Source organism: Winogradskyella psychrotolerans RS-3, from assembly GCF_000427335.1.
GTDB classification, from domain to species: Bacteria; Bacteroidota; Bacteroidia; order Flavobacteriales; family Flavobacteriaceae; genus Winogradskyella; species Winogradskyella psychrotolerans.
The window spans coordinates 115,344-173,014 of record NZ_ATMR01000199.1; the positions used below are offsets into that span (position 1 = coordinate 115,344).

Annotated in this window: 43 protein-coding genes, 2 pseudogenes and 1 riboswitch (2 of these 46 cut by a window edge); of the genes and pseudogenes, 28 read left to right on the plus strand and 17 right to left on the minus strand. The window is 33.7% G+C overall.

Translation table 11 applies throughout. The features are described from left to right. The 3 genes from ADIWIN_RS17475 to ADIWIN_RS17485 form a co-directional block, all read right to left on the minus strand. Positions 1 to 164, minus strand: partial view of a sugar ABC transporter ATP-binding protein gene (locus ADIWIN_RS17475; protein WP_020897196.1) — the 5' end (the start) only. Its footprint begins 1,360 nt before the window's first position; 164 of the gene's 1,524 nt are visible here — the first part of the coding sequence; the start codon lies at positions 162 to 164; its stop codon lies off the left edge, out of view. Between the two features lie 19 nt (positions 165 to 183). After that, positions 184 to 1,104 (minus strand): substrate-binding domain-containing protein, encoded by a 921-nt coding sequence (locus ADIWIN_RS17480; RefSeq protein ID WP_235047143.1) that lies wholly within the window; start codon positions 1,102 to 1,104, stop codon positions 184 to 186. A gap of 181 nt (positions 1,105 to 1,285) precedes the next feature. Next, positions 1,286 to 2,185 carry a hypothetical protein gene (locus tag ADIWIN_RS17485; protein ID WP_051155494.1) on the minus strand — a complete coding sequence of 300 codons (900 nt, stop codon included), beginning with the start codon at positions 2,183 to 2,185 and terminating at the stop codon, positions 1,286 to 1,288. A gap of 239 nt (positions 2,186 to 2,424) precedes the next feature. Here ADIWIN_RS17485 and ADIWIN_RS17490 point away from each other — a divergent pair, with 239 nt between their 5' ends. From ADIWIN_RS17490 to ADIWIN_RS17550, 13 genes are all read left to right on the plus strand, one after another. Next, complete coding sequence (locus tag ADIWIN_RS17490; RefSeq protein WP_020897199.1) at positions 2,425 to 3,162, plus strand: NUDIX hydrolase; 738 nt, start codon at positions 2,425 to 2,427, stop codon at positions 3,160 to 3,162. An 82-nt stretch (positions 3,163 to 3,244) separates the two neighbouring features. Further along, positions 3,245 to 3,342: riboswitch (SAM-I-IV-variant riboswitch) on the plus strand. A gap of 56 nt (positions 3,343 to 3,398) precedes the next feature. Next, complete coding sequence (locus ADIWIN_RS17495) at positions 3,399 to 4,724, plus strand: Na+/H+ antiporter NhaC family protein (RefSeq protein WP_051155495.1); 1,326 nt, start codon at positions 3,399 to 3,401, stop codon at positions 4,722 to 4,724. Between the two features lie 121 nt (positions 4,725 to 4,845). Next, complete coding sequence (locus tag ADIWIN_RS17500) at positions 4,846 to 5,430, plus strand: TetR/AcrR family transcriptional regulator (protein WP_020897202.1); 585 nt, start codon at positions 4,846 to 4,848, stop codon at positions 5,428 to 5,430. Position 5,431: 1 nt separating this feature from the next. Further along, complete coding sequence (locus ADIWIN_RS17505; protein ID WP_020897203.1) at positions 5,432 to 6,097, plus strand: NAD(P)H-binding protein; 666 nt, start codon at positions 5,432 to 5,434, stop codon at positions 6,095 to 6,097. Between the two features lie 16 nt (positions 6,098 to 6,113). Beyond that, complete coding sequence (locus tag ADIWIN_RS17510) at positions 6,114 to 6,746, plus strand: NAD(P)H-dependent oxidoreductase (protein WP_020897204.1); 633 nt, start codon at positions 6,114 to 6,116, stop codon at positions 6,744 to 6,746. 13 nt (positions 6,747 to 6,759) lie between these two features. After that, positions 6,760 to 7,758: an NADP-dependent oxidoreductase gene (locus ADIWIN_RS17515; RefSeq protein WP_020897205.1), complete on the plus strand. Its 999-nt coding sequence runs from the start codon at positions 6,760 to 6,762 to the stop codon at positions 7,756 to 7,758. A 21-nt stretch (positions 7,759 to 7,779) separates the two neighbouring features. Then, on the plus strand, positions 7,780 to 8,940 hold the full coding sequence (locus tag ADIWIN_RS17520) for an iron-containing alcohol dehydrogenase (RefSeq protein ID WP_020897206.1): 1,161 nt from the start codon (positions 7,780 to 7,782) through the stop codon (positions 8,938 to 8,940). 98 nt (positions 8,941 to 9,038) lie between these two features. Continuing rightward, positions 9,039 to 9,836, plus strand: a complete 798-nt coding sequence (locus ADIWIN_RS17525) for a type 1 glutamine amidotransferase domain-containing protein (RefSeq protein ID WP_020897207.1) — start codon at positions 9,039 to 9,041, stop codon at positions 9,834 to 9,836. 218 nt (positions 9,837 to 10,054) lie between these two features. Continuing rightward, positions 10,055 to 10,696 (plus strand): thiamine phosphate synthase, encoded by a 642-nt coding sequence (locus ADIWIN_RS17530; protein ID WP_020897208.1) that lies wholly within the window; start codon positions 10,055 to 10,057, stop codon positions 10,694 to 10,696. A 50-nt stretch (positions 10,697 to 10,746) separates the two neighbouring features. Further along, complete coding sequence (locus ADIWIN_RS17535) at positions 10,747 to 11,649, plus strand: EamA family transporter (RefSeq protein ID WP_020897209.1); 903 nt, start codon at positions 10,747 to 10,749, stop codon at positions 11,647 to 11,649. A gap of 151 nt (positions 11,650 to 11,800) precedes the next feature. Next, positions 11,801 to 12,721 carry a glutaminase gene (locus ADIWIN_RS17540; RefSeq protein ID WP_020897210.1) on the plus strand — a complete coding sequence of 307 codons (921 nt, stop codon included), beginning with the start codon at positions 11,801 to 11,803 and terminating at the stop codon, positions 12,719 to 12,721. A gap of 123 nt (positions 12,722 to 12,844) precedes the next feature. Then, a complete protein-coding gene (locus ADIWIN_RS17545; protein ID WP_020897211.1) occupies positions 12,845 to 13,132 on the plus strand; it encodes a hypothetical protein in 288 nt (95 codons plus the stop codon). Positions 13,133 to 13,914: 782 nt separating this feature from the next. Continuing rightward, the gene (locus ADIWIN_RS17550; protein ID WP_020897212.1) at positions 13,915 to 14,352 is read left to right on the plus strand and encodes a hypothetical protein; all 438 of its coding nucleotides are present in this window, start codon (positions 13,915 to 13,917) and stop codon (positions 14,350 to 14,352) included. Positions 14,353 to 14,730: 378 nt separating this feature from the next. Here ADIWIN_RS17550 and ADIWIN_RS17555 read toward each other — a convergent pair whose 3' ends face one another. After that, positions 14,731 to 15,825 carry an alkene reductase gene (locus ADIWIN_RS17555; RefSeq protein ID WP_020897213.1) on the minus strand — a complete coding sequence of 365 codons (1,095 nt, stop codon included), beginning with the start codon at positions 15,823 to 15,825 and terminating at the stop codon, positions 14,731 to 14,733. A 349-nt stretch (positions 15,826 to 16,174) separates the two neighbouring features. On the opposite strand from ADIWIN_RS17555, the gene ADIWIN_RS17560 reads away from it, so the two are divergent. Continuing rightward, positions 16,175 to 17,098 carry a DUF302 domain-containing protein gene (locus ADIWIN_RS17560; protein WP_020897214.1) on the plus strand — a complete coding sequence of 308 codons (924 nt, stop codon included), beginning with the start codon at positions 16,175 to 16,177 and terminating at the stop codon, positions 17,096 to 17,098. Positions 17,099 to 17,666: 568 nt separating this feature from the next. On the opposite strand, the gene ADIWIN_RS17565 is transcribed toward ADIWIN_RS17560, so the two are convergent. After that, complete coding sequence (locus tag ADIWIN_RS17565) at positions 17,667 to 18,530, minus strand: hypothetical protein (RefSeq protein ID WP_020897215.1); 864 nt, start codon at positions 18,528 to 18,530, stop codon at positions 17,667 to 17,669. Positions 18,531 to 18,575: 45 nt separating this feature from the next. Further along, complete coding sequence (locus ADIWIN_RS17570; protein WP_020897216.1) at positions 18,576 to 20,831, minus strand: Piwi domain-containing protein; 2,256 nt, start codon at positions 20,829 to 20,831, stop codon at positions 18,576 to 18,578. Positions 20,832 to 21,425: 594 nt separating this feature from the next. Between ADIWIN_RS17570 and ADIWIN_RS17575 the strand changes: the two genes are divergently transcribed. Beyond that, on the plus strand, positions 21,426 to 21,947 hold the full coding sequence (locus tag ADIWIN_RS17575; protein ID WP_020897217.1) for a 5' nucleotidase, NT5C type: 522 nt from the start codon (positions 21,426 to 21,428) through the stop codon (positions 21,945 to 21,947). 137 nt (positions 21,948 to 22,084) lie between these two features. On the opposite strand, the gene ADIWIN_RS17580 is transcribed toward ADIWIN_RS17575, so the two are convergent. Next, positions 22,085 to 22,477 (minus strand): hypothetical protein, encoded by a 393-nt coding sequence (locus ADIWIN_RS17580; protein WP_020897218.1) that lies wholly within the window; start codon positions 22,475 to 22,477, stop codon positions 22,085 to 22,087. A gap of 366 nt (positions 22,478 to 22,843) precedes the next feature. Here ADIWIN_RS17580 and ADIWIN_RS17585 point away from each other — a divergent pair, with 366 nt between their 5' ends. Continuing rightward, positions 22,844 to 23,812, plus strand: a complete 969-nt coding sequence (locus tag ADIWIN_RS17585; RefSeq protein WP_040757675.1) for a sugar phosphate isomerase/epimerase family protein — start codon at positions 22,844 to 22,846, stop codon at positions 23,810 to 23,812. A gap of 68 nt (positions 23,813 to 23,880) precedes the next feature. Here ADIWIN_RS17585 and ADIWIN_RS17590 read toward each other — a convergent pair whose 3' ends face one another. Further along, positions 23,881 to 24,081 (minus strand): CsbD family protein, encoded by a 201-nt coding sequence (locus tag ADIWIN_RS17590; RefSeq protein ID WP_020897220.1) that lies wholly within the window; start codon positions 24,079 to 24,081, stop codon positions 23,881 to 23,883. A gap of 131 nt (positions 24,082 to 24,212) precedes the next feature. Here ADIWIN_RS17590 and ADIWIN_RS17595 point away from each other — a divergent pair, with 131 nt between their 5' ends. Next, entirely contained in the window at positions 24,213 to 25,550 is a 1,338-nt protein-coding gene (locus tag ADIWIN_RS17595) for an exonuclease domain-containing protein (RefSeq protein ID WP_020897221.1), read from the plus strand. 234 nt (positions 25,551 to 25,784) lie between these two features. On the opposite strand, the gene ADIWIN_RS17600 is transcribed toward ADIWIN_RS17595, so the two are convergent. The 4 genes and pseudogenes from ADIWIN_RS17600 to ADIWIN_RS17615 all read right to left on the minus strand — a co-directional run bounded on the left by ADIWIN_RS17600 (position 25,785) and on the right by ADIWIN_RS17615 (position 31,700). Next, positions 25,785 to 26,309, minus strand: coding sequence for a hypothetical protein (locus tag ADIWIN_RS17600; RefSeq protein WP_020897222.1), 525 nt, complete (start codon positions 26,307 to 26,309; stop codon positions 25,785 to 25,787). Positions 26,310 to 26,515: 206 nt separating this feature from the next. After that, a complete protein-coding gene (locus ADIWIN_RS17605; RefSeq protein WP_152487293.1) occupies positions 26,516 to 28,273 on the minus strand; it encodes a transcriptional regulator in 1,758 nt (585 codons plus the stop codon). A 202-nt stretch (positions 28,274 to 28,475) separates the two neighbouring features. Next, positions 28,476 to 30,966: pseudogene (locus ADIWIN_RS17610) on the minus strand (ABC transporter permease). Between the two features lie 44 nt (positions 30,967 to 31,010). Next, positions 31,011 to 31,700 carry an ABC transporter ATP-binding protein gene (locus ADIWIN_RS17615; RefSeq protein WP_020897227.1) on the minus strand — a complete coding sequence of 230 codons (690 nt, stop codon included), beginning with the start codon at positions 31,698 to 31,700 and terminating at the stop codon, positions 31,011 to 31,013. Positions 31,701 to 31,797: 97 nt separating this feature from the next. On the opposite strand from ADIWIN_RS17615, the gene ADIWIN_RS17620 reads away from it, so the two are divergent. Further along, the gene (locus ADIWIN_RS17620) at positions 31,798 to 32,463 is read left to right on the plus strand and encodes an arylesterase (protein WP_316929662.1); all 666 of its coding nucleotides are present in this window, start codon (positions 31,798 to 31,800) and stop codon (positions 32,461 to 32,463) included. A gap of 2 nt (positions 32,464 to 32,465) precedes the next feature. Here the strand turns inward: ADIWIN_RS17620 and ADIWIN_RS17625 are convergent, their stop codons facing one another. From ADIWIN_RS17625 to ADIWIN_RS17635, 3 genes and pseudogenes are all read right to left on the minus strand, one after another. Continuing rightward, entirely contained in the window at positions 32,466 to 33,779 is a 1,314-nt protein-coding gene (locus tag ADIWIN_RS17625) for a DEAD/DEAH box helicase (protein ID WP_020897229.1), read from the minus strand. 2 nt (positions 33,780 to 33,781) lie between these two features. Beyond that, positions 33,782 to 35,124 (minus strand): annotated as a pseudogene (locus tag ADIWIN_RS17630) (DEAD/DEAH box helicase). A 215-nt stretch (positions 35,125 to 35,339) separates the two neighbouring features. Further along, positions 35,340 to 35,585: a cold-shock protein gene (locus ADIWIN_RS17635; protein ID WP_020897231.1), complete on the minus strand. Its 246-nt coding sequence runs from the start codon at positions 35,583 to 35,585 to the stop codon at positions 35,340 to 35,342. A 199-nt stretch (positions 35,586 to 35,784) separates the two neighbouring features. Between ADIWIN_RS17635 and ADIWIN_RS17640 the strand changes: the two genes are divergently transcribed. After that, a complete protein-coding gene (locus ADIWIN_RS17640) occupies positions 35,785 to 36,354 on the plus strand; it encodes a Crp/Fnr family transcriptional regulator (protein WP_020897232.1) in 570 nt (189 codons plus the stop codon). 116 nt (positions 36,355 to 36,470) lie between these two features. Next, entirely contained in the window at positions 36,471 to 37,211 is a 741-nt protein-coding gene (locus ADIWIN_RS17645; RefSeq protein ID WP_020897233.1) for an acyl-CoA desaturase, read from the plus strand. A gap of 82 nt (positions 37,212 to 37,293) precedes the next feature. On the opposite strand, the gene ADIWIN_RS17650 is transcribed toward ADIWIN_RS17645, so the two are convergent. Beyond that, positions 37,294 to 37,485 (minus strand): cold-shock protein, encoded by a 192-nt coding sequence (locus ADIWIN_RS17650; RefSeq protein WP_020897234.1) that lies wholly within the window; start codon positions 37,483 to 37,485, stop codon positions 37,294 to 37,296. A gap of 354 nt (positions 37,486 to 37,839) precedes the next feature. Here ADIWIN_RS17650 and pta point away from each other — a divergent pair, with 354 nt between their 5' ends. Together pta and ADIWIN_RS17660 are read left to right on the plus strand one after the other, a co-directional pair. Continuing rightward, positions 37,840 to 39,948: a phosphate acetyltransferase gene (pta, locus tag ADIWIN_RS17655; RefSeq protein WP_020897235.1), complete on the plus strand. Its 2,109-nt coding sequence runs from the start codon at positions 37,840 to 37,842 to the stop codon at positions 39,946 to 39,948. Between the two features lie 15 nt (positions 39,949 to 39,963). Beyond that, a complete protein-coding gene (locus tag ADIWIN_RS17660) occupies positions 39,964 to 41,148 on the plus strand; it encodes an acetate/propionate family kinase (protein WP_020897236.1) in 1,185 nt (394 codons plus the stop codon). 67 nt (positions 41,149 to 41,215) lie between these two features. Here the strand turns inward: ADIWIN_RS17660 and ADIWIN_RS17665 are convergent, their stop codons facing one another. Further along, positions 41,216 to 41,860, minus strand: coding sequence for a peptidase associated/transthyretin-like domain-containing protein (locus ADIWIN_RS17665; protein WP_020897237.1), 645 nt, complete (start codon positions 41,858 to 41,860; stop codon positions 41,216 to 41,218). 694 nt (positions 41,861 to 42,554) lie between these two features. On the opposite strand from ADIWIN_RS17665, the gene ADIWIN_RS17670 reads away from it, so the two are divergent. From ADIWIN_RS17670 to ADIWIN_RS17695, 6 genes are all read left to right on the plus strand, one after another. Then, positions 42,555 to 42,863, plus strand: coding sequence for a hypothetical protein (locus tag ADIWIN_RS17670; protein WP_020897238.1), 309 nt, complete (start codon positions 42,555 to 42,557; stop codon positions 42,861 to 42,863). A 246-nt stretch (positions 42,864 to 43,109) separates the two neighbouring features. Further along, positions 43,110 to 44,432, plus strand: coding sequence for a beta-helix domain-containing protein (locus tag ADIWIN_RS17675; RefSeq protein WP_040757677.1), 1,323 nt, complete (start codon positions 43,110 to 43,112; stop codon positions 44,430 to 44,432). A 191-nt stretch (positions 44,433 to 44,623) separates the two neighbouring features. Continuing rightward, positions 44,624 to 46,027, plus strand: coding sequence for a T9SS type B sorting domain-containing protein (locus tag ADIWIN_RS17680; RefSeq protein WP_020897240.1), 1,404 nt, complete (start codon positions 44,624 to 44,626; stop codon positions 46,025 to 46,027). A gap of 1 nt (position 46,028) precedes the next feature. Further along, positions 46,029 to 48,662, plus strand: coding sequence for a PorP/SprF family type IX secretion system membrane protein (locus ADIWIN_RS17685; RefSeq protein WP_020897241.1), 2,634 nt, complete (start codon positions 46,029 to 46,031; stop codon positions 48,660 to 48,662). A gap of 70 nt (positions 48,663 to 48,732) precedes the next feature. After that, positions 48,733 to 56,943, plus strand: a complete 8,211-nt coding sequence (locus ADIWIN_RS17690) for a T9SS type B sorting domain-containing protein (protein WP_040757679.1) — start codon at positions 48,733 to 48,735, stop codon at positions 56,941 to 56,943. Positions 56,944 to 56,970: 27 nt separating this feature from the next. After that, positions 56,971 to 57,671: the 5' portion of a PorP/SprF family type IX secretion system membrane protein gene (locus tag ADIWIN_RS17695; RefSeq protein WP_020897243.1), read on the plus strand. It continues 283 nt past the right edge of the window; 701 of the gene's 984 nt are visible here — the first part of the coding sequence; the start codon lies at positions 56,971 to 56,973; the stop codon falls past the right edge of the window.

Below are 57,671 nucleotides of genomic sequence, written 5' to 3' on the forward strand. Positions count from 1 at the left end.
AAAATCTTTATTAATGTCGATTTTCCGGCACCATTCTCCCCTAGCAAAGCATGTATTTCTCCTGGTTTCACTTTTAAGTTCACGCCTTTCAATACAGAAACCACACCAAAACTTTTGGTAATTCCAGTCACTTCTAAGCGATATTCTTGTTTTGAGTTTTCCATATCCAATTGGTATTAACCGTTAAAACAATGCGTTAGGGTTGTAATACTTCGCAGCATTCTCTTTGGTGATGAGAAGCGGAGGTGTATACGATTTTTTAGAGAAATCACGTTTACCGTTGATATATTCAATAGCGTAATGCACGGCGTTTCTGCCAATCATAACAGGACTATTCATGGCTGTACAACCATAAAAATCCGTGTCCATAATATATTTAATGGCTTCTTTTTGACCATCGGCTCCGGCAACAATTAAAATATCGTCCGTTTTACCTGCTTGTGCAATGGCCTTAATAGCACCTAAAACACAAACGTCAGATTCTGTAATCACCACGTTAATATCAGGATGTGCAACCAATATATCTTCCATCGCTTTTAAGCCACCAGCATAAGACCAATTGGTATAAGCTTGTGTTTTTATATCAAGATCAATATAACCTAAGCTTCGTAATTGCTCTTCGGTAATACCTTGTAATAAGCCTTGCTTACGAGTTTTACCAACAGGATTTCCTGCATTACCACTTAGTAGCGCGATATTCATTTTTTTACTTCCAAACTTTTTAGCTAACCATTCACCCGCTAATTCACCATTCGCTAAATTGTTAGATTGAATGGTGGTTACAAATTCGGCTTCAGGGTTTATAGAGCTATCTATAATAAAAACAGGAACTCCTGCCGCTTTAGCAACCTTGGTGACCCCCACTAAAGCATCAGGATCTATAGGGTTTAATAATAAGGCGTCTATACCTCTAGTGATTAAATCTTCAACAGCAGCGATTTGTTTTGTAATATCATTCTGGCCATCGGCAGATAAAAACGTCATACCATTTGTTTCTGTCGTGCTTTTTATGCTTTGTAATAAGGATTGATAATACGGGGCATTTAAGGACGGAGTACAATAACCAATTTTCTTACCCGTAAGATCTATTTTACTTTCTATCAATTCACTAGTGCTGTCTGTGTTATCCGAACTTGAGTTTGTTGTATTGAGTTGTTCAACACAACTCGATAAACTAAAAATAAAGTAATCACAATCAACGGTCTTAAAACCAGATTTATAATAGTAGATGTGTTTTTAGTTTTCATAAGTGATTGTATTCGTTTTTATTAAATGCTTATTGTCTTTAGAATAACATGATATCGAGCTGTAAAACTGTTTTCTCTTGTTCCGGATTCCACATGGCGGTCACCTCTACAGGAGACTTATAACTTCCTAAATTAATGGTCTTAGAGAAAGTTGCTCCTACATTAATCACGTTTCCTGCACCTTCCGTATAAAATGTTTTATCGGTAATAAAGGACCATGCTCCTCCTGCAAAAACAGACAATTTATAATCCTCTTTTTCCCAAACCTGACTTTTAACTTCAAAATAATGGGTCCAAGAATCCTCTAAACTACCATCGGATTTTACCTCATAATCTCCTGAGCCACCACCAATAATAGTCGCAAAATATAGTAAGGTATTAGGTGTAACGTTGTAACCAAAGTTAATATCTACAAAATTGTAACCCTGGGTTTTGTCGTAACTCCAGTACTGAAGTTCATCACCACGCTCTTCTACTCCGGTATAATTATTATGAGAAACCGCTTCAATAAAAAAGCGATTTGAAAAACGATATTTAGTATAAATAGAGACCTCTTTATAATACGCATTTACAGATTCTCCTGTAGTAATATTTTGTACATCTACACCAGAAAAACTAGAACCTCCCCAAAGGCCAAATGTAAATTTCTCATTACGGGTATTATATTCTAAGCTTGCAGCAAATACAGCACCTGGATGCACTACTGAGCCATGCCAAGTATGCATGTTTTTTAAATGAACGTTGGCATTAAAGGCCTTATAATCATCTGTTGTAATAGTTTCCTGAGCACCTAAAGATATAGAAGTGAATGCGATAATTATACATAAGACTGATGTTCTATATAACAAAGACGCGCTTAACTTGGCTAATACAAGGTGATTAAACCTAGTTACTAACGAAGATTCTTCTAGGAAATTAAGAGTGGTTAAATTTGTCATTTATGTGTTATATGAGTTATTTTTTAATAAACGTCATATTTACGTTTGTTTGTCAAATGTATAAAATATTATTTGAATAACTCCTAATTAAAAACATAAAAATATATTATATTATCTTGATACTATGGTATATTGATAATAGAACGCATTATTTATAAGGGTTTTAAGAAATAAATATTTAATGTAATAATGACGTTTATTCGGTATAATTATTTACTTTTATCACATAATTTGATGTTATGACACCTAATAAAATTCTTAATTTATCTGTAGATTGTGTTGTTTTTGGATACGACACCAATACAAAATCATTAAATGTGCTACTTATAAAGCGGTATTTAGAATCTGACACCACCAAAGAAGTCTTGGTTGATGATTATGTGCTAACAGGGTATCATGTATTCGAAGATGAAACTTTAGACAATGCAGCAACTCGTGTTTTAAAAGAGTTGACAGGATTAACCAATCAGTATAAAAAACAGTTTAAGGCCTTTGGAAATCCAGATCGGTTATCAGACGAAAAGGATCTTATCTGGATTCAAAATCAAGAGTTTAACCTTAGGACGATAACCATTGCCTATTACTTTTTACTAAAAACAGAAGATGTTGATGTTCAAAATAATAAGTACAAGGCCAAATGGTTTCCGGTTAGGGAATTACCAGAATTAGGATTCGATCACCAACAGATTATTGAAGAAGCGCATGACGATTTAAAAACAAAATGTTTAGCTGAACCTATTATATTCGAATTACTTCCAGATAAATTCACGATTAATGACGTGCAAGATCTTTACGAATCCATCTTAGGAATAGAGATTGACAACCGTAACTTTAGACGAAAACTGATTAATAAAAAATACATCATTCCTTTAGATGAAAAACAAGTTGGTGTGTCTAAAAAACCAGCACAGTTATACATGTTTAGTAAAGACATTTATAAAAAGATGTATCATAAAAATTACTTGATTAATATTTAATTCGAAAAACACAGCTTAAAGTTTAGTTAAAAAATAACACAATTTTAAGTTTTAGTATTTAAAAACCCTTTAGTTTTGCCCACTTAATTATCAAGAATCTCAAAAAGAGATAGCAACCTGCAGTAACGAGCAAGGTGCTAAATAAGATAAGCCAAATACTTTGGAAAAAACGTTACACTAATTCCCACGTATTTACTTGTTTTCTACTTTTTGTGATTCTGACAAAAAACAGATTCATGTCGTCAATTAAACCTATTACCCCAAGTTTTAAAGCTTTACTTCCATTTTTTGTATTCATCATTACGTTTTTAAGTGTTGGAATTATTCAAAATGACTTTTACGCCTTACCTGCTCCTATTGCGGTTATTGCAGGAATTCTAGTAGCGTTTCTCATGTTTAAACAGTCTATCAATTCTAAAATTAGCACACTCTTAGAAGGCTGTGGAGATCCTAAAATACTCACCATGTGTTTAATTTATTTACTAGCAGGTGCATTTGCGGCCGTCACAAAAGCCACGGGAAGTGTAGATACCATTGTTCATTTAGGATTAGACCTCATTAATAGCCAATACATTTATTTTGGAGTTTTTATCATTGCGGCTTTTTTATCCGTTTCAACAGGAACCTCCGTTGGTGCTATTGTAGCTTTGGCTCCTATAGTGATTGGTTTTGCGGACACTGGTGATTTCTCTTTGGGTATTTTATGCGGAGCCTTATTAGGTGGTTCTATGTTTGGTGATAATTTATCGGTAATATCGGATACGACCATCGCAGCTACCCAATCTTTAGACTGTAAAATGAGTGATAAATTTAAAGCCAACATTAAGATTGCCTTACCTGCAGCGCTTGTAACTATTGGAATTCTTATATATCAAGGCTTAAGTCTGCAAACGGATGGTACAGAAACCGTCGCCTATTCGTATTCTATATTAAAGATTGCTCCTTATGTTATTGTGATTGTTTTATCTATAATAGGTATTAACGTTTTTACAACTTTGATGTTAGGAGTTATTTCAGCGGGAATTCTAGGAGTGTTTTATGGAGATTTTTCAATTATTGAATTTACAAGAATCAGCTATACAGGTTTTACCAACATGACAGAGATTTTCCTGCTATCTCTATTAACTGGTGGTTTAGCAGCTTTAGTAGCTTACAATGGAGGTATCGAATTTATTTTAGTCAAAATTAAAACCCTGATTAGAAATCAGAAAACAGCGCAATTCGGCATTGCAGCTTTAGTTTCTACCATTAATACGGCTATTGCAAACAATACGGTTTCTATTATTATTTCAGGATCAATAGCTAAATCTATTAATGATGAATATGGGCTGGACAATAAACAAACGGCGTCAATCTTAGATGTGTTTGCCTGTATTACACAAGGCCTTTTACCGTATGGCGCGCAAGTCTTAATGATTTTAAGTTTCGCGAATGGTAATATTACGTATGTGGATTTAGTGTCTAATACGTGGTATTTAGTTTTGCTACTGTTGTCTACTACTCTATTTATCACATTTAGAAACCATCCTAAAAATATAAATGAGGAAAACGCATTAGCTTAACCAAAAATCAAACTTCAGATTAGAATTTTATTAGACTCATTTAAAGTCTAAGCTTAAACCTTTGTTAAAAAAAGAATGAACGTTCATTTTTACTGTATATTTGCATCAGAATTAAAACACAATGGCAAAACTTCAAAAAAGTATAGATAAACGTAATGCACTCGTTAAGGCAACCATAGAGTTGGTTAACAACAATGGGTTCCATGCGACTCCTATGAGTAAGATTGCTAAAATGGCTAATGTGTCACCAGCCACGATTTACTTATACTTCGAAAATAAACAAGATTTAGTAAATCAAACATATATAGATGTTAAGGCCGAATACACCAATTATGCATTTGCCGATTTTGATCCTAACATGCCTATTGAAGAAGGCTTTGAAATGATTTGGAAACGTATCGCTGATTTTAAACTGAACGAATGCGAGCATGCTATGTTTTTAGCACAGTGTGATAATACTCCAATGATAGACGAGGAAAGTAGACAAGAAGGCATTAAGCACTTGCAACCCCTACTCGATCTTTGGGAACGTGGTAAAAAAGAAGGCGTTATAAAACCGCTTTCGGATTATATATTATATGCTTACGCTATCAACCCTTTATCTTTTTTAATGATGACTCAAAAACGAGGTTCATTTACCTTAGATAAAGCACATTTAGAAGAGGCTTATCAATCTGCTTGGAGCAGTATAAAAATGTGTAAATAAGATGAAAAAAACTGCAATCATTTTAGGGGCTTCAGGATTAACAGGATCTCATGTTCTTCAAAAATTAATTGAAGACGACCGTTACGATACTATTAAATCGTTTTCACGCTCTAAAATTGAAGGTTTACCAAAAAAAGTCAAACAGTTTATTGGTGATCTATTAGAGTTCAACAAATTTAAAAATGACTTTACCGCAGACGAGGTGTATTGTTGTATTGGTACCACGGCGAAAAAGACACCAGACAAAACACTTTATAAGAAAATAGATTTCGGAATTCCGGTTGCGGCTGCAAAGCTTTCAAAAGAAAATAACATCCCTACATTTTTGGTTATCTCAGCAATGGGAGGGAATAAAAATAGTACTGTGTTTTACAATAAGACAAAAGGAGAAATGGAACACAACGTCTTAAAGCAGCAGCTTAAAAAGACATTTATTCTTAGACCGTCTTTAATTGGAGGTGATAGACAAGAATCTAGACTATTAGAAAAAATAGGATTGGTGATTTTTAAAGTCATTCAGCCCTTATTCATCGGTAAATTAAAGAAATATAAAATAGTGAATGCCGAAACTATAGCGCAAGCTATGATACACTTGGCAAATAGAAACCATTATGCTGATGTGATTATAACGTCAGATGATATTAATAAATTAGGAAACAACGCTTAAAAAAGAAATTATAAATATGGAATTATTAGATAAATTAAATTGGAGATATGCCGCTAAAGCAATGAATGGAAACGTGGTACCAGAAGAAAAAATACAACGCATTTTAGAAGCAGCACGTTTGGCGCCGACATCAAGTGGTTTACAGCCTTTTGAAATTATGGTGATTACAAATCAAGATATAAAAGAAAAGATTAAACCTGTAGCATGGAACCAGTCGGTAATTACAGACTGCTCTCACCTACTCGTTTTTGCAGCTTGGGATACCTACACGGCAGATAGAATTAATTATATGTTCGATTTAACTAATGAGATTCGTGGTTTTAAAAACGAAGGTTGGGAAAACTATCGCCAAATGCTATTAAGTTCATATCCTCAAAAAGATGCGGAAGAAAACTTTAACCATGCCGCTAAGCAAGCGTATATCGCATTTTCACAAGCGATAACTGCTGCGGCTTTTGAAGGTGTAGATACCACTCCACTCGAAGGTTTTGATCCGGCTGCAGTTGATGAAATTTTAGGACTTAGAGAAAAAGGATTACGTAGTGCCGTATTATTACCTGTTGGCTACAGAAAAGAAAATGAAGATTGGTTAGTAGATCTTGTTAAAGTGAGAAAACCAATGGAAGATTTAGTAACAGTAATTAACTAAAAAACAAAGAATCATGACAAAGACAATTTTATTAAAAAATAGACCTGAAGGAAAACCTTCAATATCAGATTTCGAATTTAAAACAGAGGAATCTGAAAACACAGTAAACCAAGGAGAATTACTATTAGAAACTAAATACGTTTCTGTAGATCCTTATTTACGAGGACGAATGAGCGATGCTAAATCATATGTGCCACCATTTCAACTTGATAAGCCAATTCAGTCTGGCGTAATTGCTGAAGTACTAGAATCTAAGAACGACAAGTTTAAGGCTGGCGATTTTGTCTCTGGCATGCTTAATTGGCAAACAAAACAAGTCTCTAAAGCTGAAGGCTTAACTAAAGTTGATCCGTCTAAAGCACCATTATCTGCTTATTTAGGGATTTTAGGCATGACAGGTTTAACAGCTTACACAGGATTAACTGAAATTGGAAAACCTAAAGCAGGCGAAACATTAGTCGTTTCTGGTGCAGCTGGTGCCGTTGGATCTGTTGTAGGACAAATTGGAAAAATCCTAGGCCTGAAAGTAATTGGTATCGCCGGAACAGATGAAAAAATAGAAATGCTAAAAAGCAAATTCGGTTTTGACGCTGGTATCAATTATAAGACCACAAAAGACATGAAAGCTGCCATTGCAGAAGCAGCACCAAATGGTGTAGATATCTATTTTGATAATGTAGGTGGACCAATTTCAGATGCCGTATTAGTTAATATTAATAGACTCGCACGAATCATTGTTTGTGGAGCCATTTCGGTTTATAACAATACAGAGGCACCAAAAAGCTTGAGCGTTCAACCGTTCTTAGTAAAAAACAGTGCGTTAATGCAAGGGTTTATTGTCTCTAATTATACGGACAAATTCCCAGAAGCTATGAAGCAATTATCAACATGGTTAGCAGAAGACAAACTGACCTATTCAGAAACCATAGTTAAAGGTTTTGATAACATTCCGAGTGCTTTTATCGATTTATTTGAAGGTAAAAACAAAGGGAAAATGGTAGTTGAATTATAAATAAGATAAAAAGAAAAAAAGATGAATAATTTCGAATTTAAAAACCCTACCAAAATAATTTTTGGAAAGGACACGATAGAAAAACTAGAAAACGAAATCCCTAAAGACGCCAAAGTATTATTGCTTTATGGTGGAGGAAGTATCAAGAAAAACGGTATTTACGATCAGGTTAAAACAGCCTTATCTAAAGTAGATGTTGTTGAGTTTGGAGGTATTCCTGCAAATCCGGAATACGCTAAGTTAATGGAAGCATTAAAAGTGATAAAAGACGAAAACATTACATACTTATTAGCCGTTGGTGGTGGATCTGTAATTGATGGGACTAAGTTTTTATCAGCAGCTGCGGTTTATGATGGTGAGACTCCTTGGGATATTTTAACCCAAAATATTAGAACTGAAAAAGGAATGCCTTTCGGAACCGTTTTAACGCTTCCTGCTACAGGATCTGAAATGAATTCTGGTGCAGTAGTTACAAGAGCTGAAACCCAAGAGAAATTAGCGATGGGCGGACCTGGTTTATTTCCTGAGTTCTCTATATTAGATCCCCAAGTGATCACCTCTATTCCAGAACGTCAATTGGCAAATGGTTTAACAGATGCGTTTACGCATGTTTTAGAACAATACATGACGTATCCTGTTGGTGCCTTATTACAAGATCGTTTCGCGGAGAGTATTTTACAAACCTTAATTGAAGTGGCACCAATAGTGATGAAAGATCCAACAGATTATAAAGCCGCTTCTAACTTTATGTGGAGTTGTACTATGGCTTTAAATGGATTAATCCAAAAAGGAGTACCTTCAGACTGGGCTGTTCATGCGATGGGACACGAGTTAACGGCGTTGTTTGGCATTGACCACGCCCGTACTTTAGCGGTAATTGCACCAAGCCATTACAAGTTTAATTTTGAAGCGAAGAAAGAAAAATTAGCACAATACGCCGAGCGCGTTTGGAATATTACCGAAGGTAGCACAGACGATAAAGCTTATGCTGCGATTGAAAAAACAACAGCTTTCTTTCATCAGTTAGGTATCGATACTAAGTTATCCGATTACACTAAAGATTATGAAGGTACGGCTGAAAAAATAGCAAAACGCTTTACTGATCGTGGATGGTTGGGATTAGGTGAACACCAATCGCTTTCACCAGATAAGGTAGAGAAAATTGTAAAAATGGCTTACTAATTTTAACTAAATGTCAGTTTGAGTGTCCCGACGTTTACGTCGAGATGTTTCGAGAACAATTTTTCCAACACTCAAACTGACATTAGATTTTATAAAAAATGAAAACACTACAAACTATAGTAGTTATTTTAACATTAATTACAGCGTCTAGTTGTAAAGAAAATACAGCTTCTGAAACCGTTTCAGAAGGACAAAAAGAATTAAAAACAGAAAAGAACATGAAGGTATTATTCGTATTAACATCTCACGATAAATTAGGAGATACAGGAAAGAAAACAGGATTTTGGGTTGAAGAATTCGCAAGTCCATATTACACGTTATTAGATAAAGGAGCAACCATTACAATCGCGACACCAAAAGGTGGAGCTGCACCAGTAGATCCAAGTAGTGATTCGCCAGATGCGGCAACTGAAGCTACTGACCGTTATAACAAGGATGCTGATGCAAAAGATAAAATTGCAAATACGAAAGTATTAGCAGATATGAATCCAGATGATTTTGATGCTGTATTTTATCCAGGTGGTCACGGTCCTTTATGGGATTTAACTAATGATGCAAATTCAGTAGCATTAATTGAAAAATTCGATCGCCAAAATAAACCTATCGCTTTTGTTTGTCATGCACCAGCAGTTTTAAAAGACGTTAAAAATGAAGACGGAACAGCCTTAGTAAAAGGAAAAAAAGTGACTGGATTTTCTAATTTAGAAGAAGCAGCAGTTGGTTTAACCGAAGTTGTACCATTGTTACTTGAAGATATGTTGATTGAAAATGGAGCGTTCTACTCTAATGGAGATAAATGGGCGCCATATGCTGTACAAGATGGCAATCTTATTACAGGTCAAAATCCGGCATCATCAGAATTAGTAGCTGAAAAGTTATTAGAAACATTGAAATAATTACCCTAGTTGATTAATAGCGGAAAGCCTGTATAACGTAATGTTTGCAGGCTTTTTTATTTGTTTGCATAAGTCTGTTTGTCTGTTGAATTGAGATTCAGAGTCTTAAGCATCTCAGAAGCTTTCTATTTCTATGCGATATTAATGACCTACACCACCAAACATTTGTATTTTTGCGCCGCATTTAAAGAGAAGGCCTAATATTAAGACACCACAACATGATTATATCTAAACTACATTACATATCTCAAGGAAATACTCCTGAAGCGCATTTAGAAAACATTCAAAAGGCATGTACATCTGGTGCGGAATTAGTGCAATTACATCTTACAGATGTCTCGGATGCTAAATATTTGGAAATAGCTAAAGCTGCTCGAGAGATTACCTTTCATTTTCAAACACGATTAATCATTAATTCTAATTATAAAATAGCCAAAGACGTAAAAGCAGAAGGTGTACATTTAGAAAAATCAGACATCTGCCCTACTGTAGTTAGACCAGATTTATACAGCTGGCAAATTATTGGTGGTACGGCAAATACTTTGGAAGATTGCGAATCGTTAATCGCCAAAAACGTCGATTATATTATTTTAGAACCTTTTAAATCATCAGCTGAAGATAGTTCAACTAAAGCTTTAGGTCTGGAAGGCTATACGGCTATCAGTAATGCTTTAATAACAGAAAAACCAATTATAGGTTTTGGCGATATCACTACAGATGACGTGACCGCGATTTTAGAAACTGGTATTTCGGGCATTGCGGTATCTGATGCCATCACTGAAAATTTTGACAGCATAAAACAGTTCAATCTTTTATTAAAAGCATCAGCAACGGGTGAGATTCGTCACACGTTTGAGTAAATAAACCTTACTTCTTTCCTTCAATTAACTACTTAAATATATAGTCCAGTATGTGGATGTATTTAGGCTTATTAGCCGCTCTTTTTTTAGGATTACACAACTTATGTAAAAAACATGCTGTACAAGGCAACGAAGTGTTTCCTGTCCTTTTAGGTACGGTATCTAGTGGCTTTTTATTTGTCGCAGCGTTTTATGGGTTGTCTATCTTTTATCCAGATTACGCGCTGGAGCACGGTTATAATTTTCAAAAGATTTCGTGGCAAATCCATGGTTTTATCGTTATAAAGTCAGCGATTATGGCGAGTTCTTGGATTTTAGCTTACCAAGCGTTAAAGCATTTGCCGATTACGATTGTCACACCTATACGTTCTGCAGGACCTTTTTTCACCTTTATTGGTGCAATTTTAATTTACCAAGAACAACCTAGTCCTTTGCAGTGGATTGGCTTTTTCCTCATCATATTCTCAGTAATGCTTTACTCTAAAATCGGAAAGAAAGAAGGCATTAATTTTAAACGCAACAAATGGATCTTCGCTATTATCGGAGCGACGTTTTTAGGTGCTTCCAGTGGTTTGTACGATAAATTCTTAATTCAAAATCTAAGTCTCAACCCACAAACCTTACAATTCTGGTTTTGCCTTTACACCATATTGATTCTACTTATTATCCTATCGATTACATGGTTTCCCCATGCCGAAAAACGAAAAGCCTTTAAATTCCGCTGGTCCATTATCGCAGTCGGTATTTTATTGCAAGCTGCAGATTACTTCTATTTTAAAGCCTTGCAAGATCCTGATGCCTTAATAATGCTATTGTCTGCTATTAAACGAAGTCAAATTTTAATAGCCGTAGTTGTTGGTGGTTTAGTCTTTAAAGAACAGAATAAGCGCAAAAAATTAGTGCCTTTAGCAGGAATTATGATTGGAGTTTTTCTAATTTTATATTCTAATTAAAAAGGAGTATTTAGCATTAAGACAACTGAATCAGACTCTTGGTTGTTATGCTTCATTAAATTGTGAAAACTATAAAGTAGTGATAAAAAACGGGTTTAGTAATACCAATTTAAAACTTAACTTGCTATAATTTTTTAAACGATTAAACCGAATGAATTCAGATTACACTCAAATTATAGAAAACGCATACAAGTTCGTTAAGCCAATTAAAGACCACGGAAAACTAGCGACTTACATACCCGAATTAGCAAATGTAAATCCAGATAAGTTTGGAGTGCACATCACTAAAATAGATGGTAATAACTTCGGAATTGGAGACCATTTAGAGAAATTTTCAATTCAGAGTATTGCTAAAGTCTTGTCACTTTCGTTAGCTGTTAAATTTCTTGGCGAGCGCATTTGGACGCGTATCGACGTTGAGCCTTCTGGTACAAAATTCGATTCGCTTCTTTTACTAGAAACTTATAAAGGCATTCCTCGTAATCCGTTCATCAATTCTGGCGCTATTGTTATTTGCGACATTTTAATCACACATTTAGAAAATGCACGTGAGGAGTTTCTTGAATTTGTTAGAGATTTAAGTGATATTCCAGATCTAAACTATTCTGATGACATCGCTGATTCTGAAAAAGCGACGGGTTACCGAAATGTAGCCTTATGTAACTTTATAAAATCGTTGGGTAATATTAAAAACGATCCAGCCGAAGTGTTAGATTTTTATTTCGATATGTGTTCTTTAGAAATGAATTGTGAACAAGTGTCTCGTAGCTTTTCGTTTTTAGCCAATGGCGGTAGAAAATTAAGCGATGGTAAGCGGATCATAACGAGCAGTCAGGCAAAACGAATCAATGCTTTAATGCTCACTTGTGGATTCTATGACGAGTCAGGTGAATTTGCATTTAAAGTGGGACTACCAGGAAAAAGTGGTGTTGGCGGAGGAATAGTGGCATTGTATCCTAATAATTTTACGATTGCCGTTTGGAGTCCAAAATTAAATTCTAACGGAAACTCTTTTAAAGGCATGAAATTATTAGAAACGGTTACGACTCATTCTGAAATGAGTATTTTTTAACCCATTACATTGCATTATGATGAGTCATCTGTCCTGTTCAAAACCATTAAGGTTTTAATTGTTTAAGTCAATACCTCTACTTCATATTTCTTAAATTTGAGTACATCTTAAAAATTAAAAGTTATGAAAAGCGAAGACAAAAAAGCACAATACAATTCAGATATTACAAAAGAAGACGAAAAAATTCTAGGTGATAAATCAGGAAACCTAAGACAAGACAATGGTGACGACGAACTCTTAAAAAACCGTGAAACCGAACCCGATTTCGCCGCAAAAGATTTAGATATTCCTGGTAGTAAAAATTCAAAACCATTATCTAATAACAGAAAGCCTGATGAAGAAAATCAACATTACAGCTTAGGAAGTGATCATAATGAAAACCTTGAGCTAGATATTGAAAATACGAAATAGTTTTTGGAACCTTAATTAGGTAGTCATCCCAAAAAGCATAAACAATCAAAATCCATTGTAATAGCTAAATTCATTAATGCTATTTTGGGTTTTGATTTTTTTATTATAGCTATGTGGTAGGTTAAGTCGCAAAGTTGAGAAGTTAAAAGTTAAAAGTTAAAAATTAAGAGTGAAGAGTAAAGAGTTAAGAGTTAAGAGTGAAAAGTGAAAAGTTAAGAGTTAAGAGTTAAGAGAAGTAAGAAAAAAACAAACAGCAAGTAAATAATCAACTCCTAAATTCCGACAGCGTCGGAACCAACGATTTTCAGAAATAATAAGCTAAAAATAAAGTTCATTTACACAATCAAGTATTGGAAATTTAGATTTGATAAAAACCTTTAATCATAAATGCCTCAGCGAATGGCGCTTCTGCAAATGCGCAGCATTCACGAAAACCTATTAAAACAATAAGAATGGATGAGTAACTCCTAACAAATCGTTTTGAAATCGAAGATTCATGAAGCCCTAATTTAACAATAACTCATTCTGAATATTTTTTGGTTCGTTTATTCGCTTATGCTTATTTTATGGAACTCATGATGTGCTGCGCAGTTTGCATCAAGGCAAAATGAATGTTCAAAACAAACATTAAAAATACGTCAGTTCGAATGTCCCGAGGTTTTCTTCGGGATATATCAAGAACCTATAGAAAAACGACCAAAAATCAAAATTTCACACTTTTTTCACAATCTCTACTCCGTTTTAAAAAGCATTTCCAATAACTTTAGAAAAAATAAAACATCATGAAACAAACGCTTTTATTTCTACTGCTATTAACACTTTACACCGCACACAGTCAAGAACAACAAGAACCATACATCATACAAGCCGATAGTACTTGGGGAAAGGAAATCATAAAATTCCCAATAGAATGGGCACCAAAACTCACTTTAGAAGGTTACGAAGAATTAACCTTTGCGCCAGAATGGTCTAAAGAAAATCACGATAACTTTTGGTCTATAATCATGACTTGGAAAATAAAAACAAACCAAGAGATTCCGTTATACGAGTTAGAATACAACCTGATCCACTACTTCGATTACCTTATGAAACCCAATTATTGGGCACGAGAGTTTCCTTTGCCAGAAGCCGAATTTAAAGCCCCAATAACAACAAAAAAGGAACCGAATATGAAGCGCAACTCACGTTCTTTGATGGTTTTTACACAGGCAAAGTTATAACCACTAATATCCTAGGGCAGCAAATATTTAACCAAGCAACAGAAGAAGCCGTTGTAATTTTTAAAATATCACCAAAACCATACACCGAAGCTATTTGGGAAAAATTAAATGCCCAGACTGTAAATACTGGATTTAAAAAGGATTAAGCCTAACAAACAATCACCAAACATCAGTCTAAGTATCCGTGTTGAACCACTATCAAAATTAAAATACACATAGGAATACAGGTTCTCGATACTAATTTCACTCATTGCAATCGTAAAATTCACTCGAACTGACAACGTTCATACAAGACAGATTAGCTTAAAAGAACAAATAAAAAGGCATTGCAAAACAAAAGCTCTACAATGCCAATTCTAATATCAAAAGAAACCAAAATTACTCAGATGCAAACGGATAATCCGTATACCCCTTTTTACCAGGAGTATAAAACGTATCCTTATCCCATTCCGCTAAATCCAAATGCTGTTCAAACCGCTCTACTAAATCCGGATTAGAAACAAATGGCTTACCATAAGCCACTAAATCCGCATCACCATCAACAAGGATTTCATTCCCTTTATCCTGATCAAAATTAGTGTTAACCATCAACGTTCCATTATACAACGGACGAAAATGCTTAGCAATATTACTCACAGCAAATGGCACATCAGTCACATCGGTAAACGGTTCAGATAAATGCACATAAGCCAAATTATAATCATTCAGTTTTTTAATAATATATTCAAACGTCGGAATGGTCTCTTCATCTACCATAATCCCAAATAAGCCATGTAACGACGGATTAAAACGCACTCCAATTTTTTCTTGTGGAATCACGGTTTTCATAGCGTCTAGCACTTCAAAAAAGAAACGTGTTCTATTTTCAATAGTGCCGCCATAGTCATCAGTTCTGGTGTTAGAACAGCCATTAAAAAACTGCTGAAATAAATACCCATTAGACGAATGCAATTCAATCCCATCAAAGCCAGCTTCCACAGCATTGGCAGCCGCATTTTTAAAATCGTTAATGGTACGTTTAATATCTCCAGCCGTCATCGCTTTTGGAGTTACGGTTTCCTTAAATCCGTTGGGAGTATAAGACTGCGCTTTGGGATTAATCGCAGATGCAGAAACAGGCAATTCACCATCATGAAAATCGGGATGCGAAATACGGCCAACATGCCATAACTGTATAAAAATAGTACCACCTTTGGCGTGTACACGTTCGGTAACCGTTTTCCAACCGTCCACTTGCGCTTTAGAGTGAATACCAGGAGTATTGATATAGCCCACAGCTTCCTTAGAAACCTGAGAACCTTCTGTTATAATTAAACCTGCCGAAGCACGCTGTTCGTAATATAAACCTTGTAAATCGTCTGTAGCGACTTTTTCTTTGTTATCCGCACGACTACGCGTCATAGGTGCCATAACAATACGGTTTTTTAAAGTGATATTTTTATGATAGGGTGTTAATAAAGGTTGTATATCCATCGTATGTTTTACGTATTAATTTGAAGTATAAAGTTACGATTTTCAAACACCAATTTAGCGGATAGACAGCAATTAAGATAGATTTAACCTTTCCTAAACGCATCAATACTTTATTGTTATAAGTCAAGACCTATAAATTATAACCCTTAAGTTTGAATCAATTTTAATGTGAACTATCATAGAAAGATTGATTAGAAATAAGAAGGAAGTAGATGATATAATATGTGGTGATAAATTTGGAAGATTAAGTAAAGGTTCTGGAAAAGACTAACTGTTAATCGTACACGTAAAATAGCCTAGCATCTCTGCAACAAAAACTTAGATCATAACAAAAATAGACCATATCATTATGAATACATTTAAATTTAGTTCCATCTTATTTAGTACGTTACTATTAGTTTCGGCCTGCAAGGATGACGTTAATAGAAATCTAAATAATAATACTCCAAATACGGAAGGTATTGGATACGTAGAAACCGATGCGTCTCCTTCCGATATTTACGACAACATTATATCTCAGTTAAATAGTAATGAGAGCATTGGTATTATTGCAGAAGTTAATCATTCTGAAAATGCCCAGAACGTCGGTCTAGAATTAGATTTTACACGTACCGTATATTTTGGAAATCCGACATTAGGAACTCCACTAATGCAAAATAATAGTTCTGCCGGATTAGATTTACCGCAACGCCTTACCGTGTTTACTGATGAAAATGGAGATACCATTGTGGCATACAATTCTGTAGACTACTTAGTTAACAGACATAGTTTGAGCGATATTTCAACGACAGATATGATAGCCAATGCACTTGTTACCATTGTAAATAGCGCAACAGATAAAGTTGTTGTTTTAAATTCATCACCTCCCATATTAAACGACGGAATTATTTCTGTGACGAGTACGAACGACTTCAATACTACCTATAATCTAATTTTAGATACCTTAAACAGTTTAGACGCCGTGTCAGTTATCGCAGAGTTAGATCATCAAGCCAATGCTCAAAGTGTTGCTATGGAGTTATTGCCTACCAAATTAATAATTTTCGGAAATCCGGCATTAGGAACACCGTTAATGTCAGAATCAAGAACTATGGCTTTAGACTTACCACAAAAAATGTTGATTTATGAAAATAGTGATGGCGATGTCAATATAATATATAATAATCCATTTTATATAGGAGAAAGACATGGTATAACTGAAAATAACGACACATTAGAAATGATTTCTCAAGCACTGCAAACCATAGCGGATTCTGGGGCTTCGGCGAATTAAAATATATGTGAGCCAAAACCCTCATTTTGGTAAACATTGTGAAAAGCTTGTAAATAATTTATTTATGAGCTTTTTGCTTTTATAACATGAACTGTTTTTATCATTAGTTTTTATGTTGAGTTTTATTATTAAAAGAAAAACGTAACATTTTACACAAATACATTTGAATGCAGATAGGTTTCATTGGGATGTATTAATAACGTACGCATATCAAAGACCCCATCCCAAAAGAAAGAAAGAAAGAAAGAAAGAAATCCAAAATATAAGTAAACAATCAACTCCCAAATTCCGATACGGTCGGAACCAACGATTTTCAGAAATAATGAGCAATAAACAATATTATTAAACTAAATCAAGTATCTGTAAATCTTTGTAAAATAAACCGCGAAACACTAATGTATTGGCGAATGGCGCTTTAGCGATTTCCTAATAAATCGTTTTGACTTTTTGGTTCGTTTTGTGTCAGGACAAAATGAACATAAACAACAAACATTAAAAATACGTCAGTACGAGTGTTCTGCCTTTTTCGTCGGGATGTGTTGAAAATATATTTGACTAACAATTACGGTTAGTCTTTCTTATTATATCCGAATAATTTTAAAATTAATAATTCGAATTTATTTTTGAATGCCGCAAAAAGCCCACCGCTAATCGCTAAATAACCTAATATGCCTAAAACTGCATTCAGGTTATCTAAAAAATCTTTAACATCTTTATTTAATAAAACCAATTGATATAAATAATAGACTCCTAATAATAAACCAATTGAGTAAACAAAAGTTGAAAAAGCCTTTATCCTTTTTTTAAATCTAATTTCAAAATATTTAAGAAAATTATGTTCTTCTTTATTAGGGAATTCTTTTATTAATGATAGTATTGATTCAAAAGCTTTAAGAGCAATAATAATATGAAAGTCATTTTTATTTTCAAATAAGCTAGGATTATTTAAAATAGCTTTATAAGCAGATTCTAAAATTTCATTTGTAAGCTTTTCTTTGTTTGTTAGATACAAAAAGACAGTAATAATCTCTTGAATGTTACTATTACTGTGATAATTATCATTTAATATATTTTCAAAAGTTGTAGTTATTAACGACTTAGACCTCTTTCCAATGACCATTTTAATCCAACTTCTGTCTTCATCAAAAATAAAAACAGCTAAAATAATTGAGAAAATTTGCAAATCATTATGAATAAAGGGTGTGCTTTCTGACGGTACACGTTTACTTATAACTTTATATGAATCTTTAAAGTTTTGCTTATTACTTTTTATTACGCTATTTATAATTTTGTAATAAATATCATCTATTTCACTTAAATTATCTTTTGAATAATCAAATTTTGAAAACTGAAGCATCGAATAAAAAGCAAGAAGCTTTTCGTTCTTAACTGCATTTGATAAATAATTATTTTGCTCTTCTAAAGAAACCATTTCTTTCTTTTTAATTTATAATGCAAACTATCCGGATCCCAACCATCAACCTTTCTCATTTTTCCTAACAATTTTGAAATTAAATCCGAATATAACATTGACGCTGGTTTTTCTCCTGGTAAAAAAACTTCTCCAAGATAAATAAGTAAAAGAATAAATTTGTTGAACAATGTAATTTAAATCAGTAAACAGCAATTTATCCAATTCTTTATCTTCAATATTACCAGTTGGCATATGTATTTTAATCTGAATTGGATTACTCATTCCATGTGATTGCATTTTTAATTCTTTGGCACCTAACATTTGTACCAAACAAGTCGTAGAATCGAGAAAAATATTAGTGCCTCTATTAGGGATACTTTCACCTTTTAATTGTTTGTTATTATAACTAATCGGAACTCCTCTTTCATTTCTATCGAATAACTTGTAAGGGTGTTTTTTGCCAATTGTAACAAATGCAAATTGAATATTAAAATCTTCGAAGCTTTTGATTAAAGAGCTAACAACTTCAAATTCAATATTTTTTATCGGCTTGAATATATGAAATATTAGCCTTACTGTGTCTCCTTTGCTCCATCCTTGCTCTAACTTTAGTCTCTCAAAAGAATTTTCAAGACTTTGAAGTAGCTCTTCAAAATAATCATCATATTCAACATCTTTTACTTTATCACCAAGTAGATATTGACCATCACTAGACATAAAAGTCGTTATTCCGACAATCCTTTTTTGTTCAGCACCTTTATAAGCATTTGTTCTTATCCAACTATTGCCAATACCGATTATTAATTCTCTATCTACAGACCTATTAGAAGGCAAAACCCATGGAGTACCACCAATTTTCGCATATAATTGGAGTGCAATAGAATTTAAAATATACTCATTATGAACTTTAACTTTACTAGTCGTTATAAATTGAACTGGAATTTCTAATGATAAAAGTTTTGCTTTAATTCCATAATAAGGATTATGAGCATCTTCCAAATCTCTAAATTCATTTGGTATTTCAATTATCGCTAAATCAGGTTTTAAATCTAATTCACTCCGTATTATTGAATTATAAGATTCAAATTTATAAGATGTGACTTCATCTATTAATAAGTTAACATTGTGTAAATCATATTTCTTTTTAAATCCTTTTTTAAAGTACTTGGAAGTAGGCAATCCATCGATGAGATTTGCTAGAAAAGAAGTAAAGCTTCCTCTAATATCTTTATGACAAATACATAAAACATTAGGTGTTTTAATATCAAAATTTACACTATCATATGGTCCAAAATCATTTAGTCCAGAATCGGGATAATTATTTTTTGTTTTAGTTCCAGCATAATCAAATATAAATGTAGGAACTCTCAAATTCATTGAATTCGACTCTTTTTTTAATGATTTACCAACAGTAAAACAAAAACCATCTTTATTTTGGAATAATATAGGTTGTTTAGAACTTTCAGAAAATGCTTTTTCACTAAACATGAAATTTGCAATGTTATTTATCTCCTTGGATAATTTATTTGCATTGTATATTTCACTGCGCTTTCTCTCAATTATTTCAAATACCTCTTTACTTTTAGATTCAGAAAGCTTAAATATCAAATATTTCTCTATGTTTGATTTATTTTTTCTTATGAATAGCTCTTTTAAACTAACTTTAACAACTCCTTCATTTGTATCAACCAAAGCTATATTTTCTTCTATACTTTTTATTACTCCTATAAATTCTTCATTAGGTGCTAATACATTTTCTAGACCCGAAAAAATTTCAGACCTTAATACCTCAATATCAATTAAATTAAAACCTTCTTCATTTAATTCAAAACAAGATTTAGTAAATATCCAATTTCGCCTAATATTAATAATAAAACCAAATTGTGATTTTCCATCAATTTCGAATAGCCTTAATTGAAACTCTATGAGTTTTTTATATGCGATTTTATTTCTTAAATCATCTGGAAGCACTTTATAAATCACATCATCTTTTTCTTGTCTCGAAAAAAATCTAAATGGATAAAAATCTATAGGCTTGAAACTTGGAAATCTTTCTTTAAAAGTTCTGAAAAATAAATGCTTGATCAAAGATGAAGTAATTTTAAAATCATCGTAAACATTTACTGTTTCTATATCGCCTAACTTTATGCTATCATCACCATCTTTATTTGAAATAAACAGTTTATCACCATTTCTAAAAAACGAATGAGAATGATTGTATTTTTCTCTTAATTCCAATAGCTTATCTTCGGAATAAGAAACTTTACTAATCTGATACTCTTTAAACTCAAAGTTTATTGGAAAAAAATTCAACTCCATAATTATATAATTCTTTTTGCAAACTAACTATCACGAAAACTTATCTTAAAACTCAAAATAATGTTAAGAGAAATATTAGTTGATAAGAATTATAAATTTAGTATTTGATTTTTGTTTATCTATCTATATAAATAAGAATTATCAACACATTGTCAACATTCTGTTTTTTAGTTTATTATACTATTTAAGTAAATATAAAAAACTAATTAACAGCTAATAAATGGCACTATACAAAATAGTCAATGTGGGTTTTATATTTATAAAAATTTTGCTTCCCGAAAAGCGTTTATTTTTTAATCACCAGTCTTATGATCATGTGGTTTTAACTTAGGATGTTTCGGCTTGTTAGGTGGATTAACTCTTCTGCGTCTATCAGGAGTTCCATCTTCTTTTTTGGTTTTGGCCCTGGCTTAATAGCTTCAATTGTTGTCATAAAATTATTGTTTTAAATATTGAGCTATAAATATAAAGTAATTGATAGTCAGGTTTTTGAGGAATACCGTAATTCACCAAAACATTAATTAACCATTAAATAAAACATCTCTACTTGCCATTCCCCACTATTATTTAGACCTTCGCAAAAAAAACACCCCAATGACAATATTTGTAGACATGGACGATGTGTTAGCCGACACTTACGGCAAACACATAGAATTATATAATAAAGAACACCAGCAAGACTTACGCATGTCGCAAATTTCTTCGGGCGAAATATGGCATAATGTCCCAAAAGTACATCAAGAAAGTATTATGCAACACGCCTTGCAGCCTGGTTTTTTTAGAGATTTAAAACCTATTAAGGATAGTATATTGGTAATGGAAGCGTTGTATAATAGACACGAAGTTTATATTGCAACGGCAGCAACGCAGTTTCCAAATTCCTTGTTAGAAAAAAGTGAGTGGTTAGATGAGCATATGCCATTCATTACTTGGCAACACCGTATAATGTGTGGGGATAAGTTTATCTTAAACGGAGATGTCCTTATTGATGACAGATCGTATAACTTAGAAAAGTTTGAAGGAGATACGCTATTGTTTAATTCTCCTCATAATGTAGAAGATACAGGGTATAACAGAGTGGCTACTTGGGAAGATATCGCCAAGCTTTTGCTTTAAAGTAAACCCAAAGCTTCACAACGAACTTAGTTGGGTTTGCTTTGGGTCAGTTTAATACAACTACTTGTAAAGAATAAATTGATATTCGCAGCTGTATAATTAAAAATGTTAGTGTGCTAATTAGTTTGGTGTTAAGCTTAGGAAACGACAGGTATAACTTGCTTTCTTATACAAAAAACACGTTCATTATTATGTAATGCATCCTCTCCTGCTTTGATGCATGCCATCAGTGAAACTTTAAGTTTATCAATGGCATGTAATATAGCAAGTACGATATTGTCATTGTCAGCTTCAAAACTTATTGGATGAAGCGGTTGTCCTACAATATTAGTGCTTAATGAACATCTATTGCCATGACATCCTTCTTGTTTATTGTTTTCATTAGATAAATGAACGTCTATTTCGGTAATATGTAATCCATAATTCTCTAATCTGCATTCAAATAATGCCGTAAGATAAGCTGTATCTTTTTCGGTAATATGGATGGTTTTATTAGAGTTAATTTGAGTCGTATTAAATTGAATTCTCATGATCCTATATGTTTTAAAATTATTAAATTTTAAGTACTATTTTAATGGAGTCTGTGATATTGAATTCAAAGCCATACTAAAATAGTGATAGACCTTTCTGATAATTAAACTTGCTTTGGGGTTTCATAGGTTTGGGGGTTTGGTTAAAATTTATTGATTATAGGTTGTTATATTTCAACTAATTATAATATAGTGAATTGTATACAGATACTCGACAAATTGAGGTTAAGCTTATGTTAAAGCGTCGCTGTAAGAAAATGTAATAACGTTTGTAATATCAGACAATTGAACAAGTGATGGAATTTAAATTTCAGAAAATCCAGATAAAATCAACTACCTTTATTTCTGTACCAATCACACAACAAAATGACCAAGCACTCCAATACTTTTTCACGTCGCGATTTTGCTAAACTATCTGCAATGGGTATCGCAGCATTGCCTTTATTAGGGGTTCAAAATACCTTCGAAACAGCAAACCTTGCACCAGAAAAAGAACTTAAGGTACATCTATTCTCTAAACATTTACAGTTTTTGAATTATAGCGATATGTCTGAAGCCGCTGTAAATATGGGGTTTGATGGTTTAGACCTCACGGTACGAAGAAAAGGCCATGTACTTCCAGAACATGTAAAGGACAATTTGCCAAAAGCGGTTGAAGCCATGAAAGCATATGGATTGCAACCACAACTGATGTCTACCAACGTTTGGGATGTAAATGACGCTAATAATGTTACTGTTTTAGAAACAGCAAGCCAATTAGGGTTTACGCATTATCGCACCGATTGGTTAACATATCCAGAAAACCAATCCATACAAGAAAGTCAAGCACACTATGCCAAACAAGCCAAAGCTTTAGAGCAACTTAACGAAGAATTAGGATTAATTGGTGGTTATCAAAATCATTCGGGTAAACATGTGGGTGCAGCCGTTTGGGATTTGCTCCCTATATTAGAAGCTACAAAGGGAGAGTTTTTAGGCTGCCAATATGATATTAGGCATGCAGTTGTTGAAGGCGCTGGGAGTTGGGAATTAGGTTTGCAACGTATTAAACCATTTATCAATACCATAGTGATCAAAGATTTTAAATGGGGCATTACAGACGGAAAATGGCATCTTATAAATGTGCCACTTGGCCAAGGTATGGTAGATTTTAAACGCTATTTCTCATTATTAAAAAAATATAAAATCAATGTGCCTGTGTCTTTACATCTTGAATATGATTTAGGTGGTGCCGAAAAAGGATATTCTAAATTAACCGTCAGCAAAGAAGAGGTCTTCAAAAATATGACACGCGATTTGCAGTTTCTTAAGGAAGCTTGGAAGCAAGCGGAATAAGGTGTGGTCTGGAGCGCAGAAAATCCTGAGTTAATCAGGATTTTCTTTTGTTTTAAAACGAGGGCGTTTTAGAACTTTAAATCGTTTAAGAAGCCATTGACGTTCTCTTTTGTTTCGCCTGTTTTCTTCTGAATTCGGCCAACAATCTCATCTTCTTTACCTTCTTGGTAATCTAGATCATCGTCAGTAAGTTCTCCCCATTTTTGTTTTAATTTTCCTTTAGCAATATTCCAATTGCCTTTTGCTTTATCTTGCCATGGTTTAGACATAATTTCTGTATTTTTAAGTTAATAAAGTAAATCACTTTGATCTACTACTGTAAATTTACAGCAAGTCTTAAACACCCATTAGCGCAATCCATTAATAAATTGATGCAAAAAATAAAAGAAGGTAAAAAAGCATGATTTACACCATTATTGATGTTGAAACCACAGGACAAAGCAACCGCATGACTGAGATTTCAATTTTTAAATTTAACGGAGATACCGTTATAGACGAGTTTACATCACTAATAAATCCGGAAACTTATATTCCACAACATATTACAGCCCTCACAGGGATCGATGATCATATGGTTGCTGACGCTCCGCGATTTGCAGAGGTTGCAGACGATATTATAAGCATCACCGAAGGAGCCATATTTGTAGCGCATAATGTTAATTTCGATTATAAAGTGATTAGCGGAGAATTCAGTAGAATTGGTTTAGAATTCAACAGAAAGAAACTTTGTACCGTCCGTTTATCAAGACGCTTATTACCAGGACATCGGTCTTACAGCTTAGGGAAATTATGTAGCGCTTTAGAGATTAATTTGGTGGGCAGACACAGAGCCAGAGGAGATGCCGAAGCCACTACTATTCTATTTGAATTACTATTACAACAACCTGAAGCTTCAGATGTTTTTAAGGAATTTTTAAACAAGAATTCTAAAGAAGCCACCTTACCTCCTAACCTACCCAAAGAAACGTTTGAAGCCTTGCCAGATACCGCAGGCATCTATTATTTTAAGGATAAAAAAGGAATTGTCATTTATGTCGGTAAAGCTATAAACATTAAAAAAAGAGTACTCAGCCATTTTTATAGTAAAACAAAAAAGGCGCAAGATATGGTGAGAGAAACGCGCGATATCGATTTTGAAAGTTCGGGTAGCGAATTGATAGCGCTACTTATGGAAGATGCTGCCATTAAGCATCATTTCCCCGTGTACAATAAAGTCGCGAAACGCACTATACAGTCCTTTGCCATATTTTCATATGAAGACCGAAAAGGAATTTTACATTTGGCTAGTAATAAAAGCCGTTTAGTGCCCAATCCTATCGTTACATTGTTTAGCATAAGAGAAGTGCGTGCTTATTTAGAAAAGATGTGTGAGAAGCATAACTTATGTCCTAAATACTGCCATTTACAAGAATCGGTTTCGGAATGTTCGCATTTCAACATCAAAAACTGTAAAGGGATTTGTAAAGATGAAGAAGCTGTGGAAGATTATAATAATCGGGTTCTTGAGGCTATTCATGATATGTCGGATCAAAAGAGCGACATCATTGTAAGAGAAAAAGGCAGACACGATAATGAGGAAGCCTTCGTTATGGTGAAAAATGGGGACTATTTAGGTTATGGTTTTGTTGATAAAGAAGAGACTATAAACCACATTGATGATTTAGACACGTTCCTGATTCCTCAGAAAAACAATATGGATATTCAAAAGATTTTGAGATCGCGTTTGTTGGATTTGTAGTTGTTGGTTGCTGGTGTTTGGTTGATGGTTGGTGGTGTTCTCAATATGTAATGATTGTCTCTTTGAGTGAAATTCCTTTTTAGGAATTTTGTATCGAGAAGCTTTACAACACAAACGGTTCTCTATGCATTTTTCGCACACTCATAACACTCAAACTGAAATAAAAATCTCTATTACAAAAGAAAACAGCACTATAAACGCGCTGTTTTCAATTCAGAAAATAAGATATCTAATCTATAGCGTTAGGGAAATAGATTTCGATTTATTTTCCTTCTTTAGGGTTATAACGTAAGTAATCTCTGCTCCATTAGTATGCTTATAATTAACAGTGCAGCTGCTATTAAGAAACGCCCATCCCGGATAATCTTTTGCTAGTTGACTGCTTATTGTTAATGGAATTCGTACATCTTCGTAGTATTCTTCAGAACTCAAAATAACACCTTTAGTATCATAAATGGCAGTGATAGAATTGTCGTTAGATTGAAAATTAACAGTATACGTCATAGACTTGTTCTTACTATAAACAGGATCTTTTGAGACATCAAAATCGGCAGCTACTTTCTGTAATTTCTTAATAGAAACCGCTAAAGGTTGCGCTGCGGTAAGTTCTGAATTTAAATACTGTTCGTTGAGAACAGAAACGGAACGTGGTGTATAGTCCTTGTCGTTAAACTGAGACGTTTCCATTGCTAAATCATTTTGCGCTGAACTAAGGTTGGCAAGTCCTAAAAAAATTAAACCAAGAAGACATGTTTTCATAAGTGATACGGTTTTAGAGTGGTACTTAATAATTAAAGTGGTAATAGCATTATTCTAAATAAACACGTTGTATAAATAGAACACTGCTAAAGTAAAAGTTAAGTAAGGCACAACCGCATAATCGATATAGACCACTGATGTACAGGCGATAGACATTTAATAGACAGCTTCGCAATTTGAATTATAATTACCTAATAATAAACGGCTTATAGATTTTGAATAAAGAAATCCAAATCCGTTTCTTCTGAGAGTTGAAGTTTTTTTCTTAGGCGATAACGACTGGTGTTTAAGGACGCTAAGGTGATATTTTGAAGGGTCGCAATACTTCGACTTTCAATTTTTAAGCGAATTAACGAGCACAGTCTAATCTCGTTTTTGCTTAAATTTGGATAGCGCTTTGTCAATTTGCTATAAAACGCATCGCTCAGTTTATCTAAGCGTTCAAAAAATTCTTGCGTATCGCTATCAACGCTTATTTTATTTGAAATGGCTAAATCGAGTTCATTAATTAATTCCGGACGCGCTTCTGAATTAGATTCTTTTATAACTTCTAATTGGTCGGCGAGTGACTTAGCCCAATCCTGATCTTGCGTGAGTTTAATGGCAAAATCAGACAAATCACGTTCCTTAGATTTAATCTCAGAATTAAGCTGTTCTACCTTTAGCGCAGAGTTTTCAAGGAGCTGTTCTGCCAATAACTGTTTGTTCTTAGCATTTATAAGGTGTTGTCGTCTACTAATAATTAGTGAAACTAAGACAATTATAAAAATCGAAGACAAAAGTCCTATAAACCAAAGTTTAGCACGCTGGTTTTTAATCATGTTTTCCTTTTGAATACGGTCGATTTTAAAATTTAATTCAATTTTATCTATCGTAATATCATTCAATTCCTCTTGCCATTTTTTATCAGCATGATTCAATATCGTTTGAAGACTATCGGAAATATGTTCAATTTGCTTTACAGTGGTATATGCCGTTGGAATATTATTTTTAGCACGCAAGAGTACTTCTTTAGCTCTTAAAAATTCTAATTTAGAACTAGAGCTTAGGTTACTATTGCTTTCTTGAACCTTTACGATGCTGTTTAGGGAATTAAAAGTGCGCTGTGCTGCCTCTAATTTGTTTAAATGTGTATTGGTCATCACCAATTGCGATCCGGCACTAATTAACCGTGGAGTGTCATTCTCTAAAGTTTCTTCATTAATGGCTGTTTTAAAAAAATCAAAGTTTTGCTGATATAAGGCCTGGGCTTTTTCATAATCCTCTTGGTCGGTATATATATCAGCAATATTGTCGCGTATACTCCCATTTAAGGTGTGCTTAGGGAATTTAGACGTTGTAAGTGCATAAGCGCGTTTAAAGAAATACATGGCAGAATCCAGATCCTTTTTGTGCCAATAAAAAAAGAGGCCATAATTATTTATGGACGACGGATGGTAAATATAATTCAGGTTCTTAGAAAACGATATATTCACTTTGTGCTGAATTGCTGCACTATCTAATAAACCTAGCTTAGCATAATTTTCAGCAAGTATACTTCGAGCATAACTCCGCATCTCCATAAATTTGTTGCGCTCTGTGAGGCTGAGTTCAGTTTCATGAGCTTCATAATACCTAAAAAAGGCGAGATATGATTTTATAGATTCTTTTGGAAAACCAACTTCTCTAAACCAATTTCCAGAATGCAAATAACTGTCTAAAACGAATTTGGCATGCCCTTCAATATGATTTAAGAGATCTAATCGTTTAAAATGAAGTGATAAATAACGCTGCATTTCAGCATCAGAAAACGAGACGCGTCTATACGTTTTTATATCATTTTCATGAAAAACAGATGCCATGGAATCAGTAATCTGTTCGTACTGTTTAAAATAGGTATCACTAGTAAACGTCGTGCTTTGTGACCACAATGGAAAGATTACTACAACGAAAATAAATAAGAATGATGTATAATACTTAAGCATTAATTATCAATAAGTTAGACAGGTCTAAATATACTTATTTTTGAGGACCTATGACAGATACTTTATCAAAGCGAATCATTAAAACAAAAGCTTCGTGCGCACACTCGGGTCATAAGCGCATCTTAAGCGGGTTCGCTATTGAAAATTCTTACATCACTATACAATGTATAGGTTTAAGCTATAATTTGCCGTTCAACATACACTAGGCTTCTTTTCGCAATACAGCTAAAGGAGAGCTGCTAAGTACCGATCGTATATTACTTAAACCAATAGCCATTACTAACACGGTTATACCTGGTAATATCACTAGAAATGGAATCAACGATGGTGCAAATGGTTCATTAAACACCAATAATGCCAAACAAAGACTACTAATTAAGGCTAATAGAATACCGACTAAACTACCTAACAATCCTAAAAACAAGTATTCTAAAGCTGAAATTTTTAGAATCTGTGCATTTTTAGCCCCAAGGGTTCGCAACAAAACGCTTTCTTTTATGCGCTGATACTTGCTAGTTCGAACAGAACCAATTAATACAATAATACCGGTGATAATACTGAAGAACGCCATAAAATTAATGACCCAAGACACTTTATCTAAAATATCCTCTACAATGGTGTACACTTGACGTAAATCTATGATCGAAACATTCGGGAATTCGGCCACTAAATCGCGCTGTAATGCTGCAGAACTAGCTTCATCTGCTGCATTTGTAGAGATGACACTAAATTGTGGTGCTTGCTCAAGTGCGCCAACAGGAAAAACAAATTAAAATTAGGTTGTAATTGTCTCCAGTCTACTTTCCGTATACTTCCCACCGTAGTTTCCATAAGGACACCTTGCACATTAAACGTAATGTTGTCACCAATATCAATACCGTCTTCCACAAGATTATCTGCTATAGAAACTAGTATCGGAGCATTAGGAGTGGTGTGCGATGTCCATTCACCTTCCAAGAGTTCTTCGGAATCTATCATGGCATCACGATACGTGCTTCTAAATTCATGATTTAATATCCAATTCCGCATTTGTTTGGTAGAATCTTGGCGTAAGTCATTTGCTAAGCGACCTTTTATTTTATGAATACGCATCGTCACAATCGGAATGCTATTCACAACAGGTAAACCTTTCGCTTTAATGCGCGCTTCAACAGTTTCTTGCTGATCTGATTGTACATCTAAAATGATAATATTAGCATTACTAGAGCTCTGCCCTACTTCGGTTTTTGCTAATAGAATATCTTTAGTGAAATACAATGTGCTAATTAAACAGGTTCCCAAACCAATAGCAACTACTAAAACAACGGTTTGGTTATTAGGTCTGAATAAATTGAGTAAACTTTGGCGCGCCGCAAAACCCCATCGTTTTGGGAAATAAGTTTTTATACCTTTAATAAATAGCAAGGCAACACCTGTTAACACCGCAAAAGCAACTAAAGTGGCTAGCATAAACCCTAATGCATAGAGCGCATCGCCTAATAACCAAAATGAAAACAAGAATAGAAAATTAAAACTGCGGCAATCACTGCCACACGAACTTTAAAGGGTTCTTGAGCTCCTTTTTCATCCACGCGCAATACTTCTAATGGCGAGACATACCACGTTCTAAGTAAGGGTAATAGGGCAAATAAAACGGACATAAATAATCCAAGGAAAACACCAATAAGTATGGGTTGTGCAGAAATTGAAATTTCCACAGAAAATGGTAAAAAGTCTTTTAATAAATAGGGAAACAATTCTTGGATACCAATACCAATTAGCGCTCCAATTAACCCTCCAACGACACCAATACCAGCGATTTGAATTAAGAAAATCAAGAAACTTTGCATACGTGAGGCGCCCATGCATTTTAAAACTGCGATAGCACTTAATTTCTCTTTAATATAAATATGAACAGAGCTCGCAATCCCAATACAGCCTAATAATAGTGCAATAAAAGCGGCTAGATTTAGGAATTTACCAACGTTATCATAGCGTTTTCCTAAACGTTCACTGGTACTTGTATGCGTGTCTAAATCTGCTTCCTCCTTTTTTAACTGAGGATCTATAATTTTTTCAAATGCTTCTAAGTTAAAAGTTTCAGCCGTTTTATAGAAAAACTGATATTCTTTACGACTCCCAAACTGTATGAGTCCTGTCGCTTCCATTAAGGCATAAGGCATAATAATCGGAGGTGCTACAGATGTTGAAATAGCCGTGCTGCCAGGAATCGCTTTTAAAGATCCTAAAATAGGCAATGTTATGGCTCCGACTTTAATAGAGTCGCCCGGTTTTACATCAAATTGAAGCATTAAAGTGGCATCAACTAATGCTCCACCTAAATCCTGATAAGTATCTGCTGCAGAGCTAGGTTCTGTGTCAATGCTTCCATAAAAAGGAAAGGCTCCATCTAAACCACGAACCTTTACCAATTTAGTGCCTCCATTCTTAGGAAAAGCAACCATCGATACGAAGTTGATTTCTTTAGCATCAGGTTGTAAAGAATCGATAATGGCTTGTGCACGTTCTGTTGGTTCTTGCCGTGTATCTATCGTATAATCTGCACCCATTAAGGCTTTCGATTGAAGCTTTATATTGTCTTTAAGATTATTACTAAATAATTGAATAGATACGACTGCAGCGATACCCAATATAATGGATGCCATAAATAACAATAATCGTACACGGCTCGCTTTAGCATCTCTCCATGCCATTTTAAATAACCAGGTGGTATTTTTACTCATCTATAAGTGGATTATTACTGTACCGTTGTACGTTCGTTGGTTAAAATTTTACCACCTTTAAGTCGTAATATTTGTTGCGTTCGGTTGGCTAAATCCAAATCGTGCGTAATAATCACTAAAGTGGTTCCGGCTTCTTTATTCAGCTCAAATAATAATTGAATGACCTTTTCCCCTGTTTCCTCGTCTAAATTCCCTGTTGGTTCATCAGCAAATAAAATGGAAGGTGCATTAGCAAAGGCTCTCGCTAAAGCCACACGTTGCTGTTCTCCACCAGAAAGTTGTGATGGATAATGATGCACACGATCTGCTAAACCTACCTTTTCTAATAAAGCCAAACTATTTTTAACAGCATCCTTAGAACCTTGTAATTCTAAAGGCACACTCACATTTTCAAGCGCTGTAAGTGTTGGTAATAATTGAAAATTCTGAAATATAAAGCCCACATTCTTATTTCGCAATTGAGCGCGTTGGTCTTCATTAAGGGTATTTAAGTCTTGTCCACAAAGTTCTATGGTACCAGAATTGGGTTGGTCTAAACCAGCACATAAGCCTAATAAAGTGGTTTTCCCGCTTCCTGATGGGCCAACAATAGAAAAAGTTTGTCCTTTTTCTACGTCGAATGAAATGTTTTGTAAGACTGTTAATTGTTTGTTACCGCTAGAATATGTCTTTTCTAGGCCATTAATCTTTAATATATTTGGCATACTAATTTTAATTTATAAGACCATTTATGTCGAAGGCTCAAAATACTCATTTGCTTTTAAATTTGCCAATCTCAACAGCTTCTAAACTCTTAAAGTTTTGTTATTTTATAACAGCCTTTTTTTGGTTGGTTGCGGTGATAATAAAACAGAGAAAACGACAGAAACCCTGTCTGAAATACAAACAGAAGAAATAGTAGCAACGGATACGAGTACAAAAACCATTTTGTGCTTTGGTGATAGTATCACTGCTGGCTATGGTTTAGATGATACCAATAACGCCTTTCCTGGTGTTCTACAACAGAAAATTGATTCTTTAAACTTAAATTATACCATTGTTAATTCTGGAGTTAGCGGAGAAACTACAGCAGGAGGAAAAGGTAGAATCGACTGGATTTTAAACCAAGACATTGATATCTTCTTACTAGAATTAGGGGCTAACGATGGACTACGTGGTGTTAATCTTGTAGAAACGGCCACAAACCTTCAATCTATAATAGATGCTGTAAAATCGAAAAGTCCTAAAACTAAAATTATATTAGCCGGTATGCAATTACCTCCAAATATGGGACAAGAATACACAAGAGATTTTAAACAGATCTTTATGAATATTGCAGAAAAAAATGACTTAGCGTTTATTCCTTTTATATTAAAAGATGTTGGAGGTATCAAAGAACTCAACCAAAACGATGGAATTCATCCTACGGTTGAAGGTCATAAAATACTTGCCAACACCGTTTGGGACGTGTTAGAGCCGTTGCTTTAATCTTAAATAATAGAAACCCTAACTTTCTTTTTCTTTAAACGTGTATTGTTTAATTTGTCAACTAAACTATTAGCAATGCTAACAGGCACGGCAACAAAAGCACAGTCTTGTTTCAATTCTATAACACCAAGCTGATCTTTAGAGATATTCCCTTGTTTAAAGAATAGACCCGCAATATCACCTTTAGAAATTTTATCTTTTCGACCACCAGAAATAAATAAGGTCGTCCAAAATGGAGGTTTTATTTCTTTGGCAGCATTAACTCGGATGGTCTGAGATTTCCCTACAAAATCAGGAAACACTTCGCGCTCTCCTTTTATTAAATACGCAGTACCTTTAGAATTTACTCTGGCCGTCCTACCATTTCGATGTGTGTATTCTTGAACAGCTTCGGGCATTTCATAATGAATAATGTAATTCATTTCTGGGATATCAATACCACGTGCCGCTAAATCGCTCGCCACAAGTACAGATACACTTCCGTTTCGTAATTTTATTAAAGCACGTTCACGATCGTGTTGCTCCATACCACTGTAAAAACAAGTGTGTGCAATATTCTTTTTCTCTAAAAAACGACTTAAATCTTCAAGGCGTTCTTTTTTATTACAAAACACTATCCCTGGGTCACTACCAACATGATGTAATAAATCGACTAAAGTATTGTGTTTATTAGCTGAAGGTGAAATGACGGTTTTAATTTCGAGCTTAGAACTTGGCCTTTCAGATAAAAAGTTTAACGTCTTAGCTCCATCCATTTTTAAATACTTAGGAATCGATGCTCCTTCAGTCGCAGAGGTTAAAATACGCTTATTTACATTAGCCAAATAACTCATTATGTTTTTCATTTCGCCACCTGCGCCTACTTCAATAGAAATATCGAACTCATCAATAACTAAAGTTTTAATGAATTTGGTGGTAAAACGGGCTTGTTCAAAATGATCTGCCAAGCGTCCTGGTGTACCAATTAAAATGGCAGGTGTATGTTTTAATTCTATTTTATCTTTTGAAATAGCACGACCTCCATAAATAGCATTGGCTTTATAACCCGATCCCATATTACGAACGACCGTTTCAATTTGAATTGCTAATTCTCTAGATGGCACAATAATTAAGGCTTGTACGTCTTCACATTCTGGATCTAAAGTTTCTAAAAGCGGCAATAAAAAGGCTAATGTTTTCCCTGTTCCTGTTGGTGATAATAATATTGTTTTCTCGTTAGCTTCAATTGATGCTATAGCGGACTCTTGCATTGCATTAAGCTCGTAAATGTTTAATTTCTCAAGAATGTCTTGTTGTGCTTTAATATTATTCGCCATAATTATTTTTTCTTTTTCTTAGGTTTAGAATCCTCTGCTTTCTGGACTCCTAAAGTTGTTTGCGCCAATTGGTTCGCTAATACTTTCTCAATTAACTCTTCTTTTGTTAAATGATGAAATACGGTTCTGACGTCTTTTCTTAACTGTTCAGAAATGGTACGATTGGGTTTGGTCTTAAATATTTTTTAGCCCATAATAAAGCTTTGTTTTCTTCTATGCTCTGCGTATCTGCTTTTTTGTATTCCTTAAATGAAATACCTAATTCATCTTCAAAATCAGCAATATCAGCAACTTCTTCTTGTTGTAAAATAGTTAAAGCTAAACCCTTTGCACCTGCTCTAGCGGTTCTACCACTTCTATGTACGTAAGCATCGTAAGTATCTGGTAAATGATAATTAATCACATATTCCACATCTTTAATATCTAATCCACGAGACGCTAAATCTGTGGCCACTAAAATATCAATATGGCCTTCTCTAAATTGTCCCATAATACGATCGCGAATACCTTGCGTTAAACTACCGTGAATAGCACCAGAAGAGAATTTATTAATCGCTAAGTTTTTAGCTAATTTATTGACGGCTGCTTTCGTTTTACAGAAAATAATACCACGTTGTCCTGCTTTCGAATTCAAGAAATGCAATAAAACATCTAATTTTTCTATAGGCTCAACCACCACAAACTGGTGATCGATGCCTTGATGCCCAACAGTTGCCATATCGGCTTCAATATGCACCACATGTTTTGACATGTAATTTTGAACCAATTGTTTTATGGTGCCTGGCATCGTCGCTGTAAACAATAACGTCCGTCTCTTTTTCGGGATTTCTTTTATAATAGCATCGAGTCCGTCTTTTAGAGCACTAACCATTTCATCGGCTTCATCTAAAATGAAATAAGAAATCTTAGAGATATCAACGGCTTGTCGCTTTACTAAATCTGCTAAACGACCTGGCGTTGCTACAACGATATGAGTATTACTTTGTAAACGTTCGATTTGTGGTTTTATAGGCACTCCCCCACAGACTGTAGCTATAGAGATTTCAGGTATATACTTTGCAAACGATTCTAAGTTCGCACTAATTTGATGACCTAATTCTCTTGTTGGAGCTAAAATTACAGCTTGAATATTAGAATCATCTACATTGATGAGTTGTATTAACGGAAGTCCGAATGCCGCAGTTTTACCAGTTCCTGTTTTGGCTAAAGCAACCACATCATCAGTTTGTTGCAATACCACAGGAATTGTTTTTACTTGAATATCGGTTGGAACTGAAATTTGTAAATCAGCTAAACCATTTTGTAGCTGTTCATTAATTCCTAAATCGGAAAAACGTTTGGACATAAAAAAATATTTTTGCAAAGGTAAGAATACCGTTCTTGGTATTAGTAATAAAATAAGACGTTACAAAATTAAAGTTAAATCAACTAAAATAGCGTGCAAATACTATAAAGCCTCAACAATTCTCATTAAGAGCTTAAAACGAGAAACGTTCTAAAAATTATGCAACAAAAAAACCATCAATTAAGATGGTTATGTAGAATATAATTAAACCATAATTATTTTATGACACGGACATTAGTAGCTACTAAACCTTTTTTACCTTTTTCTATATTAAAAGTAACTTTGTTTTTCTCTCTTATTTTACCTACAACATTTGTAGTATGAACAAAGATTTCTTCTTGAGAATCGTTAATCGTTATAAATCCAAATCCTTTTTTAGCATTAAAAAATTTAACGGTACCTTCTTTTGTCTCGTTTTCTTTGTTAAGATTAAATAATTTATTTATGAAATTTCTAATCATCGTTCTGTATTAAATTTTATTTATAGGTTTCAAAAGCAATATCATATTTTATAATCACTTTCATTAATTAGTTACAAAAATAGTATAAATAATAGATTTTGTAAGAAAGTCTCAATATATAGTTGTTTTCTTCTTATTTTTCATTTTAAAGATTATATGAATTTATATCTTTGTAAGCTCAATAATTAGCCTCACATACTTGGAACAAATAAAAGCATACTTAGATCAATTAGCAGCAATATCGCAATCGGATTGGAATTTTTTCACTTCTAAATTGCAACGGCATGTGATTAAGAAGAAGGCTGTTTTTTTACAGATTAATGAGATTGAAAATCATATTTCGTTTATTGAATCTGGTGTCGTTCGTTTATTTATTCCAAAAGAAAATCCAGCGAAAGAAATCACATTTGGCTTTAGTTTTAAAGATCAATTTATCAGTGCTTATGATTCGTTCTTAACGCAGACGCCTTCAGCTTATCAATTGCAAGCACTTACAGAGACAACGTTATTACGCATGACCTATTCTGATTTACAAGAGGTTTATAAAAATACACAAATCGGAAATTTAGTTGGACGATTAACAGCAGAGCGTCTTTTTTTGTTAAAATCTAGTCGCGAACAAAACTTATTGAATCTAACTGCTGAAGAACGTTATTTAAAACTATTTAAGGAACGTCCGGAATTACTAAAGGTTATTCCACTTAAATATATCAGTTCTTACATTGGTGTCACTGCACAAGCCTTAAGTAGAATCAGAAAACGTGTATAGTTATTGGTCTTACGTTGAGCAATCTAGCGTCTGCCAATGTTGAATTAAATATATTTTATTGATTTAGATTCATTGTTTGGCACGTATTGTGTCGTTATCTTTGCAAAAAAACAACTATGATTATAATTCTTTTCGTTTTAATACTTTGGTATGGAGGTCTGTTTTTTCAATCCTTCTTTTTGCATCGTTATGCAGCACACCAAGTTTTTACAATGTCTAAAACCATGGAACGTATCACCTTTATTTTAACTTGGATTTTTCAAGGTTCTAGTTATTTAAGTGCTTATGGCTATGGTATAATGCACAGAATGCACCATGCTTACACTGATACAGAAAAGGATCCACACTCTCCTTCGTATGACGCTAATGTATTTGCAATGATGTGGAAAACAAAAACAATCTATCAAGATATTAATAAACAACGTATTGAAGTAGATGCGCGTTTTACAAAAAATGTACCGCAGTGGAAAGCATTTGATAGTTTTGCTAGTTCACGTTTTTCAAGATTACTTTGGATTTCTCTTTACATTTTATTCTTTGCCATTTTTGCAACAGCTTGGTGGCAATGGTTATTATTACCAATCACCTTCTTAATGGCACCAATCCATGGAGTTATTATTAACTGGTTTGGTCATATTTATGGTTATGTAAACTTTAAAATGAAGAATACGAGTAAGAACTTATTCCGATTCGATTTTTTAATGATGGGTGAAGGTTATCATAATAATCATCATAAATATGCAAGCAGAGCTAATTTTGGTGTAAAATGGTATGAAATAGATCTAACTTACGTCATTATAAAAATATTAGACGCTGTAGGATTAATTCAATTAAAACCTATTAGAGTTAAAGATTAATTGACTCTAATCATAAATTAATACAATAAAAAAAGCCCATCATAACTGATGGGCTTTTTTATTAAACTTTGAAGTATATGTATTAGATAACTTTTACGTTTACTGCGTTTAATCCTTTTTTACCGTCTTCAAGATCAAATTCAACTTCATCGCCTTCACGAATTTCGTCAATTAATCCAGAAATGTGTACAAAATGATCTTTGTCAACTCCTTCTTCAGTGATAAATCCAAATCCTTTGGCATCATTGAAAAACTTTACTGTTCCTTTACTCATTGTAATGTAATTTAATTTATAAAACTTATTAAAGGACAAAGATGATACCATTTTTTTAACATACAATATTTTATCGTACTTATTTTTATATATAATTCGTTCTGGTCTTATAGATTACAAAATTGTGTTTCTTGGTATGCACATGAAAGAAAAGGTTTACTTATAACACGGCTTGTTTAGGATGTTATATTTTTAAAATAAGTATATTTTTAAGTGTTATAAAAAATCGAATTCAATTGACTTTTAATAAAAACGATCCTAAAACATGACATATCTCATAAGTTAATATCTTAGAACTCCTAAATTTGCATTTGATTTTAGCACATTGTATTTAACACTTATAGATCCTTAAAAATGAATAAAAAAGCAACGAATAAAGCTATTTACATAACCACTACAGAGCCCAATAGTGGAAAATCTATAATTTCATTGGGGTTAATGCAATTATTACTAGGTAAAGCAGCAAAAGTCGGCTATTTCAGACCTATTATTGATGATTTTGTTGAAGGTGAAATTGACAACCATATCAATACTGTAACTACGTATTTTAATCTCGATTTAAAATTTGAAGAAGCATATGCTTTTACAAGAAGTGAGGTTATAAAAATGAAAAACGAAGATAAAGATGATAAAATCATCAGCATCATAATAGATAAATATAAAGCTATTGAAGAGCGTTTCGATTTTGTGTTAGTTGAAGGTAGTAGTTTTGTTGGCGAAGGAGCCATCATAGAGTTTGATATTAATATATTAATTGCTAAAAATTTAGGTGTTCCTGCTATTATACTTGCAAGTGGCGTTGGTAAAACTATGAATGATCTTGTAGGTAATATACACATGGCTTTCGATTCTTTTAGAGATAAAGGTGTTGAAGTTTTAGCGGTTATTGCCAATAAAGTAGAACCCTATAATCAAGCCTTTACGATTTCGGAATTAGAGAAGGAATTACCTTCAGGAGTAGTTGTTAATGCCATTCCGCTTAATCCAATATTAGCCAATCCGTCTATAAAAGAAATTGTTGATACACTCGATGCCGAAGTTTTATTTGGAGAGGCTCATATTAACAACCAGGCCGGAAACTTTAGTGTTGGAGCGATGCAATTGCATAATTATTTGAAGCATATTAAAGAGAACGGTTTAGTCATTACACCAGGCGATAGAGCTGATATTATTCTTGGTGCTTTACAAGCTAATATTTCTGAAAACTACCCTTCTATCTCTGGAATTGTACTTACAGGTGGCTTAAAGCCCGAAGAGTCTATTATTAAACTAATTGAAGGACTTTCGGATGTTGTGCCAATTCTATCCGCCAAAGGAGGCACATTTGCTGTCGCTAACCAAATTGGTACTATTAAATCGAAAATCTATGCTGAAAACACAGAAAAGATTAGAACCTCAATAAAGGAATTTGAAGACCACGTAAAAGTCGATGAACTTTTAGAGCGTTTAATTACGTTTCAAACCAACGGAATTACACCTCGTATGTTTCAATATAACTTGTTAAAAAGAGCAAGAACAAACAAGAAACACATTGTGTTACCAGAAGGTATAGACGAACGTATACTAATGGCAACGAAACAACTTATAGAATTAGGAGCTGTTGAAATCACCTTATTAGGAAGTAGAAAAGAAATCGAAGAAAAAATTATTACACACGATATTGGTTTAGATTTAAATCTCGTAAATGTTATAAATCCTATTGAATCTGATAAGTTTAACGCGTATGCAGAAACACTTTATGAACTTAGAAAACATAAAAATGTAAATTTAGCTATGGCTAAAGATTTAATGGAAGATGTATCTTACTTTGGGACTATGATGGTGCATAATGGAGATGCCGATGGTATGGTTTCTGGCGCTATTCACACCACACAGCACACCATTAGACCTGCGCTTCAATTCATTAAAACAAAACCTGATACATCTATTGTATCCTCTGTGTTTTTTATGTGCTTAGAAGATCGTGTTTCAGTTTATGGTGATTGTGCTATTAATCCTAACCCAACTGCAGAGGAATTGGCAGAAATTGCAATCTCTTCTGCAACCACAAGTATAGGATTTGGTATTGAACCAAAAATCGCAATGCTCTCCTACTCTTCTGGTGCTTCAGGTGTTGGTGAAGATGTAGAAAAAGTAAGAAAAGCTACAGAAATTGTAAAGCGTCTTAGACCCGATTTAAAAATAGAAGGCCCTATTCAATATGATGCTGCTGTTGATATAAATGTCGGAAAATCAAAATTGCCAAATTCTGAAGTTGCAGGTCAAGCTAATGTCTTTATTTTTCCAGATCTTAATACGGGTAATAATACTTATAAAGCTGTGCAACGTGAAACTAAGGCACTAGCTATCGGACCAATAATACAAGGCTTAAACAAGCCAGTTAACGATTTAAGTCGTGGTTGTACTACAGACGACATTTTTAATACGGTAATCGTAACAGTTATTCAAGCACAAGGCCTTTAAATCTATAGAATTAGTATGAATATTTTAATTATCAATTCAGGAAGCTCATCTATAAAATTTCAATTGATACAAATGCCTTCCGAGAAGTTAATATGTAGCGGATTGGTAGAACGTATTGGTCAAAAAGACGCCATACTTAATTACAAAACAGAACTTGTTGATATTAAGCAAATAGAACAAATAAAGAACCATACTGAAGGTTTACAAAAAGTGGTAGATTTATTATTAGATATTGAAAAAGGTGTGATAAAAAACACCAATGAAATTGAAATTATTGGTCATCGCGTCGTTCATGGTGGGAATTCATTTTCTAATACCACGTTAATAACAGACGCCGTAAAACAAGATATTAAAAAATTTGGTTCATTAGCTCCTTTGCATAATCCTAATAATCTTGAAGGTATTATCATTGCTGAGCAACTTTTTCCTAATGCAAAACAAGCTGCCATTTTTGATACTGCTTTCTTTCAAACTTTGCCAGAGAAAGCTAAACGATATGCTATTCCTAAAGCACTTTATAATGAAGAACAAATTCAGGTGTATGGGTTTCATGGCACAAGTCATAAATATGTCACAGAAAAAGCACTTGACTATTTAAAACTAAAAACGTCCAAGATTATCACAATCCATTTGGGTAACGGTTGCAGTATGACTGCGGTTGTAAATGGAAAAAGTATAGATCATAGTTTAGGATTCACACCTTCTAACGGTTTAATTATGGGAACTAGGAGTGGCGATATAGATCATGCCATAGTATTTTATTTAGTGAATAGTTTGGGTTATGATGTAGATAAAGTAAACACATTACTAACTAAAGAAAGTGGCATGTTAGGGTTAACAGGTTACAGTGATTTAAGAGATATTGAATCACAAGCCTCCAAAGGTAACGACGATTGTAAATTAGCTTTAGTAATGAATGCTTATAGAATTAAAAAGTATATTGGAGCATATACTGCAGCTATGAATGGTTTAGATGCTATTGTATTTACAGCAGGTATCGGTGAAAACTCTAGCCTTATCAGAGGATTAGTTTGTGAGGATATGGATTACTTCGGAATTAATATAGATCCCAATAGAAACGATATTAGATCTAAAGATATTAGAGAAATAAACATAGAAACGTCTAAAACTAAAATAATGGTTATTCCAACCAATGAAGAATTAGAAATTGCGAAACAAGCTTATCAACTTATAAATTAAATTGCGATGTTGTGTCTTAATGGCATTTTATGCAGAACACTTTAATATTTCACTAAAAAAAAACGTCCTAAGTAATTTTAGGACGCTTTAGTAATATTTTAGGGTTTCTATTTATGATTTTTGCTATATTTTCTTCAGCTTTTAAAGTAATATTACGTTCTGCAACAAAAATACCATCTTCTGTTTTTAACTTAAGAATTCGATTGATATCTCCTTTTTTCGCCATACGTTTTCTACATGTTTTTGTAAGTAACGGATCTTCATCAAATAAAAATGAGTCTACTTTATACTCTTCCTTTGATGGCTCTTTTACTAATGGAAATATTTGTTGCATTTGATTGTATCTTCTATCACCACCAGGAACAAACGTATATAATGTGTATCTACCATCTGCATCCGTTTTTACCCAACTTCTATGGAAAACATAACGAGCATCACCTGTGTTTCTTAAATCAAAATCACCATCTTCATCTGGTTGCTCAATAAATAAGATAACATCTTTTGCAGGTGTTATGCCGTCACTTTGATATATAATACCAGTTAACTTTAGTTTACTTGCTTTTGATCTGAAATCTGGAATCGTATCCGTATTACTTAACTGATCTTCTGCACGATCATATATAGGACTATTAAAATTTGAATCTTGCGCTACAACAACATTAAATGAGCTAATGAAGCATATAATACAGAATAAAGTAATTAGGTTTTTCATGAGGATAAGCTTTTGGGTTTCACCAAAATTGATGCTTTTATATCGTAATCACCTAAAAATCATACCAATGCTTAATTTTTTACGATAAACCGAATAAATGAGCAAAATTTACCGATGAAATACTACTTCTTAATTAAAAAGTTAGAACACAAAACAGTTGCATAATGTTTATAATTTTAATTCTCAAAGTATTAAATAGTTCCCCTGAAAAAGATCAATGTTATAAGATAATATGACTTGACTTAATCGTTAGGCTTAGGCGTTATCTCACTAAAAGGAATTGTTTTCTAAAGTAGAATTGTACATCTATTTTCATATTTAAACTATTAGTTTTTATTAAAATTTATTCATTCTATGTCGAAAATTAAGGTAAAAAACCGCAAAGTATTTCATCGATAAAATTTGCATTTAATCAAGCAAACACGCAGTTTAACCTTGAAATATGTATTTCGTAAGCGCAAATGTTTTACGAAAAATGCCATATTATAGTTGTTTTATTTAATAAATTGTATAGATTTGTGGCACTAAGATTAACTAAAAAGCGTGAATATGAATACCAAATCTACTTTATTTTGTGCTCTATTTTTTCTAATGATCAGCATGAGTTTTGCTCAGAAAAAAGACCAGTCTCAAAGCATCATTAGTGGTAAAGTAAATATCTCAAAAATACCACAGTCGAGAAGATCTAAAAAAGATGAAAAAAGGTGACTTACTAGTTCTCTATATAGAACGAATAGAAGTTATTGTAAATATTCTTCCAAATATAGCATTTGCTACGAAACCTGGAGTAACCATGGAGAATCTAGGGATCCCAGATACAAAAGATAATAGAAAAGCATTAGAAGATAATATCGATGCTTCTACGTCTTATTTTGATAGTACTATTGAATTCCAAAAAAAGATATTGCCCTATTCTGATACAACAGATTTAATTGCCGCAATTCTTTTTTATGAATCAACTTTAAAAGCTTTACATACCTACGAAGATTATAAAAAGGATTAGTTAGTTTTTTAATTATTACGTGTTTAAAAAAACCTTGACCTGTAAAGCGTCAGGGTTTTTTATTTAACCTTTTTTATAATTATTTAAAAACTGTAAATATATCCGATAAACAGCTATTATTTGTAGCTTAAACAATACATTTTAGTTAAAACTATGTATTTTGTCGATATAATTTGTGTTTCATAGATAAAATTTATATGTTTGAACTTAATTGATTAAACCCCTACAATACAAAATTTACCTACTATGAAAAAAATTACTCTTACTACACTTTTCTTTCTTCTAGTGTTTGGTAATTTATTTGCCCAACAAGAAAAGGGAATTACTGGCTATAACAACTGGCTAGATTCATGGACAGACTTTCAACCTAACAAAGCGAACTATGAAGAACCTACTCAGATATTATCTGGAAACATTACTGAGAACACCACATTAACCAAAAGAAACACTTATTTATTATTAGGTGACGTTTTCGTTACAGATAGTACGACTCTAACGATAGAGCCTGGTACAGTTATACTTGGTGATTATAAAACTAAAGGAGCTTTAGTTATTGCTAACGGTTCTAAAATTATAGCTGAAGGAAAACCAACGGATCCAATTATTTTCACTTCTAACAGAACAGATAAAAAACCTGGCGATTGGGGTGGAATATTTATATTGGGTGATGCTCCTATCAATTCTTTTGGAAACGTAGCTTCTCTTAATTATGGTTTAAACCCATCATCAACTGAAAGTATTAGTTATGGTGGTAACAATTCTGATAGTAACTCAGGCATATTAGATTATATTAGAATTGAATACGCTGGTAAAAAGACAAAAGAATTTGGAAATTTCAGTGGACTAACACTAGCAGGTGTTGGACTAAAAACTGCAATAAGCAACATTATGGTTAGTTATTGCGAAGGAAACTCTTTTAATATCTTAGGAGGAGAAATTGATTTAACTAAAACAGTTTCTTATAGATCTAATAAAAACGATTATAATTTCAACTACGGAACGCAATGTAATATTGAAAATGCATTAGCTGTAAGATCACCTTACATCTCAAGTGCTGATGGTTCGCGTTGTATATATGTAAGCTCTTATGATTTAAAAGAGCAAGCAGATTCTTCTAAAAAGGAAACGTTTGTAAAAGCAGAAAACTTAACGTTAGTTAATATCAGTAATGATTTAAAATCAGATATAAAAGTAGGTTTGGTTCAAGAAGCTATTTTTATTGGTCCAGATGCATCGTTCAATATTCACAAAAGTGTTATTTCTGGCTTTAAGCCTGCTGTAATTTTAGATGATAAAATTGAAATTAATAACGAAAATTTAGAAAAAATAAAAATCACCCGTTCTTATTTTAATAATTGTAAAGGAAATATTTTCAAAAAAGGATATACTAACAATGACGATTTAGAAAGTTGGTATGGTAGTAGAGCTTTTGACAATGTGTATTCTAAAGGTCCAGATCATGAAACTTTTATTGACTCTGAAAATAGTAGAAATCCAGATTTTAGATTACGAATCAATAAAATTATAGCATCAAATGAGTTATTTAATGATGACGAAGAGGATGAATAAAATGAATCACAAATAATTATTGTAAACAATAAACTTTAACTCATAACATGTTTAGATCAAATTTTAAACATGTTATGACACTGATAAACCCCAAAACAGCTTATAGATTAAAAAACTACAACTCCTAACCAATGCTTAAACCTACTTACCTAACCCCGTTTTTATATGGAATTTGCCTATGCCTCGTTTTTATGTCTCAACGAGCTAATGCGCAAATAGTAATTGGTGCGCCAAATTTAGGATTTAGTCAAGCATGTGCAAGTGCGTCTTTTAATACCTATAATACTACATTTGTTTTTTCGCCAGAATCTGTGTTAAATGCATCTAATCAATTTTCTATTGAAATGTCTGATGCTGATGGTGATTTTTCAAATTCAACAATTATACACACAACAGCAGCAGGATCTGTAACTACTTCTCCTGCAACCTTGTCGTTTTCTCTTCCAGAAACAACGGCTGGAGAAAACTATCGTATCCGTATTAAAAGTAGTGCGCCTGTAGCAACTAGCTCTAGATCAGTTCCATTTGCAGCCTATTTTAAAATTCAAGACTCTCCATTCACTATTAATAATTTAGTATCTACTGGTGCCTATTGTGCCGGAGGTAGTTATTTATTGTCTATAGATAATCCTGGTAATGAAAATAACGATTCTCCTCTTCTCTATCCAAGCCTTACATTTAAATGGTATAAAGAAACAGGGCCAACAACATTTGTTTTTGTAGCTGATGGACCAACATTAACAGTTGATTCGGAAGGGACTTATTTTGTGAGAACAAACTACGGAAGTTGTACTTCTGATTCGTTTTCTAATCGTGTAACCATCAGTGAAGCCATATCTGGAGAAGCTAATGCTACTATCGTATCAAGTTTAGGAAATCCATATTGTCCGGGAGAGGGTTTTACCAATTTAAGTACTATAAGTGGCATTTCATACCAATGGTATAAGAATGGAAATATAATAGCAGATGCAACGAGTCAAATGTATCAGACTAATGAATCTGGTACGTTTTCGGTACAAGTAAATTTAGGAGACTGTTCTGCTTCGGGTTCAATTGATTTAATAAGTGAGTTATTTGATAGTTCTATTAATGTACCAGAATTTAATGAAATGTCCTCCGAAGATTCATTAATGGTGACTATAACCACAACTGCTGTAAACCCTGATTTTGCTTGGTATTTAAACGATAGTTTAATTCCTAGCGCAACAGGAGCCTCATTTGAAGCAACTAATTTTGGGGATTATAAAGTAGTTATTACACAATCTACAGGCTGTACAACTTCAATTGCATATTTATTTTCAATAGAAGAAGCGCTTGATCTTTTTCCAGAAGTGGAAAACATTCCGAATCTTATTAGTCCAAATGGAGATAGTATTAACGATACTTGGATCATACCAACAATTTATGTTAGCGGTACAGATACGGAAGTCATTATAATGTCTAATCAAGGTAAAGTAGTTTTAAGAACAAATGACTATCAAAACAATTGGCCAGAGAACGATTTAAAATTAACAAGTATCAACCAAGTATATTATTACATTATCACAACATCTGATAATGAAACAAAAAAAGGTTCAATAACCGTAGTGAAATAATATGAAAGCCTATTTATTACTTCTTATATTATGTATATGTTCTATACAAACATTCTACGCTCAAGAAGATGACGGAGTGGTTTCATTTGCCATACCAACACGAAATTCTTTAACCTTTAATCGCTATACCATAAACCCAACATTTAGTTTTGTTAGAGAGCAAAACAAATATATTAGCATCTACAATAAAAGAGAATGGGTACAATTTGAAAACGCACCTCTCACCTATTTAGCCAGTTATTCAGGCCGTTTTGGTGAAAATATTGGAGCTGGTTTAGGATTGTTTCAACAAAATTATGGAGTACTAACTACCTTTGGTGGTATTTTGAATTTTGCATATAATGCACAATTAGGTTACGATAGCAATCTTACTTTTGGACTTAATATTGGTGCCTATAAAAGTGGAGTTAACACAGGAAACGTAATCACAAATTTTGATGATCCATCGTTTCAAAATGTACCAGAGAACTTTTTATTAACGGTTAACCCAGGAATTAATTATGGGACTGAATTTTTAGATTTTGGCTTAGCTATCAATAACTTGGCATTATATAATTTTCAGACCTCTGCACTTATTGAAGATAATCTACAACAAAGTATTCAGGCACATGTCATGTATACTGGTTATATGGATAGCAGAGGCTTTTTTGATGAAAGCAAGTTTACAGGTTTATTACGATCAGATTTTCAAAAAGAAGAAACCATTATTTCTGCAGTTGCCATGGTAACAGTTCCTAAAGGTATTTGGGCACAAGCAGGTTATAATACACTTTATGGAGCTTCTGGTGGACTTGGTCTTAATATAACAACGCAAATAGCAATAGAATATAATTTTGAAACCGCATTTGGTGATTTAAGTAATTATGGACCTTCGCACGAAATCACATTAGCTTACCGATTTAAAAATAATAATTATTACGATTACAGTCGCGAAGATGAAGTAAGTAGTATTCTGTCTTCAGGTGGAAATACAAAACGTCGTGTAGTTAAAAAGACAACGCCAAGTGTAGCAAATAATAAAAAGACTATTGATGCTAAAGCAAAAGCCGAAGCAGATGCGCAAACTAAATTAGTTGCAGAGGAAAAAGCGAAAGAAACAATTGAAGCAAACAAACAAGCAGAAATATTAGCTAGACAGCAAAAAGAAGTTGAAGCTGAAGCAAAATTAGTAGAAGAACAAAAAGCTAAAGAATTAGCTGAAGCAAAAGCTCAATCTGATAAAATTGAAGCAGATAAAAAAGCGGCAGAAAGAGCAGAAACTAGAGCACGATTACAAGCAGAGCAAAAAGCCAAAGAAGATGCTGCTGGTGCACAAGCCAAACTATTAGCAGAGCAAAAAGCGAAAGATGCTGCTGATGCACAAGCTAAACTATTAGCAGAACAAGAAGCTAAAGATGCTGCTGATGCACAAGCCAAACTATTAGCAGAACAAGAAGCTAAAGATGCTGCTGATGCACAAGCTAAATTATTAGCAGAACAAAAAGCGAAAGATGCTGCTGATGCACAAGCTAAATTATTAGCAGAACAAAAAGCGAAAGAAGATGCAGATGCACAAGCTAAACTATTAGCAGAACAAAAAGCGAAAGAAGATGCAGATGCACAAGCTAAACTATTGGCAGAGCAAAAAGCGAAAGAAGATGCAGATGCAGATGCAGATGCACAAGCTAAATTATTGGCAGAACAAAAGGCTAAAGAAGAAGCTGAAGCACAAGCTACATTATTAGCAGAACAAGAAGCTAATGAAGATGCTATTTCTAACCCAACAGATGCACTTGCTAAATCAATGCAAACGTTAGCAAAATCTACTGAGGATTCAAAAACAGTTCAGAATGATTTATTAAAGCAGTTTAATGATATTGTTGCTATAAAAGATCAAGATCTTAAGGATATGAAAGAAGAAAATGATTTAAGTGATCAAGGTATAACTGTTCAACCAAAACCATTTAAAAGTGTCACTGCAGAAAACAATGCGCTTAGAGCAATTAAAGCAGATTTAGACAATGTCATTAAAACACGTAGCGAAAAGATTGATGAATTAAATAAGCTTTATGAAGAGCGTGTTGCTAATGGATCGTTTGCATTAGATGAAGTTACTTTATTTTATAAAAAGGAAATTAAAAGATTACAGTCTGAGCAGTTAAAAGCGAAAGAGATAAATACACAATTAGAGATAAAATTAGAAGCTATTAAAGTGGCAACTGAATTTGAAAAAAGAAGACGAATCAAGCGTGCTGCTTTTAATAGTGAAGACGATAGATATACACAAGATAGAGCTATGTTAAAAAACATAAGAGAAACAACAAAATTAGCAGATACTCCATTAAAAGCTGAAGATTTTGATTTTGGCGAAACACAAGGAAATAATATCAAGATATTAAAGAATATAAAACATATTGAAAGTGGTTATTACCTCATAATTGCGGTTCATAATGATGTAAAAAGTAGAGATGAATTTATAACCAAAGTAATAGCGTCTGGAAGAACTAATGTTGATTTCTTTCATGATGTAAATACTAGTAAATATTACATATACTATGATAAAGTTAACGATATAGGAAGTGCCAATAAAGCCTTAGAGGCTAAAGGGAATAGACCATATAATGGAAAAATGTCAATAGTAAAAATCGAAAATTAATAATAGTTAAGCCAACCATCACTTACGTCTTTGCCCCGAGAAATAAAGTGATTAATTAAAATAAGTTATCATGAAAAAACCTGCTTTTTCTAGAATAGTCGTAATTGTTTTGTTCCTCATTTTGGGACAGCAAATATCTGCACAAAATCTCGTGCCATTTTCACCTCGGTACGACCAAGCCATCAAAGGAGATATCCTTTTAATTGGAAACAGTAATGTGGGATTACATGTTTCTGATCCTTACAATGGAAACTCTACTAATGACGGAGTAAATGCTGCGGTATATGTAGATATTGATGGTGATGCTAGTACATTTAACTCTAGTAGTGCCGATTTAGATGTGCCAGGTGATGATAGTTGTTACGTTATTGTTTATGCTGGTTTATATTGGAGTGCGGTTGTTGATGGAGATGAACCAAAGTCTAATATAAAATTTAAAGTTCCTGGTGGTTCTTATGAAGACATAACCGGAACTGAAATTTATTATCAAAATGCCGCTAACAACAACCGGTCTAATACCTATGCCTATTACCATGATGTTACGAACATGCTTACAGCTTTACCAGATCCTGAGGGGACGTATGCTGTTGCTAATATTTCATCCTTAGTAGGTCCAAAACCAAATTCTGAAGGATTATCTGCTGGATGGTCTTTATTCGTGGTTTATGAAGATCCACTTTTACCGAGTAAGTATATCACATCTTTTGATGGATTTACTAAAATTACAAGTTCTATTAACGAAACCTTTCCTGTTAGTGGTTTTACGACCATACCAACAGGTCCTGTACGTGCTAAGTTTGCATTTAGTACTATTGAAGGTGACAGAGGTTATACGGGAGATTATTTAAGACTTAACGGAAGTACTATTAGTGTTACAAATAATGGTGGTTCCACAATTCGTCCTGGAAATAACTTTTTTAATAGTTCTGTTTCAGATATTAACCCTCTAACCAATACCTCTGAATTATTTACCACTAGAACGCCAAATAGTTCTAACACCTTAGGTTTTGATGCTGGTATTATAAATATCCCCAATCCAGGAAACTCTCTAATTGCTAACAATGCAACCTCAGCAAATATTCGTTTGGGAAGTAATTTAGATATCTACTATTATTATTTTAGTGCATTTGCAATTGAGATTATTGCCCCAAATATTGTATTAACTAAAATCGTTGAAGATGACTTAGGAAATGATATTGGTGGTCAATTAGTAGGTTTAGGATCATCTTTAAATTATGTTATTGGTTTTCAAAATACAGGTAACGACGACGCTACAAACTTTTCAATTAGAGATATTCTACCTGTAAATATTATTTATAATCATCCAACAGATTTAATTCTACCAACTGGTGTTACCGTTCAAAGTTATAATGCGGCAACAAGAGAACTTATTTTAGATATTGATAATTCACTTGTTGAGGAGAATGACCCTGTTTATGAAATTAGAATTGAAGTACAAGTTGTTGATGATTGTGGACAATTAGAAGATGCCTGTTCTAACATTGTTAATAATCAGGCATTTGCTACTTACCAAGGTACTGTAAATCCTGATTTCACTATTACAGATGATCCAAGTTTAAGTAGTAATACAGGGTGTTTAGTTTCACCGCAGGCTACTAACTTTTTAGCTGACCTTAACTGTACTTTTGAGTATGATGAAATTCTTTGTGGAGATAGTGTAGAATTAACAGCAGCTAATGGCTATGATTCTTATGCGTGGTCTACAAGTCCGACAGGAGTTCCTGTTATTGGAAACTCACAGTCTATTACTGTTACAGAAACGGGGACTTATTATTCTTATAATACAGCAGTGGCTCCATGTCAATCTATTGTACAGCAATTTAATGTTCAGCTTTTTGGTTCTAATACAACAAACCCTGTAATTCCTTACGCAGATGAAGTTGTTACTTGTCCTAACGATGGAAAATTATTACCTAATATATTTTTATGTGGTGCTGAGGATACAAGAATCATTCAAACAAATGTATCCGATTCTACTTCGATTATTTGGGAAGTACTTGATGAAACGAGTTGTGATGCGGTTTCAAATTCAGATTGTGCGAATGAAAACCCGTCGTGTACGTGGAATGCAATACCTAGCGAATCAGGATTTGTAGTTGATACAGCTGGACAATACAGAATTACAATAAACTATCCTGGTGGATGTAATGTTCAGTTTTATTTCAATGTGTATGAAAATGAATTAAACCCAACCGTAAATTCTACAGATATTATATGTGAAACTAACGGAAGTATTACTGTAAATAATGTGCCTTCTGGTTATGAATACAGTATAGATGGAATAAATTTCCAAAGCAGTAATGTGTTTTCTATTGATACTGCAGGAACATATACAATCTATGTAAGACAAATAGATGTAACAACAAACCCATGTGTATTTACTGTTCCTAGTGTTCAAATTAGAGATAGAGAATTTACAGGTTCTACAACTATTACACAACCACTTTGTCATGGAGATAAAGGAAGTATCCATTTATCTGCTAATGATGCCGATCCTCAATATGTGTTTACCCTTTCTCAAGGTGCAACCACAGTGAATACAGTTGGTCCTATTATTGATAATAATTATACATTCCAAAATTTAAATCCTGGAACGTATACAGCAACCATTGAATCTGAAAATGGCTGTATTTTCACTGAAGATATTACAATTATTGAACCACCTATATTAACAGCAACAGTAGCTTTAACAAGTCCTTTAAATTGTTCTGACGGTGAGATTACAGTTTATCCTGTAGGCGGAACACCTCCTTATTATTACTTTGTAAATGGTGCTACAGATTTTCAATCTACACCTCAAATTGTAGTGAGTTCAACGGGAGTTTATAATATTGTAGTTACAGATTCTAATAACTGTAGTACAGATGTTACTATAAATGTTGATGCTATTTCTGGACCAGATTTTAATGTCGATATAACTGATATTGCGTGTGCAGGTTCTGACGGAACTGGAGCTTTAACAATCAATGTTAGCAATGCTAATGGTAGTAGTATTAATTATAGTATTGATGGCGGAGTTACATTTGTGAATTCAAATGTATTTACAGGATTATCAATCGGAGATTACGAAGTCGTAGTAGAATACACTTCTGGTACCGATGTTTGTGAATCAAGTCCACAAACCGTTACTATTGATTCAGCAGCTGCTATTACTGGTACAGTTGAATTAGCTGCACCTTACACCTGTCTTTCAACCGGAGCAATTACGGTTACAGGAGTTACAGGCGGACAAGCGCCATATACCTATAGTATTGATGGTGTAACATTTCAAAATAATGCTAATTTCAGTAATTTATCAGCAGGAACATATACCGTTATAGTAATGGATGTAACCGGTTGTGCATCTGCAATGGATGATATTACAATTAACGAATTAAACCCACCAACCGATTTAACGTTTAGTAATTCCCCAGTAGCTTGTCCTTCTAATACAGCTACCATTTCTATTACAGGAACAACTGGCGGTGTCGGAATATTAGAATATCAAATTACAGCACCTGCTTCTGCAGTAACTGCTTATCAAACATCTACTGATTTTTCAGGTTTAGAACCTGGAACTTATACCTTTCAAGTAAAAGATGAAAACGATTGTGTATATAGTGAATCACATACTATTGTTCCTACTCCATCTCCAACATTATCTGTGGTGTTAACAAAGGATTTAGATTGTGCTGCATCACCAGATGCGGTACTCACAGGAACTGTTACTGGTGCCGCACCTTATACATATTCAGTATCTATAGATGGAGCAGCTTATTCCGATTTAGGTACAACAGGAACACCGTTTACTTATAGTGCAGCAACTGCCGGAACGTACCAACTTCAAATTACAGATGCAAATGGTTGTTCAGCTGAATCTTCAGTAATTACTGTAACTCCAATATCACTGCCTGCTTTAAGTTTGGTTGTACAGACACAAGAGATTTTATGTAATGGAGATACCAATGGAGCTATAGATGTTACTATTGATACGTCGGTAGGAACACCTCCTTTTGTAATTAATGTAACTGATAGCACAGGAAACGATTACGGTACACAAACATCTAGTTTACCTGCAGGGATATATACCGTTACTGTTACAGATGCAAAATTGTGTACAGCAACTGAAACTGTAACTATAGATCAACCAGATCCTATAGTTGTCGATTATAATGCTATTGATATCACTTGTGGTGCAGGCGGAGTTTCTCAAGGATCAGTAATTGTAAACTCTGTAACAGGTGGAACACCTCCTTATAACTATTTTGTTACAGGTACCAATGGGTATTCTAATTCTGAATTTAATAATATGGGCTCAACATCTGTAAGTTTTGATGTGGTTGATTTTGGATTGTATCAAATTAATGTGGTTGATGCTAATGGTTGTTCTATTTTAGTTCAAGATGTATTAGTAGCATCACCTCCAACAGATTTAGATATTGATATTTTACCATCCTTCGACTGTGCTACAGGTGGTGAAGCAGAAGTAAGTATTGGCTCTACTCTAACTAGTGCCGGACCATTTTTCTTCAGTATTTATGAAGGAGCTGGTACTGTATATCCGGCTGGAACGTGGTTAAGTGAAGATGCTCCTGGTAGTGAATCTGCAACATTTACAAATTTAATACCTGGTGTGGTATATACATTTATTGTCTATGATGCCTCTACATTCTGTAGTTATTATGAGCCAGCAACAATTCCAATTCCTACTAACTCAACATTAACTGCAACAGCGGTTAGTTCTAACAATATTACCTGTACAGGAAGTGCTGATGGTAATGTTTCATTTACCGTAAACAGTTCTTACGCAAGTCCTGTTTCTATCACCTATGAAATCTTTAACACTTTAAGTTTAACATCAACAGGAATTAGTGGTTCTGCTGCTTTACCTGCTAATGGTTCTTTAAATATATTAGACTATGGACCGCTTCCTTTTGGTAATTACTTTGTTTCAATTCGTGAAACATCTGGACCTAATGCTGGTTGTGGTGTCGTAACCGTTCCATTTAATATTACGGAATCTGCATTTCTATTAGAATTAGCGGCTTCAGTGGATCAGAATGCAAATTGTGAACCTAATTCTGGTGTGATTAGCGCTATTGCTTCAAACGGAACACCTCCTTATCAATATCAAATCACAACAACTGCTACTACTCCACTTGTTACAGATGCAGCTTGGAATAGCTCAAGTACATTTAATAACGCTGCCGGAAGCTATTATGTTCATGTGAAGGATGCTTATAACTGTATTGTTACAAGTCCTGTTTTAGTGATAGACACGGATCCTACTCCTGCTATTTCTGCAAGTTTAAATAATCAATGTACAGTAGCGGAAGGTGCTTATGAAATCGATGTAACTTTAGATACTGTTGGTATACCACCTTACAGTATTAGTATTAATGGAGGAGCGTTTCAAACACAAACATTTCCATTCACACTTTCAAATTTATATTCAGGTACACACACTATAAGAATTAATGATGTTAATGGTTGTGGTAACACCGTTTCAGTAGATGTTGTTGCACCAATAGCTATCATACCAGAGGTAACAGCTTTTCCAACTTGTAATGATGATGATGGTGAAATTACAATGACTACTATTGGAGGATCTGGATCTTATACTTATAGTATTTTACCTAATCCTGCTTCGATTAGTTTTGCAGGAGATGTGTTTTCGGGAGTACCTTCAGGAATGTATACTATTACAATTACAGACACAGTAACGTCTTGTACTGAAGAGGTGTCTGTTTCTGTTGCAGAAGCGATACTTCCTATAGTAACATTAACTCCAACGGACATTACATGTTTTGGAGATAATTCTGGATCATTCGAGATTAACATCGCAAATTATACCGGAACTTATACCTATGAAGTCTTTGATAGCTTAGGTACATCTGTAACAGGAATTATAAATGCAAACACCTCTACTAATCCAGAAATAGTAACAGGTATGAGTGCAGGAACATTTACAGTAGAGATTACTGAAACAGATATTCCTCTATGTTCTGCAATAGCAAGTGTAACTATTGCATCTCCCACTAATGGTATCTCATTAAATATTTCAGAAACTTCAAATGTAACTTGTAATGATAATGAAGGAACAATAACTGCAATCGCAACTGGTGGTTGGGGAGATTTGGAATATGAATTAACAGGCGCTGCGACAGTGGCTTATTCTAACAATGGTTCATTTACAGGTTTATCTGCCGGAACTTATACAGTAAACGTTAGAGATGCAAGTGGTTGTATTGTTTCTGAAACAATTACATTAGAAACCCCAGATCCAATCGCAGCAACATTTACTCCAAACACTACAGTTTTATCTTGTTTTGGAGATCAAGATGCGAGCATAACGATTACCAATGTAACTGGTGGACAAGGCGTAAATTATACGTATACCTTAAACACTGTTTTACCAACACCGAGTGTTTCTGGTCCACAAACGTCTAATGTATTTGAAAACTTAGGTCCTGGAACTTACTTTGTGAGAATTACAGATGGTTTCCATTGTGAATTTTCATCTGCAAATATCGTCATTACTGAACCTACACCAATCGAGGCTAGTTTAGTAAGAACAACAACACAAACTTGTTTAACAGAATCGACATTAACATTAAGTGCAACTGGCGGAACAGGGTTATATTCATATAGTGAGAATGCTTCGTTTGCACCTATTATAGGAACATTTACAACATCGACAACTTTCTCGGTTCCCGATGGTACGTACTCGTATTTTGTAAGAGATGCTAACGGTTGTGTTACTAACGTGTCTAATGAAATTACAGTTGATCCTTTACCAGATTTAGAGGTGACTTTAGAAGCATCCAATTTAGTTATTAATTGTTTTGGTGATAATAACGGTTCTATTTTAGCGTCAGCAACAGGTGGCTTAGGAAACTACACCTATACTTTACAAGATAATTTAGGAAACATAGTTACCGCTCCGCAACCTAGTCCTGGCTTTTTTACAGAACTTTTTGCTGGTGATTATGTTGTTCTTGTTGAAAGCGGCGATTGTGATGTAACATCTACTCCAATAAGTATTACAGAACCTGCGACACCAATTGAAGCGACTCTAGTTGTAAATAATGTAAGCTGTGCCGGTAATAATAATGGTTCGGTTGAAGTAACTGCATCAGGTGGTACAGGAGTTATTAAGTATGCTATCTCACCTCAGTCAAACCAATTTTTTGAAACTAATACTTTTGAGAATTTAGCACCTGGGGATTATGATATCATTGTAATGGATGAGTCAGGGTGTTACTTAAGATTTGATGTTACCATCACCGAGCCTGAGCAAGTCATATTGAGTATAGTTCCAGGTTCATTCTTCCCAGAAGTATGTTCAGGAAATTTAGATGGAGAATTTAGTATTGCTATCTCAGGAGGAACACTTCCTTATAGCGTGAGTTTAGATGATTATGATGGTGTTTATACAACAGGAAATGCTGCACAAAATGAATTTGATTTCACAAATTTAGAAGGTGGTGATCATATTGTATTTGTTAGAGATGCTGCAGGTTGTGAGTCTGAATGGAATATTACATTCCCAGAATCTGTTACCATTTTACCAGAAATAATAATCGAAAGTATTTGTGAAAACAATATACAAGGTAATCGTATAACTGTAACAGTGGATGCCTCTATTGAAGACCTTACACAACTAGATTATTCATTAAACGGTGGTCCTTACCAATCAAGTAATACATTTATAAATGTACCAGTAGGAATCGATCATTTTATAGATGTTAGACATACAAATGGATGTATTCAGACAACTGAATTCTTCGATATTGAAATGGCAGATCCCGTAACCTTAACTCTTACTGAGGGCGGACTAAATGAATATATCATTAATGCTGCTGGAGGTGCTGGTGATTATCAATTCACTATTAACGATGAGGATTATGGAAATGAAAATTCATTCTTCATTTTTGAATCAGGCTTATATACCATTACAGTAATGGATAGCAGTGGTTGTTTTGCAACTTTACAAATAGAATTAGAGTTTCATGACATCTGTATTCCTAATTGGTTTACACCAAATGGAGATGGTGAATTTGATACTTGGGCACCAGGTTGTACTGAGAATTATCCAAATCTAACCTTCGATATATTTGACCGTTATGGCCGTAAAGTAGCAAAATACCACGTTGGTGAAGTTTGGGATGGAAAGTATAAGGGTAAAGAATTACCTACTGGTGATTATTGGTTTGTTGTTCAGACTAATGACTCCACACATGATAAAGAATTTGTTGGACATTTTACATTATATAGATAAAAGACAGAAAATTAGAAAGATAACATTATGAAAAAATTCGCACTATATATTCTTTTTTTGGTCTTCGCAAACGGTTATGGCCAAGAATTAAATCTACCAGTATTTACACAGTATTTGGCAGATAACGATTTTGTAATTTCTCCTACCTATGCCGGAATTGGAGATAATCTAAAAATTAGAGCAAACGGATTAACTCAATGGGTTGGTATTAAAAATGCTCCAGATAATCAATCTGTTTATGCTGATTTTAGAATCTCTAACCGTACAGGAGTTGGTATCTCAGCTTACAACGATAAGAATGGAAACACGCGTCAGAAAGGAGTTAAGTTTTCTTTTGCGCACCATTTGACATTAGATTATAAGACTAAACAATTTTTATCCTTTGGATTATCTTATAACATTAACAATTTTAGAATTGATATAGAAAACTTTAATACCACTTATGAAATTCCTATCATAGATCCTGCTGTTACTGACGACAGAGGTGTCTCTAATAATAATTTTGATGCTGGTGTATTATATAGATGGAAGGCCTTTTACTTAAGTTTTAATGCTAATAACATTATAAAAAAAGATACAGATGGATTTCTTGGATTGGAACCAAGTAGATTGCTGAATTACCAATTATATTCTGGTGTAGTCATTAAAAGCCCAAACAACAAAGATGTAGAATTTGAACCTTCTGTTTTTTATCAAATGTTTGATAGTGATAGACGATCTAGTACTGA

Bases quoted from the DNA above. Each gene is read 5' to 3' on its own strand.
- ADIWIN_RS17485 (WP_051155494.1), bottom strand. From the start codon at position 2,185: ATGACAAATTTAACCACTCTTAATTTCCTAGAAGAATCTTCGTTAGTA.
- ADIWIN_RS17490 (WP_020897199.1), top strand. From the start codon at position 2,425: ATGACACCTAATAAAATTCTTAATTTATCTGTAGATTGTGTTGTTTTT.
- ADIWIN_RS17495 (WP_051155495.1), top strand. From the start codon at position 3,399: ATGTCGTCAATTAAACCTATTACCCCAAGTTTTAAAGCTTTACTTCCA.
- ADIWIN_RS17500 (WP_020897202.1), top strand. From the start codon at position 4,846: ATGGCAAAACTTCAAAAAAGTATAGATAAACGTAATGCACTCGTTAAG.
- ADIWIN_RS17505 (WP_020897203.1), top strand. From the start codon at position 5,432: ATGAAAAAAACTGCAATCATTTTAGGGGCTTCAGGATTAACAGGATCT.
- ADIWIN_RS17510 (WP_020897204.1), top strand. From the start codon at position 6,114: ATGGAATTATTAGATAAATTAAATTGGAGATATGCCGCTAAAGCAATG.
- ADIWIN_RS17515 (WP_020897205.1), top strand. From the start codon at position 6,760: ATGACAAAGACAATTTTATTAAAAAATAGACCTGAAGGAAAACCTTCA.
- ADIWIN_RS17520 (WP_020897206.1), top strand. From the start codon at position 7,780: ATGAATAATTTCGAATTTAAAAACCCTACCAAAATAATTTTTGGAAAG.
- ADIWIN_RS17525 (WP_020897207.1), top strand. From the start codon at position 9,039: ATGAAAACACTACAAACTATAGTAGTTATTTTAACATTAATTACAGCG.
- ADIWIN_RS17530 (WP_020897208.1), top strand. From the start codon at position 10,055: ATGATTATATCTAAACTACATTACATATCTCAAGGAAATACTCCTGAA.
- ADIWIN_RS17535 (WP_020897209.1), top strand. From the start codon at position 10,747: ATGTGGATGTATTTAGGCTTATTAGCCGCTCTTTTTTTAGGATTACAC.
- ADIWIN_RS17540 (WP_020897210.1), top strand. From the start codon at position 11,801: ATGAATTCAGATTACACTCAAATTATAGAAAACGCATACAAGTTCGTT.
- ADIWIN_RS17545 (WP_020897211.1), top strand. From the start codon at position 12,845: ATGAAAAGCGAAGACAAAAAAGCACAATACAATTCAGATATTACAAAA.
- ADIWIN_RS17550 (WP_020897212.1), top strand. From the start codon at position 13,915: ATGAAACAAACGCTTTTATTTCTACTGCTATTAACACTTTACACCGCA.
- ADIWIN_RS17555 (WP_020897213.1), bottom strand. From the start codon at position 15,825: ATGGATATACAACCTTTATTAACACCCTATCATAAAAATATCACTTTA.
- ADIWIN_RS17560 (WP_020897214.1), top strand. From the start codon at position 16,175: ATGAATACATTTAAATTTAGTTCCATCTTATTTAGTACGTTACTATTA.
- ADIWIN_RS17565 (WP_020897215.1), bottom strand. From the start codon at position 18,530: ATGGTTTCTTTAGAAGAGCAAAATAATTATTTATCAAATGCAGTTAAG.
- ADIWIN_RS17570 (WP_020897216.1), bottom strand. From the start codon at position 20,831: ATGGAGTTGAATTTTTTTCCAATAAACTTTGAGTTTAAAGAGTATCAG.
- ADIWIN_RS17575 (WP_020897217.1), top strand. From the start codon at position 21,426: ATGACAATATTTGTAGACATGGACGATGTGTTAGCCGACACTTACGGC.
- ADIWIN_RS17580 (WP_020897218.1), bottom strand. From the start codon at position 22,477: ATGAGAATTCAATTTAATACGACTCAAATTAACTCTAATAAAACCATC.
- ADIWIN_RS17585 (WP_040757675.1), top strand. From the start codon at position 22,844: ATGACCAAGCACTCCAATACTTTTTCACGTCGCGATTTTGCTAAACTA.
- ADIWIN_RS17590 (WP_020897220.1), bottom strand. From the start codon at position 24,081: ATGTCTAAACCATGGCAAGATAAAGCAAAAGGCAATTGGAATATTGCT.
- ADIWIN_RS17595 (WP_020897221.1), top strand. From the start codon at position 24,213: ATGATTTACACCATTATTGATGTTGAAACCACAGGACAAAGCAACCGC.
- ADIWIN_RS17600 (WP_020897222.1), bottom strand. From the start codon at position 26,309: ATGAAAACATGTCTTCTTGGTTTAATTTTTTTAGGACTTGCCAACCTT.
- ADIWIN_RS17605 (WP_152487293.1), bottom strand. From the start codon at position 28,273: ATGCTTAAGTATTATACATCATTCTTATTTATTTTCGTTGTAGTAATC.
- ADIWIN_RS17615 (WP_020897227.1), bottom strand. From the start codon at position 31,700: ATGCCAAATATATTAAAGATTAATGGCCTAGAAAAGACATATTCTAGC.
- ADIWIN_RS17625 (WP_020897229.1), bottom strand. From the start codon at position 33,779: ATGGCGAATAATATTAAAGCACAACAAGACATTCTTGAGAAATTAAAC.
- ADIWIN_RS17635 (WP_020897231.1), bottom strand. From the start codon at position 35,585: ATGATTAGAAATTTCATAAATAAATTATTTAATCTTAACAAAGAAAAC.
- ADIWIN_RS17645 (WP_020897233.1), top strand. From the start codon at position 36,471: ATGATTATAATTCTTTTCGTTTTAATACTTTGGTATGGAGGTCTGTTT.
- ADIWIN_RS17650 (WP_020897234.1), bottom strand. From the start codon at position 37,485: ATGAGTAAAGGAACAGTAAAGTTTTTCAATGATGCCAAAGGATTTGGA.
- pta (WP_020897235.1), top strand. From the start codon at position 37,840: ATGAATAAAAAAGCAACGAATAAAGCTATTTACATAACCACTACAGAG.
- ADIWIN_RS17660 (WP_020897236.1), top strand. From the start codon at position 39,964: ATGAATATTTTAATTATCAATTCAGGAAGCTCATCTATAAAATTTCAA.
- ADIWIN_RS17665 (WP_020897237.1), bottom strand. From the start codon at position 41,860: ATGAAAAACCTAATTACTTTATTCTGTATTATATGCTTCATTAGCTCA.
- ADIWIN_RS17670 (WP_020897238.1), top strand. From the start codon at position 42,555: ATGAAAAAAGGTGACTTACTAGTTCTCTATATAGAACGAATAGAAGTT.
- ADIWIN_RS17675 (WP_040757677.1), top strand. From the start codon at position 43,110: ATGAAAAAAATTACTCTTACTACACTTTTCTTTCTTCTAGTGTTTGGT.
- ADIWIN_RS17680 (WP_020897240.1), top strand. From the start codon at position 44,624: ATGTCTCAACGAGCTAATGCGCAAATAGTAATTGGTGCGCCAAATTTA.
- ADIWIN_RS17685 (WP_020897241.1), top strand. From the start codon at position 46,029: ATGAAAGCCTATTTATTACTTCTTATATTATGTATATGTTCTATACAA.
- ADIWIN_RS17690 (WP_040757679.1), top strand. From the start codon at position 48,733: ATGAAAAAACCTGCTTTTTCTAGAATAGTCGTAATTGTTTTGTTCCTC.